This window comes from Rhizobium sp. NLR16a, assembly GCF_017948245.1.
GTDB lineage: Bacteria > Pseudomonadota > Alphaproteobacteria > Rhizobiales > Rhizobiaceae > Rhizobium.
Genome location: NZ_CP072868.1, coordinates 1 through 55,539, shown reverse-complemented (window position 1 = coordinate 55,539; position 55,539 = coordinate 1). Strand labels below are relative to the sequence as shown.

The 55,539-nt window shown below is 61.6% G+C and carries 53 protein-coding genes and 1 tRNA gene (1 of these 54 only partly in view); 28 read left to right on the top strand and 26 right to left on the bottom strand.

The window, feature by feature from the left end; genetic code table 11:
- Nucleotides 1–969, bottom strand: the 5' portion of a protein-coding gene (locus tag J7U39_RS24980; protein ID WP_210632881.1) for an ABC transporter permease. It extends 51 nt beyond the left edge of the window; 969 of the gene's 1,020 nt are visible here — the first part of the coding sequence; its start codon is at nt 967–969; its stop codon lies off the left edge, out of view.
- Complete coding sequence (ftsE, locus tag J7U39_RS24975) at nt 962–1,621, bottom strand: cell division ATP-binding protein FtsE (RefSeq protein ID WP_064805284.1); 660 nt, start codon at nt 1,619–1,621, stop codon at nt 962–964. The genes J7U39_RS24980 and ftsE overlap by 8 nt, the downstream gene beginning before the upstream one ends.
- A 206-nt stretch (nt 1,622–1,827) precedes the next feature.
- Between ftsE and J7U39_RS24970 the strand changes: the two genes are divergently transcribed.
- The 3 genes from J7U39_RS24970 to J7U39_RS24960 all read left to right on the top strand — a co-directional run bounded on the left by J7U39_RS24970 (nt 1,828) and on the right by J7U39_RS24960 (nt 3,648).
- On the top strand, nt 1,828–2,481 hold the full coding sequence (locus J7U39_RS24970) for a hypothetical protein (protein ID WP_210632880.1): 654 nt from the start codon (nt 1,828–1,830) through the stop codon (nt 2,479–2,481).
- A 129-nt stretch (nt 2,482–2,610) separates the two neighbouring features.
- On the top strand, nt 2,611–3,153 hold the full coding sequence (gene hpt / locus J7U39_RS24965; RefSeq protein ID WP_064805282.1) for a hypoxanthine phosphoribosyltransferase: 543 nt from the start codon (nt 2,611–2,613) through the stop codon (nt 3,151–3,153).
- Nucleotides 3,154–3,288: 135 nt separating this feature from the next.
- Nucleotides 3,289–3,648 carry a response regulator gene (locus J7U39_RS24960; protein WP_010028815.1) on the top strand — a complete coding sequence of 120 codons (360 nt, stop codon included), beginning with the start codon at nt 3,289–3,291 and terminating at the stop codon, nt 3,646–3,648.
- A gap of 145 nt (nt 3,649–3,793) precedes the next feature.
- Here the strand turns inward: J7U39_RS24960 and J7U39_RS24955 are convergent, their stop codons facing one another.
- The 4 genes from J7U39_RS24955 to argH form a co-directional block, all read right to left on the bottom strand.
- Entirely contained in the window at nt 3,794–6,463 is a 2,670-nt protein-coding gene (locus tag J7U39_RS24955; protein ID WP_210632879.1) for a TIGR02302 family protein, read from the bottom strand.
- A gap of 268 nt (nt 6,464–6,731) precedes the next feature.
- Nucleotides 6,732–8,000 carry a diaminopimelate decarboxylase gene (gene lysA / locus J7U39_RS24950; protein ID WP_210632878.1) on the bottom strand — a complete coding sequence of 423 codons (1,269 nt, stop codon included), beginning with the start codon at nt 7,998–8,000 and terminating at the stop codon, nt 6,732–6,734.
- 12 nt (nt 8,001–8,012) lie between these two features.
- Nucleotides 8,013–8,207: a lipoprotein gene (locus J7U39_RS24945; RefSeq protein ID WP_003582619.1), complete on the bottom strand. Its 195-nt coding sequence runs from the start codon at nt 8,205–8,207 to the stop codon at nt 8,013–8,015.
- 153 nt (nt 8,208–8,360) lie between these two features.
- Entirely contained in the window at nt 8,361–9,764 is a 1,404-nt protein-coding gene (gene argH, locus J7U39_RS24940) for an argininosuccinate lyase (RefSeq protein ID WP_210632877.1), read from the bottom strand.
- A gap of 24 nt (nt 9,765–9,788) precedes the next feature.
- On the opposite strand from argH, the gene J7U39_RS24935 reads away from it, so the two are divergent.
- Nucleotides 9,789–10,451 carry a TlpA disulfide reductase family protein gene (locus J7U39_RS24935; RefSeq protein ID WP_210632876.1) on the top strand — a complete coding sequence of 221 codons (663 nt, stop codon included), beginning with the start codon at nt 9,789–9,791 and terminating at the stop codon, nt 10,449–10,451.
- A gap of 177 nt (nt 10,452–10,628) precedes the next feature.
- Here J7U39_RS24935 and J7U39_RS24930 read toward each other — a convergent pair whose 3' ends face one another.
- The 7 genes from J7U39_RS24930 to J7U39_RS24900 form a co-directional block, all read right to left on the bottom strand.
- Nucleotides 10,629–11,510, bottom strand: coding sequence for a 3-hydroxybutyryl-CoA dehydrogenase (locus J7U39_RS24930; RefSeq protein ID WP_011426994.1), 882 nt, complete (start codon nt 11,508–11,510; stop codon nt 10,629–10,631).
- A 147-nt stretch (nt 11,511–11,657) separates the two neighbouring features.
- Nucleotides 11,658–12,587, bottom strand: a complete 930-nt coding sequence (locus J7U39_RS24925; protein ID WP_210632875.1) for an electron transfer flavoprotein subunit alpha/FixB family protein — start codon at nt 12,585–12,587, stop codon at nt 11,658–11,660.
- A 25-nt stretch (nt 12,588–12,612) separates the two neighbouring features.
- The gene (locus tag J7U39_RS24920) at nt 12,613–13,362 is read right to left on the bottom strand and encodes an electron transfer flavoprotein subunit beta/FixA family protein (RefSeq protein WP_210632874.1); all 750 of its coding nucleotides are present in this window, start codon (nt 13,360–13,362) and stop codon (nt 12,613–12,615) included.
- A gap of 182 nt (nt 13,363–13,544) precedes the next feature.
- Nucleotides 13,545–14,333: a rhomboid family intramembrane serine protease gene (locus J7U39_RS24915; protein WP_210632873.1), complete on the bottom strand. Its 789-nt coding sequence runs from the start codon at nt 14,331–14,333 to the stop codon at nt 13,545–13,547.
- 33 nt (nt 14,334–14,366) lie between these two features.
- Nucleotides 14,367–14,945: a cob(I)yrinic acid a,c-diamide adenosyltransferase gene (locus tag J7U39_RS24910; RefSeq protein WP_210632872.1), complete on the bottom strand. Its 579-nt coding sequence runs from the start codon at nt 14,943–14,945 to the stop codon at nt 14,367–14,369.
- Nucleotides 14,946–15,191: 246 nt separating this feature from the next.
- Nucleotides 15,192–15,395 (bottom strand): twin transmembrane helix small protein, encoded by a 204-nt coding sequence (locus J7U39_RS24905; protein WP_210632871.1) that lies wholly within the window; start codon nt 15,393–15,395, stop codon nt 15,192–15,194.
- 18 nt (nt 15,396–15,413) lie between these two features.
- On the bottom strand, nt 15,414–16,247 hold the full coding sequence (locus tag J7U39_RS24900) for an SDR family oxidoreductase (RefSeq protein ID WP_210632870.1): 834 nt from the start codon (nt 16,245–16,247) through the stop codon (nt 15,414–15,416).
- Between the two features lie 75 nt (nt 16,248–16,322).
- On the opposite strand from J7U39_RS24900, the gene J7U39_RS24895 reads away from it, so the two are divergent.
- Nucleotides 16,323–17,246: a YihY/virulence factor BrkB family protein gene (locus J7U39_RS24895; RefSeq protein ID WP_210632869.1), complete on the top strand. Its 924-nt coding sequence runs from the start codon at nt 16,323–16,325 to the stop codon at nt 17,244–17,246.
- Here the strand turns inward: J7U39_RS24895 and gluQRS are convergent.
- Nucleotides 17,211–18,092, bottom strand: a complete 882-nt coding sequence (gene gluQRS / locus J7U39_RS24890) for a tRNA glutamyl-Q(34) synthetase GluQRS (protein ID WP_210632868.1) — start codon at nt 18,090–18,092, stop codon at nt 17,211–17,213. The two genes, J7U39_RS24895 and gluQRS, sit on opposite strands and share 36 nt — an antisense overlap.
- Between gluQRS and J7U39_RS24885 the strand changes: the two genes are divergently transcribed.
- Together J7U39_RS24885 and J7U39_RS24880 are read left to right on the top strand one after the other, a co-directional pair.
- A complete protein-coding gene (locus tag J7U39_RS24885; protein ID WP_210632867.1) occupies nt 18,091–18,783 on the top strand; it encodes a DNA-3-methyladenine glycosylase in 693 nt (230 codons plus the stop codon). The two genes, gluQRS and J7U39_RS24885, sit on opposite strands and share 2 nt — an antisense overlap.
- Before the next feature lie 111 nt (nt 18,784–18,894).
- Complete coding sequence (locus J7U39_RS24880; RefSeq protein WP_064710619.1) at nt 18,895–19,452, top strand: HNH endonuclease; 558 nt, start codon at nt 18,895–18,897, stop codon at nt 19,450–19,452.
- Between the two features lie 10 nt (nt 19,453–19,462).
- Here J7U39_RS24880 and J7U39_RS24875 read toward each other — a convergent pair whose 3' ends face one another.
- Entirely contained in the window at nt 19,463–19,978 is a 516-nt protein-coding gene (locus J7U39_RS24875) for a disulfide bond formation protein B (protein ID WP_210632866.1), read from the bottom strand.
- A 22-nt stretch (nt 19,979–20,000) separates the two neighbouring features.
- Nucleotides 20,001–20,591, bottom strand: coding sequence for a YqaA family protein (locus J7U39_RS24870; RefSeq protein WP_210632865.1), 591 nt, complete (start codon nt 20,589–20,591; stop codon nt 20,001–20,003).
- Nucleotides 20,592–20,786: 195 nt separating this feature from the next.
- Here J7U39_RS24870 and J7U39_RS24865 point away from each other — a divergent pair, with 195 nt between their 5' ends.
- Nucleotides 20,787–21,077 carry a hypothetical protein gene (locus tag J7U39_RS24865; protein WP_210633038.1) on the top strand — a complete coding sequence of 97 codons (291 nt, stop codon included), beginning with the start codon at nt 20,787–20,789 and terminating at the stop codon, nt 21,075–21,077.
- A gap of 13 nt (nt 21,078–21,090) precedes the next feature.
- Here the strand turns inward: J7U39_RS24865 and J7U39_RS24860 are convergent, their stop codons facing one another.
- Nucleotides 21,091–22,836, bottom strand: coding sequence for a cation:proton antiporter (locus tag J7U39_RS24860; protein ID WP_210632864.1), 1,746 nt, complete (start codon nt 22,834–22,836; stop codon nt 21,091–21,093).
- A gap of 208 nt (nt 22,837–23,044) precedes the next feature.
- On the opposite strand from J7U39_RS24860, the gene J7U39_RS24855 reads away from it, so the two are divergent.
- On the top strand, nt 23,045–23,329 hold the full coding sequence (locus J7U39_RS24855; protein WP_210632863.1) for a hypothetical protein: 285 nt from the start codon (nt 23,045–23,047) through the stop codon (nt 23,327–23,329).
- Between the two features lie 168 nt (nt 23,330–23,497).
- On the top strand, nt 23,498–23,785 hold the full coding sequence (locus J7U39_RS24850; protein WP_210632862.1) for a hypothetical protein: 288 nt from the start codon (nt 23,498–23,500) through the stop codon (nt 23,783–23,785).
- A gap of 203 nt (nt 23,786–23,988) precedes the next feature.
- Here the strand turns inward: J7U39_RS24850 and J7U39_RS24845 are convergent.
- Both J7U39_RS24845 and J7U39_RS24840 read right to left on the bottom strand, forming a co-directional pair.
- Nucleotides 23,989–24,073: transfer RNA gene (locus J7U39_RS24845), tRNA-Leu, on the bottom strand.
- A gap of 124 nt (nt 24,074–24,197) precedes the next feature.
- The gene (locus J7U39_RS24840) at nt 24,198–25,493 is read right to left on the bottom strand and encodes an MFS transporter (protein ID WP_210632861.1); all 1,296 of its coding nucleotides are present in this window, start codon (nt 25,491–25,493) and stop codon (nt 24,198–24,200) included.
- A 126-nt stretch (nt 25,494–25,619) separates the two neighbouring features.
- On the opposite strand from J7U39_RS24840, the gene J7U39_RS24835 reads away from it, so the two are divergent.
- Nucleotides 25,620–26,225, top strand: a complete 606-nt coding sequence (locus J7U39_RS24835) for a TetR/AcrR family transcriptional regulator (protein ID WP_210632860.1) — start codon at nt 25,620–25,622, stop codon at nt 26,223–26,225.
- Here the strand turns inward: J7U39_RS24835 and J7U39_RS24830 are convergent.
- A complete protein-coding gene (locus J7U39_RS24830; protein ID WP_210632859.1) occupies nt 26,192–27,172 on the bottom strand; it encodes an aldo/keto reductase in 981 nt (326 codons plus the stop codon). The two genes, J7U39_RS24835 and J7U39_RS24830, sit on opposite strands and share 34 nt — an antisense overlap.
- A 193-nt stretch (nt 27,173–27,365) precedes the next feature.
- Here J7U39_RS24830 and J7U39_RS24825 point away from each other — a divergent pair, with 193 nt between their 5' ends.
- A complete protein-coding gene (locus J7U39_RS24825) occupies nt 27,366–28,994 on the top strand; it encodes an AMP-binding protein (protein ID WP_210632858.1) in 1,629 nt (542 codons plus the stop codon).
- An 18-nt stretch (nt 28,995–29,012) separates the two neighbouring features.
- Here J7U39_RS24825 and J7U39_RS24820 read toward each other — a convergent pair whose 3' ends face one another.
- From J7U39_RS24820 to secA, 3 genes are all read right to left on the bottom strand, one after another.
- On the bottom strand, nt 29,013–30,290 hold the full coding sequence (locus J7U39_RS24820; protein ID WP_210632857.1) for a GNAT family N-acetyltransferase: 1,278 nt from the start codon (nt 30,288–30,290) through the stop codon (nt 29,013–29,015).
- Nucleotides 30,291–31,706, bottom strand: a complete 1,416-nt coding sequence (locus tag J7U39_RS24815) for a lipopolysaccharide biosynthesis protein (protein WP_210632856.1) — start codon at nt 31,704–31,706, stop codon at nt 30,291–30,293.
- A 177-nt stretch (nt 31,707–31,883) separates the two neighbouring features.
- Nucleotides 31,884–34,598, bottom strand: coding sequence for a preprotein translocase subunit SecA (gene secA / locus J7U39_RS24810; protein WP_210632855.1), 2,715 nt, complete (start codon nt 34,596–34,598; stop codon nt 31,884–31,886).
- A gap of 246 nt (nt 34,599–34,844) precedes the next feature.
- On the opposite strand from secA, the gene J7U39_RS24805 reads away from it, so the two are divergent.
- The 6 genes from J7U39_RS24805 to J7U39_RS24780 all read left to right on the top strand — a co-directional run bounded on the left by J7U39_RS24805 (nt 34,845) and on the right by J7U39_RS24780 (nt 39,073).
- Nucleotides 34,845–35,726 (top strand): peptidylprolyl isomerase, encoded by an 882-nt coding sequence (locus tag J7U39_RS24805; protein ID WP_210632854.1) that lies wholly within the window; start codon nt 34,845–34,847, stop codon nt 35,724–35,726.
- 113 nt (nt 35,727–35,839) lie between these two features.
- Nucleotides 35,840–37,081, top strand: a complete 1,242-nt coding sequence (gene argJ, locus J7U39_RS24800; RefSeq protein WP_210633037.1) for a bifunctional glutamate N-acetyltransferase/amino-acid acetyltransferase ArgJ — start codon at nt 35,840–35,842, stop codon at nt 37,079–37,081.
- Nucleotides 37,062–37,868, top strand: a complete 807-nt coding sequence (locus tag J7U39_RS24795) for a GNAT family N-acetyltransferase (protein WP_210632853.1) — start codon at nt 37,062–37,064, stop codon at nt 37,866–37,868. Before argJ ends, J7U39_RS24795 begins: the two co-directional genes overlap by 20 nt.
- Nucleotides 37,865–38,278, top strand: a complete 414-nt coding sequence (mutT, locus tag J7U39_RS24790; protein ID WP_210632852.1) for an 8-oxo-dGTP diphosphatase MutT — start codon at nt 37,865–37,867, stop codon at nt 38,276–38,278. Before J7U39_RS24795 ends, mutT begins: the two co-directional genes overlap by 4 nt.
- 228 nt (nt 38,279–38,506) lie before the next feature.
- A complete protein-coding gene (locus tag J7U39_RS24785; RefSeq protein ID WP_064697586.1) occupies nt 38,507–38,824 on the top strand; it encodes a hypothetical protein in 318 nt (105 codons plus the stop codon).
- 81 nt (nt 38,825–38,905) lie between these two features.
- Nucleotides 38,906–39,073 carry a Flp family type IVb pilin gene (locus J7U39_RS24780; RefSeq protein ID WP_020922387.1) on the top strand — a complete coding sequence of 56 codons (168 nt, stop codon included), beginning with the start codon at nt 38,906–38,908 and terminating at the stop codon, nt 39,071–39,073.
- Between the two features lie 15 nt (nt 39,074–39,088).
- Here the strand turns inward: J7U39_RS24780 and J7U39_RS24775 are convergent, their stop codons facing one another.
- On the bottom strand, nt 39,089–39,973 hold the full coding sequence (locus J7U39_RS24775; RefSeq protein ID WP_210632851.1) for a methyltransferase domain-containing protein: 885 nt from the start codon (nt 39,971–39,973) through the stop codon (nt 39,089–39,091).
- A gap of 77 nt (nt 39,974–40,050) precedes the next feature.
- On the opposite strand from J7U39_RS24775, the gene J7U39_RS24770 reads away from it, so the two are divergent.
- The 4 genes from J7U39_RS24770 to J7U39_RS24755 are packed head-to-tail and all read left to right on the top strand — an operon-like array spanning nt 40,051 to nt 42,425.
- Nucleotides 40,051–40,827 (top strand): ComF family protein, encoded by a 777-nt coding sequence (locus tag J7U39_RS24770; protein ID WP_210632850.1) that lies wholly within the window; start codon nt 40,051–40,053, stop codon nt 40,825–40,827.
- 32 nt (nt 40,828–40,859) lie between these two features.
- Nucleotides 40,860–41,117 carry a glutaredoxin 3 gene (gene grxC, locus J7U39_RS24765; RefSeq protein WP_210632849.1) on the top strand — a complete coding sequence of 86 codons (258 nt, stop codon included), beginning with the start codon at nt 40,860–40,862 and terminating at the stop codon, nt 41,115–41,117.
- Nucleotides 41,118–41,127: 10 nt separating this feature from the next.
- On the top strand, nt 41,128–42,000 hold the full coding sequence (locus J7U39_RS24760; RefSeq protein ID WP_210632848.1) for a carbon-nitrogen hydrolase family protein: 873 nt from the start codon (nt 41,128–41,130) through the stop codon (nt 41,998–42,000).
- The gene (locus J7U39_RS24755) at nt 41,997–42,425 is read left to right on the top strand and encodes a DUF1178 family protein (protein ID WP_085779603.1); all 429 of its coding nucleotides are present in this window, start codon (nt 41,997–41,999) and stop codon (nt 42,423–42,425) included. The genes J7U39_RS24760 and J7U39_RS24755 overlap by 4 nt, the downstream gene beginning before the upstream one ends.
- Nucleotides 42,426–42,505: 80 nt before the next feature.
- Here J7U39_RS24755 and ubiG read toward each other — a convergent pair whose 3' ends face one another.
- Nucleotides 42,506–43,252 (bottom strand): bifunctional 2-polyprenyl-6-hydroxyphenol methylase/3-demethylubiquinol 3-O-methyltransferase UbiG, encoded by a 747-nt coding sequence (gene ubiG, locus J7U39_RS24750; protein ID WP_210632847.1) that lies wholly within the window; start codon nt 43,250–43,252, stop codon nt 42,506–42,508.
- Nucleotides 43,253–43,543: 291 nt separating this feature from the next.
- Here ubiG and J7U39_RS24745 point away from each other — a divergent pair, with 291 nt between their 5' ends.
- The 6 genes from J7U39_RS24745 to clpB all read left to right on the top strand — a co-directional run bounded on the left by J7U39_RS24745 (nt 43,544) and on the right by clpB (nt 53,066).
- Entirely contained in the window at nt 43,544–44,818 is a 1,275-nt protein-coding gene (locus J7U39_RS24745; RefSeq protein WP_064686444.1) for an aspartate kinase, read from the top strand.
- 89 nt (nt 44,819–44,907) lie between these two features.
- On the top strand, nt 44,908–47,175 hold the full coding sequence (ptsP, locus tag J7U39_RS24740; protein ID WP_210632846.1) for a phosphoenolpyruvate--protein phosphotransferase: 2,268 nt from the start codon (nt 44,908–44,910) through the stop codon (nt 47,173–47,175).
- Nucleotides 47,176–47,203: 28 nt separating this feature from the next.
- Entirely contained in the window at nt 47,204–48,283 is a 1,080-nt protein-coding gene (gene prfA / locus J7U39_RS24735) for a peptide chain release factor 1 (RefSeq protein ID WP_210632845.1), read from the top strand.
- Nucleotides 48,280–49,140, top strand: coding sequence for a peptide chain release factor N(5)-glutamine methyltransferase (gene prmC, locus J7U39_RS24730; protein WP_210632844.1), 861 nt, complete (start codon nt 48,280–48,282; stop codon nt 49,138–49,140). Before prfA ends, prmC begins: the two co-directional genes overlap by 4 nt.
- A 342-nt stretch (nt 49,141–49,482) precedes the next feature.
- Complete coding sequence (locus J7U39_RS24725) at nt 49,483–50,214, top strand: DUF4167 domain-containing protein (RefSeq protein WP_210632843.1); 732 nt, start codon at nt 49,483–49,485, stop codon at nt 50,212–50,214.
- A gap of 251 nt (nt 50,215–50,465) precedes the next feature.
- Nucleotides 50,466–53,066, top strand: a complete 2,601-nt coding sequence (gene clpB / locus J7U39_RS24720; protein WP_210632842.1) for an ATP-dependent chaperone ClpB — start codon at nt 50,466–50,468, stop codon at nt 53,064–53,066.
- A 53-nt stretch (nt 53,067–53,119) separates the two neighbouring features.
- Here the strand turns inward: clpB and J7U39_RS24715 are convergent, their stop codons facing one another.
- Nucleotides 53,120–55,060 carry a M23 family metallopeptidase gene (locus tag J7U39_RS24715; RefSeq protein ID WP_210632841.1) on the bottom strand — a complete coding sequence of 647 codons (1,941 nt, stop codon included), beginning with the start codon at nt 55,058–55,060 and terminating at the stop codon, nt 53,120–53,122.
- Between the last annotated feature and the right edge of the window lie 479 nt (nt 55,061–55,539).

Below are 55,539 nucleotides of genomic sequence, written 5' to 3'. Positions count from 1 at the left end.
TTCATAGATCGTCCGCATGACGGTCAGCCGCGCCGTGACGGTCGTCAGGAGCGCGATGACGATCATCGTCGCGAAGATGCCGGCATAACCGAGTACGCCGACGGAGAAGGTGCCGAACAGCGCCGTTGCCTGATCTGTTTCCGGTGTTGCCAGCGTGCGGCTCTGCCAGAAGCCGGCGGTGGCAAAGAAAAGAGCCGCAAGCGCGCTGCCGATCGCCGAGCCCTTGAAGCTGATCTTCAGAAAATGCTTCTGAAATTCGGTAGCGACGAAGGAGCTCTCGGCACCGACGAAATGCAGCACTTCGACGATGTGGCGGTTGCCCGACAGTGCACCGCGCGTGGCGAAGACGACGGTCAGCACCATTGCCGAGAAAACCAGGAGCAGGACGCCGGTGCCGATCAGCACCGTCGTGTGCGCCATGGAGACCAGGCGGTCGACCCAGGTGCGGTGATCGTCGAGGCTCGCCTGCGGGATGCTGTCCTTCAGGAGGCTCCGCATCGCGTCGAAATCCGGCGGATTGCTTTCGTCGATCGTGATGACGACGAGACGGGGAACAGGCAGATCCTTGAGATCGAGGCCGGGGCCGAGCCAAGGTTCGAGCAACCGGGCGGTGGCTGCCTCGTCGACGATCTGGCCGCTCTTGGTGCCGACGAATGTCAGCGCCAGGTCGCGTGCCTGCGTCAGCGCCTTTTCCATGTCGAGATTGTCGTCCGGCTTGATCTGGATGGTGATCTCGCGGGAGATCTGGCTCTCCCAGCTTGCTGCCGTCGAACGCACCATGCTGACGCCGCCGAGCGTCAGGCAGGCGAGAAAGGCCATGATCGATATGACCACCATCAAGGCGTTGCCCTGGATATTGGAAGGCGGAAGGATCGGCGCGGTCGGGCGCACGCGCATTTCCGGGCGCTTCTGCTGGGCGGCAGGCTGGGCTGGCGCCTTCTCTCGGTTCCTGGACGGGGGCTCAGTCATAGATATCGAGATGCCCCTCCGAGAGGATCATACGGCGGGCTTCCACCTGTTCCATCAGCGTCAGGTCATGGGTGGCGATGACGACAGCCGTACCAAGCCGATTGAGTTCGAGGAAAAGATTGAGCAGGCGCCTCGCCATCGGCGGGTCGACATTGCCCGTCGGCTCGTCGGCCAGCAGGACTTCCGGCCTGTCCATCAGCGCCCGGGCGATAGCGGCGCGCTGCTTCTCTCCGCCGGAGAGGACCGGCGGCAGCACGTTGATGCGTTCGCCGAGGCCGACCCATTTCAAGAGTTCCAGAACGTCGGTCTTGTAGGAGCTTTCCTCCTTGCCGCGCACCCGCAAGGGCAAAGCGACATTCTCATAGGTCGTGAGATGGTCGAGCAGGCGAAAATCCTGGAAGACGATGCCGACGCGCCGGCGTAGCAGCGGCAACTCCGGCCGGGGGATTTCGGAAATGTCGCGCCCGAACATGCGGATCAGGCCACGTGTCGGCTGCAGCGACATGAAGAGCAGCCGCAGCAGCGAGGTCTTGCCGGCACCGGATGGGCCGGTCAGGAACTGAAAGGATTTTTTCGGAATGTCGAAGGTCAGGTCCCGGAGGATTTCCGGGCCCATGCCATAGCGCAAACCGACATTCTCGAAGTGGATCAACGGGCAACTCAGTCTGTTCTTGGTTTCACCGCGTGACTTGTTAACCAACACCGTTAACAGCCGGTAAATTTTGCCGGAAAGACGCCCGTTTGGCGGCAATCTTTGCGAAGCATTAACCATTAAAATTTACGACTGAGGAGGATTCGTTTCAATGCCAAGATTTCTTGCGGCAGCGAAACCATGTGGACATCTGCGGGGCAGCCACCATGGAAGCATCCTCCTTCAGCCGCCGGACACCGGGTCAGGCCTATGATTTCCTGCCGCCCGAACCCGCACGCCGCCAGTATCGTTCAACACGTTCTGCCGACGTTTCCGACGCCGAATTCGTGACGGTCGGCAAAACCCGGCCGAAGGACTTCGACCCCAGGATCCATAACGACAACAGCAGGCGCATGGCGGCAGCGCGCGTTACACCGCCGCCGCTCCTGCTGGCGATGGCTGCTTCCGCTCTGCGAAGGGCGGAATCCTGGCTGCAGCGGGCGTCGCTGCGCAGCTTCGCGGGACTGGTGCTGGCGCTCGCCGTGCTCGCTTTCGGGCTCGCAGGCGGCTTTTCCGGCCTTTCCGCCGCGGGGGCCTCCTCCGGAGCGCCGCTGCATTTCACCCATGTCACCGTGACACCGCGTGATGCGAACGGCATGCGCGTGCTCGTCATCAACGGCATCATCGAAAACGAAAGCGGCACCACGCAGACGGTGCATCCCATTCGCGCCGATCTGGTGGCGGACGAACGGCTGACGGCAAGTGTCGTCATCGACCCGCCCGCCGACGTCATCTACGGCGGCCAAAGCCGTGGCTTTTCGGCCCGAGTCCAGCACGCCGGCGGAAAATTGCCGGAGGTCCGGCTTTCCTTCCTGCCGTAGAAATAACGCGATTCGTGATGGCTTTCCGCCGCAAGATGCGCCGATCCCGTTGATTTCCTGACCGGCGAGGCTGTTTCAGGCGCGCATATGTGCTAACGGCTTACCCTTCTTTTCATGGAGCAAGCCCTTATGCCTGTTGTGCGCGGAAAAAACATCGAGCCGCTCTTCACCGCCGAGCAGATCGCGGAGCGCAATCATGCCATGGCGCGGGAGATCGCCAACGGGCCGACCAAGGACCTGCTCGTCATTGCCGTGCTCAAGGGCTCCTTCATCTTCGCCGCCGACCTGATCCGCGCCCTGCACGACACCGGGCTTGCCCCCGAGGTCGAGTTCATCACGCTGTCGAGCTACGGCACCGGCACGGTTTCGCAGGGCGTGCGCATCGTCAAGGATATCGACAGCGACGTGCATGGCCGAGACGTCCTCCTGATCGACGATATTCTCGAGTCCGGCCGGACGCTGCTCTTTGCCAAGGAACTGCTCTTCGAACGTGGCGCGCGCAACGTGACGATCGCCGTGCTGCTCGACAAGCGGGTCAAGCGCAAGGAAAAGCTGGAGGCCGATTATGTCGGCTTCGAATGTCCCGATTACTTCGTCGTCGGCTACGGTATGGACGTTGCCTACGCGTTTCGCGAACTGCCCTTCGTCGGTGTGGTGACCGGCGACGCCTGAGGAATGCAGGCGTCGCTCCCTTGCCGCGTGAAGACGGGTTGTTAACCATCTCGTCCATCGCTTCACCATCTTTACCGATCGAAAAGGAAAGTCTGGTGATTTCCGTCGCGGGGCTGAAGACGGAGCAATGCACATATGGCAAGAATTCTGATTACGGAAGACGAGGACTCCCTGCGGTCTTTCGTAGCCCGGGCCTTGCGGCTCGACGGTCACGAGACCGATGAGGCGGCCGACGGCGCCGAGGGGCTGGAGAAGCTGAAGGACGGGGTCTACGATCTGCTGCTGTCGGACATCCGCATGCCCGTGATGGACGGAATCGAACTCGCCCATCAGGCGAAAGACGCCTTCCCCGCTTTGAAGATCCTGCTGATGACCGGCTATGCCGAGCAGCGCGAGCGCGCCGACGACCTCGCAGAAAAAATCATCGACGTCGTCGCCAAGCCATTTGCGCTTCCCGATATTCGCAAGGCTGTCGCCCGGGCACTCGTCGCTTAACCTGATATTGATGACGCAAGAGCGGTTCAGCTTTTTCTGAAGCGCAGAACCGCTCTATTCTTTTGGATTTAAGCAATTCCCGGCAAAAGCGCTTCGCGCTTTGCCTGGGAAAACCGCTTTGTACTTTTCCTGGAATTGCTTTCGCCTACTGGATATCCAGGAGCCGTTCGAGATATCGCCGTTCCATCTCTTGCGGCGGATTATTGCCGAGCTTCTCACGAATCGCATCGAGGATTTCCCGCGCGCGCTGGACGTCGATCTCATCCGGCACCTTCACACCGTCGTCGCCGAGATAGCCGTTGCTCATGCGCGGTCGTCCCAGTGGATCGCGGCCGTTCTGATCGCCTTGGCCGACTTGGCCATTCGGGCCCTGTCCCTGCTGGCCCCGTTGCGCCTGCATCATCTGGTTCATCATGTCGCGGGCCCCCTGGCGAAGGGCTTCAAGCGCGCGGCCCTGGTTCTCGACGGCCGTGTCGCCGCGGCCCTGGCCGAGTTCGCGGCCGGCGCCCTCCATCTCGCGTTGAGCCTGGCCGAAGCCGGGACCGGGCTTCATGCCCATTTCGCCGAGTTTTTTCTGCAATTCGCCGAGCTGCTTGCCGAGGCCATCCTGCCGGGCGCGCAACTGTTTCAGCGCTTCCCTGAGCTGCTCGGCCGTCATCTGGTCGGAAGGTCGCTGGCCCTGACCTTGCTGGCGCTGGTCTTGCTGCCCTTGCTGCTGATCCTGCGGCTCGCCATTCTCTCCCGGCATCATCTCGTCGAGCAGCGGATCGTTTTCGCCCATATCGGATTCGCCACGCTGCATGCGGTCCTTGAGCTGCTGATCGAGGCGGAAGGTTTCTTCCATCAGCTTCTGCTGATCGCGCAGGATCCCGCCGAGCTTATCGATCTGCTTGCGGGCTTCGCTGTTTTCCTGACCCTGCTGGCCCCGCTGCGGCCGGCCGGCCTGCAGGTTGTTCATCATGCGCTGCAATTCCGACAGCATCTGCTGCGCCGCGTCGCGATTGCCGGAGCGGGCGAGATTTTCGATCTGGTCCATCATCCGTTCCAGATCCTGCTGGCGCAAGATGTTCTGCGCATTCTGGTTCGGCTGCATCGTCGGGGCGTTCTGCATGCGCTGGGCAAGCTCGCTCAGGTAATCCTGCATCGCCTTGCGCAGCTCGTCCATCAGCTTCCTGATCTCTTCGTCGGGGGCGTTGCGGTTCAACGCATCGGCAAGCTTCTGCTGGGCGTCGCGCAGCTTGCGTTCGGCAAGCGAAAGATCGCCGTCCTCCATGCCGAGCGCAATCTCCCAGAGATATTGGGCCGTATCCTTCAGCGCCTCCTCGCCTTTTGCCAGCTTCATGCGGGCCAAGGCCGATTGCAGCAGCAGGTAGTTGGTAAGCTTGGGGATGGTCTCCTCGGGACGGATGGTCAGCGCCTCGTTCAGCGCGATCGCCTGCGGCATCTTACGGGTATCGAGCGCGAAAACCTGCCGTTCCTCGGCGACGGCTGCGGCAAGCGGCTCGCTGAAAGGCCGCGAGGGCAGCGTCATCTCATAGGGCGGGCTGCGGCCGGTCTGGCCGGCGGCATCCTTGGCGACGAGGGTAATGCGCACCGGCTTGCCGGCAAGCGGATGTTCGGTCAGATTCCGGCTGGTCACGCCCTTGGCGTCGCGGGCGTTGCGGCGGGGAATATCCAGCCGGTACTCCGGCAGCGGATAGAGCGGCGTCGCCGTCGGATCGGCCTCGACGGGAATAATCTCCGCATGGGCCTCCTGGACGCCGTAGTCATCCTTGACGGTGAAGCCGATTTCCAGCGCGCCATTGACGCTTACCTTCGGCATGCCATCAAATGCGATTTCGGGTGCCTTGTCAGGCAGCACGTCGAAGCTCCAGCGGCGACCATTGACCTCGAGCGCGCCGTTTTCCTCAAGCTTCATCACATGCGTCTGCGCGACGAGGGCATTGTTGGCAGGCGCGCCGGCCGTCGGCTGCTCGCCGGCAGGTGCAGGCACCTGCGGCGGCTTTGCGTCGGCCTGCAGGGCGATATCCCGCGCCTCGCCGTTCGCCTTGCGGAACACGACCTTTTCAGCCGTCTTTCCGCCGCTGACACGCACGGTGAGACCGGAAAACTGCGGAATGCCGATCGGTCCCTGTTCGCTGCCGTCCGCGGTCAAGTAAATCGGCGCGCGACCGGTATAGGAGGGCGGCGTCACCCAGGCGTCGATGCGCACCGCCGGATCGACCGCCACCTGCTCAGGCGCTGACTGCAATGCGTCGCCGATCGAGCCGCCGTTGAGCGACAGTGAATAGCCAAAAGCGGTGAAGAGCAGCAGAGCAGGGATGGCGCGCAGGGCGAAGCGGTCATGTGCGGCGATATCAGGCCGCGGCATGCCGGCGTCGAGTGCTGCGATCTTTTCGGCCATGCGCACCTGGTGCTCACGCCAAAGTGCCCGCGAAAAGGGCGTGTCGTAGGCCGGTTCGTCTTCCTGGACGGCAACTGGCTGGTGCGGCAGGCCGTTGCGCTCTTCCAGCATGCGATCGGCTTCAGCGGTTTTCGGCCAGCGCAGATGGCGGAAGGGGACAAGCGAGACGAGGAACGCCGCGGCAAAGGCGATCAGCAGCAGGATGCGCAGCCAGTCCGGTACGTTGCGGAAGATGCCGAACCAAGAGGCTGAGAGATAGAGGGCGACGATGCAGAGGACCGGCATCAGCAGCGGCAGCAACTGCTCGAAGAAGAGCACGGTGCGCGCCAGCAGGCGTTTCGTCGTTACCAGCCGGGCAAGCGAGGGCCGGAGCACAAATGCACCCTTGTTCCGCCTCGAGGGGCTTGTCATCGGGCCGGTCTCCGCGCTCTGGCGTTCTGGTACAGAGGGCGCTTCCGGCGATTGCGGGGCAATACGCTCATGAATGAAAGGATAACACTCTTTGTGGCGAAGGCGAGGGCGAACGGGCAGGAATACCGCCTTTTCACGTTTATTCGCCGAAAAGTGATGGCGCTGCTAAAGCGCGTCGCGATCATTCAGATTCGCTTCTTGCGCTTTAGCTCTTTGTTTTACGCATGTCGCTATCGCAAAACCGCTTCACACTTCTGCGCGACATGCTCTAGTCGAGCCAGGCCGGAACGGAATCCAGGCTGATCAGCTCAGCATAGGTCCTGCGCGGGCGAATCACATGAAAATCGCTGCCCTTGACCAGAACCTCGGGCACCAGCAGACGGCTATTATAGGTGCCGGCCTGCACCGCGCCATAGGCGCCGGCAGTGCTGACGGCCATCAGGTCGCCGGGCTTCGGCATCGCCATTTCGCGGTCGAGCGCCAGATAATCGCCCGTCTCGCAAACGGGGCCGACCACGTCGGCGCGGATGCGCGGCGCGTTCGCTGCCGAAATCGTCACTGGACGGATCTCGTGATAGGCCTCGTAGAGTGTCGGGCGGATGAGATCGTTCATCGCACCGTCGACGATGACGAAGGTCTTCTCGCCGCCGTCTTTCACGTACAGAACTTCGGTCACGAGGATGCCGGCATTCCCGACGATCAGCCGACCGGGTTCGGTGACGATCTTGCAGTTCAGGCCGCGCAGCTGGTTCTTAACGATCGCCGCATAGGCATCGGGCAGCGGCGGCGGATTGTTGTCATCCTTGTAGGGAACGCCAAGGCCGCCGCCGATGTCGACGTGATGGATGGAGTGGCCGTCGGCACGCAGCGTCGCGACGAGATCGCGCAGCAGCTTGAAGGCGTCGTCGAAGGGCTGCAGCTCGGTGATCTGGCTGCCGATATGCATGTCGATGCCGGTGACTTCGATGCCGGGCAGCTTGGCGGCATGGGCATAGATGGCGCGGGCGCGATCCCAGGAGATACCGAACTTGTTTTCCTTCTTGCCGGTCGAGATCTTCGCATGGGTCTTGGCATCGACATCAGGATTGATGCGGAAGGAGACCGGCGCCTTCTTGCCGACGTTGACAGCGCGCTGGTTGAGAATCTCGAGCTCAGGTTCGGATTCGACGTTGAAGCAGTAGATGCCGGCCTCGAGGGCGAAATCCATCTCCTGCGGCGTCTTGCCGACGCCCGAAAACATGATGCGGCTGGCCGGAATGCCGGCAGCAAGCGCACGGCGCAGTTCGCCTTCCGAGACGACGTCGATGCCGGCACCGAGGCGTCCCAGGGTCTTCAGCACGGCTTGGTTCGAGTTCGCCTTCATCGCGTAGCAAACCATGGAGTCGACATCGGCGAAGGCTTCCGAGAAAACGCGATAGTGGCGCTCCAGCGTTGCTGTGGAATAAACGTAGAACGGCGTGCCGACCGCCCTGGCGATCTCGGGAACGGGGACGTTCTCGGCGTAAAGGATGCCGTCGCGGTAATCGAAATGGTTCACGGGGTGCGCGCCTTAAAGGAGGGGGTCAAGAAGGAAGGGCTTATCAACGGTGCCGGGCTGTTTCGTCGGCTTGGAAACGTCGCCTTCCTTCGTCGCCGCAGCACTCGGCGGATCGAGATCACCCTTGCGTCCGCATCCGGCAACGGCAAGGCCGATGACGGCGAGCACCGCCGTCAGGCGGATGAGGTGCGGCAAGCTCTTCTGCATGGATATCCTCTTGTGCGGCGTATGGCTGATATCGTTCATTTCGAACGACGGGATCTTCATAGCGAAGTTTGTCCGCCTTGTGCACCCTGATTGTTGGACGGCATTCCCGCGCTTGCAGCAAGGGGGAGGCGGCTTTCAGCCTCCCCCTATCTGTCAATTGCGGGCGCGCCAGAAGGCAATCTGCTTGCGTACCTCGGAGGGCGCCGTGCCACCGAAGCTCTTGCGGCTGGCGACCGAGGCTTCCACCGTCAACACGTCGTAGACCTTGTCGGTGATCGCGGAATGGATCGCCTGCAGATCGGAGAGCGGCAGCTCGGCAAGATCGCAGCCCTCGCTTTCGGCGAGCGCCACGGCGCGACCGGTGACGTGATGGGCGTCACGGAAGGGCAGGCCCGCTTCGCGCACCAGCCAGTCGGCAAGATCGGTCGCCGTCGAAAAGCCGGAGCCGGCCGCCGCCTTCATGCGCGCTGTATTGACGGCCATGTCGCGCACCATGCCGGTCATGGCGGCGATTGCCAACTCCAGGCTCTCGGCCGCGTCGAAGACCTGCTCCTTGTCTTCCTGCATGTCCTTGGAATAGGCGAGCGGCAGGCCCTTCATGATCGTCAGCAGCGCGATCAGCGAGCCATTGATGCGGCCGGTCTTGGCGCGCACCAGTTCGGCCGCATCGGGGTTCTTCTTCTGCGGCATGATCGAGGAGCCGGTCGAGAAAGCGTCGGACAAGCGCACAAAGCCGAATTGCGGGGTCGACCAGATGACGATCTCTTCGGCGAGGCGCGACAGATGCATGCCCGTAATCGCGGCGATCGACAGGAATTCGATGGCGAAGTCGCGGTCGGAGACGGTGTCGATGGAGTTGCGGGTCGGCTCGCGGAAACCAAGCGCCTTGGCCGTCATGTGGCGATCGATCGGATAGCCAGTGCCGGCAAGGGCGGCCGCACCAATCGGGCTTTCGTCCAGGTGCTCGATGGCGTGGCGCACGCGCGCGCGGTCACGGCCGAACATTTCGACATAGGCCATGCAGTGATGGCCGAAGGTGACGGGCTGGGCGGTCTGCAGATGGGTAAAGCCCGGCATGACGCTTTCGGCATGTTCCTCGGCGCGGTCGAGGAAGGCGGCGATCAAGCCGGTGAGCATCTTCTCGGTCTTCTCGAGTTCTTCCTTCACCCAGAGGCGGAAGTCGAGCGCCACCTGGTCGTTGCGCGAGCGGGCGGTGTGCAGCCGGCCGGCCGCCGGCCCGATCAGCGTCGCCAGGCGCGCCTCGATATTCATGTGGATGTCTTCGAGCCGGCGCGAGAATTCGAAATTGCCGCTTTCGATTTCTGACAGGATCGTGTTTAGCCCGTGAACGATCTTGTCCCTATCGTCTGATGAAATGATCCCCTGATGGGCGAGCATCGTCGCATGGGCGACGGAACCGCGGATATCCTGCGCGAATAGCTTCTTGTCGAAACCGATCGAGGCATTTATCTCCTCCATGATCGCGTCCGGGCCGGAGGCGAAGCGCCCACCCCACATCTGGTTGGAGGATTTGGTGTCCGTATTGTTCTCGGCCATAAGATGCCCGTCCTGGAGAATGAAATGACGACGAAAAAACCATTCGGCCTGCCGTCCGGAAAACTGATCGCAATCGCCGCCGTCGCAGGGGTCGTTGCAGGTGCGGCAGCGGTATACGTGAAGGAGACGGGCATTGGCAATGGCATCGCCAGCAGCGCTTCAGCCGAATGCGCGCTGGCAAAGGAGCGCGCCGCCAATCTGGCGCCGCTCATGAAGGGGCAGGTCGCCGCCATGGTTGCCGCCAACGAGCCGCGCAAGCTGACCGCGGTTTCCTTCAACGAACCCGACGGTAAACCGCTGACGCTCGATCATTTCGCCGGCAGGACCGTTCTTCTCAATCTCTGGGCCACGTGGTGTGTGCCCTGTCGCGAGGAGATGCCGGCGCTGAACGCTCTGGAAAAGGAGATGGGCAGCGACAAGTTCCAGGTCGTGCCCGTCAATATCGACACTGGCAATGATGAAAAGCCGAAGAGTTTCCTTGCCGAGACCGGTGTCGATGCGCTGCAGCTTTACCGAGACAATACGATCGGCGTCTTCAACAGCTTGAAGAAGGAAGGTCTCGCTTTCGGCCTGCCGGTGACGCTGCTGCTCGACGACAAAGGCTGCCTGATCTCCGCCATGAACGGGCCTGCCGCCTGGGATAGTGAAGATGCAAAGGCGCTGATCAAGGCTGTGATCGGGTCGTGAGGATATTGCTCAGGAGTCTCCATCTCCTCTTATGAGGAAGACGCCCGCGAGTCCGATCAGGACGCAGCATTGCAGCAGGAACATGGGTGTTTCGGTCGACATGGCATTCCTCCCGTTCTCGGCAAGGAAAGCATTTCGCGGGCGTGCGGTCCACTCGCCCTTTCTGATGATGTCTGCTTATCGCGTCGGGACGGGCACTTCGCCACGATAATCATAGAAGCCGCGGCCGGATTTGCGTCCGAGCCAGCCGGCTTCGACATATTTCACCAGCAGCGGGCAGGGGCGATACTTCGAGTCCGCCAGGCCGTCATGCAGCACCTGCATGATCGACAGGCAGGTGTCGAGGCCGATGAAATCGGCAAGCTGCAGCGGCCCCATCGGATGGTTGGCGCCGAGCTTCATCGCCGTATCGATGGCGTCGACGGTGCCGACACCTTCGTAGAGCGTATAGATCGCCTCGTTGATCATCGGCAGCAGGATGCGGTTGACGATGAAGGCCGGGAAGTCCTCGGCGACGGTGACGGTCTTCTCCAGCGAGCCGACGAACTCCTTGGCGGCGGTGAAGGTCTTCTCATCGGTCGCAATGCCGCGCACCAGTTCGACCAGCTTCATGACAGGCACCGGGTTCATGAAATGTATGCCCATGAAGCGCTCGGCGCGGTCGGTGGCGGCAGCAAGCCGGGTGATGGAAAGCGAAGAGGTGTTGGTGGCCAGCAGCGCTTCCGGCTTCATCACCGGACAAACCTGGCTATAGATCTTGCGCTTGACGCTTTCGTCCTCGGTGGCCGCCTCGATGACGAGATCGGACGGGGCGAGATCGTTGACATCGGCGGAGCCTGATATGCGCGACAAGGTCGCCTTGCGTTCCTCGTCGGTCATCTTGCCGTTCGTCACCAGGCGGGCGAGATTGCCGTTGATGGTGGCGAGGCCGGATTCGATGCGGTCCTGTGAGAGATCGTAGATGTGGACCCGGTAACCTGCGGCGGCCGAAACATGCGCGATGCCGCAGCCCATCTGGCCGGCACCAATGATACCAATATTCTTCAACACCGCACTCATCTCCAAACCCCCGCTCGGCATTCGCCCCCGCGCTGCCGCATTATTAGCAATACTGCCGGACGAAGGATCGTCCGGCAGTATGTAGTAGACCGATAAAAGACAATTTTCCAGTCATTCGCAAGTGCGAAAGAAAGGCATTTGCCTCGCTCAGAGCGCCTTTTGCAATTCCGGCAGTGCTTCGAAGAGATCGGCGACGAGGCCATAGTCGGCGACCTGGAAGATCGGCGCCTCCTCGTCCTTGTTGATGGCGACGATCACCTTACTATCCTTCATGCCGGCGAGATGCTGGATGGCGCCGGAGATGCCGCAGGCGATATAGAGATCGGGCGCCACCACCTTGCCGGTCTGACCGACCTGCCAGTCGTTCGGGGCATAACCGGCATCGACGGCGGCACGGGATGCGCCGACGGCGGCGCCGAGCTTGTCGGCAACCGGCAGGATGACTTCCTTGAACTTCTCGGCCGAGCCGAGCGCCCGACCGCCGGAGATGATGACCTTGGCCGAGGTCAGTTCCGGCCGTTCCGAGGCCGACAGCGCATCGGAGACGAAACGCGACAGCCCCGGATCGGAGACCGCCGGGATCGCCTCGACAGAGGCAGAGCCGCCTTCAGCCGCGGAAGCAAACGAGGCGGTGCGCACGGTGATCACCTTCCTGGCATCGCTGGCCTGCACCGTCTGGATGGCGTTGCCGGCATAGATCGGCCGCTTGAAGGTGTCGGCGGAAACGACCTCGATGATCTCCGAGACCTGGGCGACGTCGAGAAGGGCGGCCACCCGCGGCAGCACCGTCTTGCCGACCGAAGTGGCGGCCGAGACGATCGTGTCGTAGGAGCCGGCGAGCGAGACGATCAGGTCGGCCAGCGGTTCGGCGAGATTGTTGGCAAGCGCGTCGCTTTCGGCGAGCAGCACCTTGGAGACGCCGGAGAGTTTTGCCGCCTGATCGGCCGCAGCCCTGGCAGCCTTGCCGGCAACCAGCACATGCACGTCGGAGCCGATCTGGCTTGCCGCCGTCAGCGCCTTGGCGGTCTGGTCGGAAAGGTGATTGCCGTCATGGTCGGCCAGAAGAAGAATGGTCATGATAGTTGCTCCTGTTCCAGCCCGATTACAGCACGCCGGCTTCGTTCTTCAGCTTGTCGACGAGTTCGGCGACCGACTTGACCTTGACGCCGGCCTTGCGGCCGGACGGCTCCTCGGTCTTCAGCACCTTCAGCCGCGGCGTCGTGTCGACGCCGAAATCGGCAGGAGCTTGTCTGTCGAGCGGCTTCTTCTTCGCCTTCATGATGTTCGGCAGCGAGGCATAACGCGGCTCGTTCAGTCTGAGATCGGTGGTGATGACCGCCGGCAGCTTGATCTCGATCGTCTGCAGGCCGCCATCGACCTCGCGGGTGACCTGCGCCTTGCCGTCCCCAATCTCGATCTTCGAGGCGAAGGTTGCCTGGGCTGAGCCCAGCAGCGCCGCCAGCATCTGGCCGGTCTGGTTCGAATCGTCGTCGATCGCCTGCTTGCCGACGATGACAAGCCCCGGCTGCTCGGCATCAGCCACCGCTTTCAGGATCTTGGCGACGGCGAGCGGCTCGACCTGATCGTCGGTCTCGACCAGGATCGCCCGGTCGGCGCCCATGGCGAGCGCCGTCCGCAGCGTCTCCTCGGCCTTGGCGGGGCCGATCGACACGACCACCACTTCTTCCGCCTTGCCGGCCTCCTTCAGCCGCAGCGCTTCTTCCACCGAGATCTCGTCGAACGGGTTCATCGACATCTTCACATTGGCAAGCTCGACACCCGTGCCATCCGGCTTCACCCGGATCTTCACGTTGTAGTCGACAACCCGCTTGACGGGCACGAGAATCTTCATGGGGTCCTTCCTTCAGGGAAAACTGGCTTCAGAGACTTTTCTAGAAAATGCGCGCTCAGGCGCTGCTCCGATTGTCGAATGGCGACATGGATACGCGTTTTTCCTCCAATTTCAACGCTCGCATGACGCAGGCAGGCGATTTGACGGGCAATATATGGACGTTTACGTTCACGTCAATATCGCTATGAGCGCCGACCCCAGGGGAAGCGCTGCCCTATCCCGCCCCCCGTTCCGGCGGCGATGCTCGGAACGGCGCCGGGACTGTTTCTCACGGCCCGAGGTGTGACGATCTCCCGGTCGAAGAGCGGCACGCCGGACCGGCGCAAGACGAGGATTAAAATACCTCCGGCAATGATGCCGCCGACATGCGCGCCCCAGGAAACATCGCTTTCGGGTGTGATCGCCAGCATGACGAACTGCTGCCCGATCCACAAAAGCAGCGGCACGAAAGCCGGCAGGGGCAACGGCACACGGAAGAAGACCAGCACCCAAACCCTGACGCGCGGATGCAGCATGACATAGGCGGCAACCACGCCGGAGATCGCTCCCGATGCGCCGACCAGCGGCGCTTGCGACGTCATGCTGAACAGGCCGTGGCAGAGCGCGCCGGCGGCTGCGCAGGCGAGGTAGAACATCAGGAAGCGCAGATGCCCCATCGCATCCTCGACATTGTCGCCGAAGACCCAGAGGAAGATCATGTTACCGGCGAGATGCCAGAAGCCGGCGTGGACGAAGGCATAGGTGAGATAAGTCAGCGGTTCCGGCACGATTTCGAGCCCCGGCGCCAGCACCGCATCGCCGAAGACGATGGCCGGGATGTAACCGAGCCCGACTGTTGTCGCCTGGGCTGCCTGCTCGCTCTCCAGGCTGGTGAATAGCCAGATTGCGACATTCAGCGCGATCAGCGAGAGGGTCACCCACTGGACCTTGATATATTTCAGCGTATTGGCGTCGTGAAGTGGTATGAACATAAAGGCCCCCCGGCGATCGTCGTCGCGGCGAACCTATCTGTTTTTTCCGGGAACCCAAAGCACATCTGCTTGGCCCCGGTCATTTGCATGGCGCGCAGCGACGAAGAGAAAATCCGAGAGCCGGTTGACGTATTTCCTCGCCGACTCGCTGACGATTTCGCCGTCGGTGTGGGCAAGCGCCACCATCAGACGTTCGGCGCGCCGGGCAATCGTACGGGCAAGGTGCAGATATGCGGCAGCGGGGCTGCCGCCCGGCAGGATGAAGGATTTCAGCGGCTCGAGACCGGCGTTCAACTGATCGATATCGCTCTCGACGCGGGCGACCTGAGTCTCGATGATCCGCAGTGGTTCGTAGGCCGGCGTCTCACCGATATCCGGTGTGGCGAGATCCGCGCCGAGATCGAAGAGATCGTTCTGGATCGACATCAGCATGGCGTCGAGTTCGGGCAAGCCTGATGTGTGCAGCCGCGCCAGGCCGATCGCGGAATTGGCCTCGTCGATCGTGCCATAGGCTTCGACCCGCAGATCGTCCTTTGTCCGACGCGGGCCGGACACCAACCCGGTCGTGCCGTCATCGCCGGTTTTGGTGTAGATCTTGTTGAGTTTTACCATGTCGCACCGCCTAGCGGGAGGATTGTCGTTCCACCCCGACCTCCGTCATGCTCGGGCTTGACCCGAGCATCCAGATCGCATCGATCAGAGGCCGTGGCATAGATCCTCGGCTCAATGCCGAGGATGACGGAGAATGGAGTTGGCCCTTTCGCCAAACTTGATGCTGCGTGAAGAGACACCCCATCCGGGATCGCGTCTCCTTGGTCATTCCCACTCCTCATCACACCAACCACTCCATAGTTTCCGTCAGCTCGGACGGCCGCCGCCGGTCAGCCAGAGCGTGATCATAATCAGGACGACGGCGATTGCCTGCAGCAGGACGCGAAGCTGCATCAGCTTGTTGGAAAGGTTGGCATCACCGCCCTTCATCATGTTGAAGAGGCCGCGGATCAGCACGAGGGCGACGATGCCCATGACGATGATCGCAAGGATATAGGTGGCCGTGGACATGGTATTCAGCTTTCTCGGTCAATCGGTCCAGCGCATCAGATTGTAGAAGAGGTCTGCCGGAAGCAGTCGCTTCAGGAGCATGCCCTGTTTAGCCGGAGTCGTTACAGGATAATGTGGCTTTGGTCTTTTCGAGTTCAATGCTTGTTTCAATACGGAGTAGACCGCGTCGGGGGCAAGTTTGTGGCGGTTGACCGGCCCCGATCCGTCGAGCCTCGCCAACTGTCTGGCATAATCTGCTGCGTGCGGCGAATTCTCGAGATCGACGTTTTCCCTGATCTTTGCGAGCGCGTTGGCGGTGAAACGCGTGGCGATCGGCCCAGGCTCGATCAGGCTCACATGGATGCCGCTGCCGTAAAGCTCCATACGCAGGGTGATGCTGAGCCCCTCGAGCGCAAATTTCGAGGCGGTATAGGCACCGCGATAGCGATAGGGGACCAGGCCGAGAATGGAGGAGCATTGCACGATCCGTCCGTGACCATGTTTGCGCATCGAGGGGATGAGCTGCCGCGTCAATTCGTGCCAGCCGAAGAAGTTCGCTTCGAACTGTGCGCGCAGCGCCGCCGTCGACAGATCCTCGACGGCGCCAGGCTGGCCGTAGGCACCATTGTTGAAGAGCGCGTCGATGCGGCCGCCGCTGCGGCCGAGGGCCGCGCCGACGAAGTCGGAAATCGTCTCGGCCCTGGCATAATCCATCACGAAGGCCTCGATGCCGTCGGCTTCCAGTGCCGGCAGATCATCCGCCTTGCGCACCGTCGCAAAGACACGCCAGCCATCGGCCTTCAGCGCCCGGGCGCAGTAAGCGCCGATGCCGGAGGAACAGCCGGTGACGACGATTGTGCGCTGTTCCGCCATGGAATGATTCCTGTACAAAATGAGACTCGTTTCCCATATTCGGCCAGAGGATACAATCTGGAAGCCGGGGACGGAATGCGGAAGGTGCTGCGCACGATCTACGACGTGGTCTACGACGCGATCTGTCACATGGTCGAGGATGACGGATTTGCAATGGCGAGCCACGTGGCGCTGTCGAGCCTGCTTGCGGTTTTTCCCTTCCTGATCTTCGGCACGGCGCTTGCAAGCTTCCTCGGCGCCGATCAGTTTTCCTCCACCGCCATCCATCTGATCTTCGACACCTGGCCGGAAGCGATCGCCAAGCCGCTCGCCGACCAGGTGCTGCAGGTCCTGACCATTCAGCGCGGCGGGCTGCTGACGGTCTCGGTGCTGGCGGCTGCCTATTTCGCCTCGAACGGCGTCGAAGCGCTGCGCATCTCGCTCAACCGTGCCTATCGGGTGCAGGAAACGCGGCCGTGGTATTTCACCCGCCTCGCCAGCCTCGGCTATGTGCTGATTGCCGTCATCATCTTCGCGGCGATCAGCATTCTGCTGGTGGCCGTGCCATTGGCTCTCGACTATGCCAGGAAATGGCTTCCGCTGTTTGCCGATACGCTCGACATCGTCTTCAGCTGGCGCATCTACGGCACGCTTGTCGTGCTCACCGTCGGGCTGCTCGTCATGCATCTGTGGCTGCCGGCCGGTAAGCGGCGGGTGTTCGACGTCATTCCCGGCGTGCTGCTGACGCTGCTTCTGTGGCTCGCCGGCGCGCTGGTCTTTGCCTATTATCTTGCGACCTTCGCCAATTATACGGCGACCTATGCCGGTCTCGCCTCGGTGATGATCGTGCTGATCTTCCTCTACATGGTCGGCGTCATCTTCATCATCGGCGCAGAGATCAACGCGGCGCTGATCAAGTTCCGCGTCTTCCGGATGTTCTCGCACACGCTTTCGATCGTCGGCAGAGAGCGTGCCGAACGGCGGTCAGAGCCCGACAAGGCGGCGAATATCGGCCCCTGACATGCCCTGGGCACGCAATTCGGCAAGGCCGCTGTCACCTTCGCTTTTCGAAAGCTTGCGGCCATCGGCGTCGAGGATGAGACGATGATGGTGATAGAGAGGCTGGGGCAGGCCGAGCAGCACCTGCAGCAGCCGGTGGACCGACGTGGCGTGGAAGAGGTCGAGCCCACGCACGACATGGGTGACGCCCTGCAGCGCATCGTCGACGACCACCGAAAGATGATAGCTCGAGGGTGCATCCGAGCGAGACAGGATGACGTCTCCCCAGACCTCGGGTTCGGCGGCGATCTCGCCCGTCCTGCCGTCGCCGGTTTCGGTCCAGAACAGCAGTTCGCCGATCAGGTCGAGCGCCTTGCGCATATCGAGCCGCCAGGCATGTTTTTTCCCGGAGGCAAGAATATCCCGCCATTCGGCCTCGAGCCGCTCGCGATCAATCGGCGGGTAATGTGGCGTGCCATCGGGGTCGCGCGGCCAGGATTGGCCCGTTGCCTCGTAGGCGGAGACACGTGCCTTCACCTCGCCGCGCGTCAGGAAGGCGGGGTAGACCAGGCCGCGCTCGATCAATGCGTGGAGCGCCGCCTGATATTCCGGGAAATGTTCCGACTGCCGCCGCACCGGGCTTTCCCAATCGATAGCAAGCCAGTCGAGGTCCCTCAGGATGCCGGCCTCAAATTCGGGGGTGCAGCGCGCCTGGTCGATATCCTCGATGCGCAGCAGCAGGCGGCCATTTTCGGCTTCGGCCATGTCGCGGTTCAAAAAGGCCGACAGCGCATGGCCGAGATGCAGCGGTCCGTTCGGACTCGGCGCAAAACGAAAGACAGGCTTTTGACGCTCGCTCGTGGTCATGCTTTCTTCTGCCACGGATTTTGGTTTCGAACCACTGGGAGGACGCGTGCAGATCATCCGTAACGACGATGACGTCAGGCTGGGGCTCGAAGCATTGCTGCGCCTCGACCCTCGCCTTGCACCAATCGCGGCGGATGCAGGGCCTGTCCCATTGCGGTTGCGTGAACCCGGCTTTGCCGGCCTTGCCCATATCATCGTCTCGCAAATGGTCTCGCGCGCCAGCGCCGAGGCGATCTGGCGGCGGATGCTGCCGGCGGACGGGCCGTTGACGGCCGAAGGCTACGTGCTGCTTGCGCCGGAAGCATGGCGGGAATTCGGCCTGTCGCGCGCCAAGGCCGACACGCTGTCGCGGATTGCTGAAGCGGTTGTCTCCGACCGCCTCGATCTTTCCGGCCTCTGCCTGAAACCGCCGGACGAAGCGCTTGGTGAACTCACCGCCTTAAAGGGCGTCGGTCCGTGGACGGCGGAGGTCTATCTGATGTTCTGCGGCGGCCATGCCGATGTCTTTCCAGCCGGCGATGTGGCGCTGCAGAATGCCGTCGGTACCGCGCTTGGACTTGCGGCGCGGCCGCAAGCCAAGGCGCTTGCCAGGCTCTCGCAAGTCTGGTCGCCATGGCGCTCGGTGGCGGCGCGGCTTTTCTGGGCCTATTACGCCACGAAAATGCGGCGCGACATGCTGCCGATCGGCTGATCGGCAACACTCTTCAAATTGCCTTTATCCTCTGAATTTATTGGACTTCACAATCCTGTAACAACCGGCCTAATATACAGATGCAGATGCCGAATCGATCAGGAGAGTCCCTTGACGATTGCAGTCTCCCCGCAGGCCCTGCCGGCGCTCGTCCTGAACGCTGACTACCGGCCGCTGAGTTATTATCCCTTGTCGCTCTGGTCCTGGCAGGACGCGATCAAGGCGGTCTTTCTCGACCGTGTGAACATCATCGCGGAATATGAACATTCGGTTTCCTCACCGAGCTTTTCGATGCGGCTTCCGAGTGTCGTGTGCCTGAAGACTTACGTTCAGCCATCGCGCAATCCGGCTTTCACCCGGTTCAACGTCTTCCTGCGCGACCGGTTCGAGTGCCAGTATTGCGGCTCTCATGACGATCTGACGTTCGACCACGTCATCCCGCGTGCCCATGGCGGCGAGACGACCTGGGAGAATGTCGTGGCAGCCTGCTCGCCCTGCAATCTGCGCAAGGGCAGCAAGCTTCCGAAGCAGGCGGGCATGTTCCCGGCGCAAAAGCCCTACCAGCCGACGGTGCAGGATCTGCACAATAACGGCCGGCTGTTTCCGCCCAACTATCTGCATGAAAGCTGGCTCGACTATCTCTACTGGGATACCGAACTGCAGCCCTGATAGGCTCGCCTCACGCAGATTTGCGGACGCCGACGAAGGCGAAAGCTGCCAGCAGAATACCGGCGATCACGTTCCAACCTGCAAAAGACAGGCCAAGCACCCGCAGCGCTGCATCGGTGCAGGATGGACCTTTGATCGTATTGAGCTCGGTCAGCAGATCGCCGGCATTGCTCGTCATGCTGTTTGCGGTCGTCGAGCAGGTCGCCGGCCCCGGCCAGAAATGCCATTCCACGCCGGCGTGATAGACGCCCATGCCGGCCGTCACCAGCATCAGGATGCCGGCCGCAAGCAGCATTGCCCGGGAAATCCAGTTCGGCAGACCGGCAAGCTCGCATATGGCGGCGAGAATGGCGATCGGGATGGCATAATAATAGGGCTGGCGCTGCAAGAGGCAGAGTGCGCAGGGAATATAGCCGCCGATATATTGGAAGCCGAGCGCGGCGCCGACCACCGCCGCCATGCCGATAGCGAGCAATATCGAATAGGTAAAGCCGGGGCGGACGAGCGGCGAAGAGATGGCAGTCATGGCGGAACTCCGCAAGATGGGCCTAGTGAGCGAAAGAGCGGTAGCCGACATATAGCACGATCACGGCCCCGGCACCGATGCCGACGATCTGGCCGAGGCGCTTTTCGATGAAATGCCGGATCGGCTCGCCGTAGCGGCGCAGCAGCCAGGCGAGGAACAGGAAACGCGCGCCGCGCGCAACGATCGCCGAAACGATGAAAAGACCGAGATTGACGTGGATGACGCCGGACAGGATGGTCACGATCTTGATCGGCGGCAGATGTGCGAGACCTGATGTGACGAGCAGCAACAGGATCCACTCGTAGGTGACATAGGCCTTCATCTGCTCAAAGGCATCGAGCTTGCCGTAGAATGCGAGAACCGGCCGCGCCACCGTCTCGTAGGCGTAAAAGCCGAGCGCCCAACCGGCGATGCCGCCGAGCACGGAGGCGACGGTCGCGATCAGCGCATAGCGATAGGAGCGTTCCGGCTTGGCAAGCGCCATCGGCAGAAACAGCACATCGGCGGGGACGAGAAAGACGGAGCTTTCGACGAAGGCGATGACGGCGAGCCAGACTTCGGCCGATTTGCGCGAGGCCAGAGACATGGTCCAGTCGTAAAGTCTGCGAAGCATTCCATTCCTTTCCTATTGCGGTGCAAAAAGCTTTAGGGGTCGTATGCGGCGCTGTAAATGCTCGCCCGTGTCCTTCGTGCCACCGTCGTCTAAAAATTTTGTGATGCGGAGGCGTCGCCGCCTCTCCCAAGATTTCATGGGATTGCGAATCGGCCATTCTAGGGCAAGGTTTACGTGGTCGACGTGCAGGGTGGCATGAGAATGTTCAAAGTGATTGAAGGCGGCCTTGGGCGGGCCGTGCAGATGAATGACCGGGCCGAAGCGGGTTCGGGACCGAGCCGGGAAGATGTGCGCCGGGAAGCGAACCGGCGGCTCAAGGAAAGTGGTTATCACCCGTCCCGCATTCGGGAATTTGCCACCGGCGTGCCGATGCTGGCCTCCCTGAGATACCTGTCGATGCAGATCGATTTCGCGGCCGAGACCTTGTCGCGGCTCGACCCGATCCCGGACGATTTCCGCTCTGACGGCTATTGGCCGGCGGGCTGAGACGATCGCCGCGTCAGGATAGATCCATCGACTTTTCCCATTGCTGACGCAGGACGTTCATTTCGGTGCGTTTTTGCGCCATTTCGCTGACGACGGCGCGCAAGTTGGGATGATGCGACATGAACATATTGAAATCGCGCCGCTCGAGCACCTCGAACTGACAGAAGTCGACGGCGATGACGTCTGCCGTGCGCCTTCCGCCGCTCAGCAACGCCATTTCCCCGAAGAAGGCGCCCGGTTCCAGGCGGATCGCACCGCTGGCGAGACGTACTTCGACCGCGCCTGAGGAGATGAAATACATGCTGTCGCCGCGATCGCCGCGACGGATGACGCGTTCGCCTGGTGGAGCCGACTTCGCCTTGAAGAGCAGCAGCAGCTCTTCCTGCGCATCTTCCCCGACCTGAGAGAACAGCGGAAAGGTTTCGATCAGCTGCTGCATTTTCAACTGATGCTGGCGTTCTCGTTCCTCGCCGAGCGCCCTGATTTTTTCCAGTTCTTTGCCGAGCGTCTTCTGCCTCTTTCTGCCGAAATTTTCGAAGAGCGAGGGCCATTGCGCATGGATATGTTTCTTCAGGCCCTCGGTTGCGATGATCACGATCGGGTTGAGTGTGATCGACAGGATCGCTGCGGCAAGGATCAGATCCTGGCCTTCATGCGGCAGAAGCCCGAGCGAGACGCCGAGGCCGGCAAGGATGAAGGAAAATTCGCCGATCTGGGCAAGGCCGCCGGCCAAGGTCAGCCCCATGCCGATCGGATATCGCAGCATCATGACGATGGCGAAGGTGATGACGGCCTTGCCGAGAATGACGAGCGCCAGGGCGCCGATCACGGCCAACGGTTGGCGAACCAGGATCGAGGGGTCGAAGAGCATGCCGACCGAGACGAAGAACAGCACGGAGAAGGCGTTCTGCAAGGGCAGTGAATCGGCCGCTGCTCTGTGGCTGAGCTGGGATTCGCTCATGACGACGCCGGCGAAAAAGGCGCCGAGTGCAAAGGAGACACCGAAAATCGCCGCCGAGCCGAAAGCGATGCCGAGCGCGATTGCCAGCACCGTCAGCGTGAAGAGTTCGCGCGAGCCGGTGCGGGCGATCATCGTCAGCAGCCAGGGCACGATACGGGGGCCGAGGAAGATTGCCATCGCGGCGAAGGCCAGCACCTTGAACAAGGTCAGTCCGATCGTCAACACCAGCGGCAGCTCACCGAGGCCGTGATTCGTATCAACGGCGTGGCCGCCGAGAAGCTCTGCCAGCGCCGGCAGCAGCACCAGCGCCAGCACCATCACCAGATCCTCGACAATCAGCCAGCCGACGGCCACGCGCCCGCTCGGCGCATTGACGAGATTGCGCTCCTCCAGCGCCTTCAGGAGTACGACCGTACTCGCTACCGAGAGGCTGAGCCCGAACACGACGCCGGCGCCGAGGCTCCAGCCCCAGAGCGTGCAGAGGCCGATACCCAGCAGAGTGGCCAGAATAATTCGGCCGATCGCGCCCGGCACGGCGATCCCGCGTACGGCAAGCAGGTCGGAAGCGGAAAAATGCAGGCCGACGCCGAACATCAGCAGGATGACACCCATTTCGGCAAGCTGGCCGGCAAGGGCGGTATCGGCGACGAAACCTGGTGTGAGTGGCCCGATCAGGATGCCGGCCATCAGATAGCCAACGAGCGGCGGCAGTCGCAGCCGGTCGGCGCCATAACCGAGGACCGCCGCGAAAACAAAACTGACGGCGACCGTCGCGATGAGTCCCACTTCCTGATGCACGTCTGCCCTCGCCTGATGGTAACGGCGCCACCTTGGACGAAGCGCAAGCAAAATTAAATAGTTGATTTGCGTTTTGCGGCTGCTCTCGGAAGCGTCGGCTTGGTCACGAACAATAAATTCCGCGTCCACTCCAGAATGACAGGTTTGCCGCCTATGTCGGAACCACTTCCCTTTTGCTTCGTTGGCCCTTTAGACAAGGAGAAACGACATGCGAAAGATCATTCTGAACTGTGCCGTGACGGCCCTTGCCGCCTGCTCGTTTGCAGCGCCTGTTCTCGCCGACAGCGTCTATGTCAGGGAGCGTTCGTATGACGATGACTATCGTTACGAGCGGGAGCGGCCCGGCATCACCATCAGTGAGCGCGGCGTCACTCTCGGCGCTGTGCGCGAACGTGAGCACCGCCGCTACCGACATGATGGCTGCGAAACCAGGAGCGTCACCCGTCAGACCGATGAAGGCGAAGTAACCCGGACGGTTAGGCGCTGCTATTGACGAAGATTCGCGACAAAGACGAAGCCCGGCTCCCGCAAGCCGGGTTTTCGCGTTTCGAATGGCACGCACGCGCAATACGGTGGTGGAAGTGATCAGGCGGTGTTATGGGCACCCTTTCGTTCGAAGCGCATTTTCGGCGCACAGAACCCCGCACAGGAATTTTTCAGTATGATTGAGCTTACCCCATCCCAGATCGTCGCACTTAAACTCGCCAAGGCCGGAGATCTCTATCCTCAGCCGGCAAATAAATGGACGCATCAGAACGCGACGGTGACCTACGCAAAGACCGACCGCTGGAAAGAGCGGCCGCAGAAGGTGAAATCGGTCACGGCTAAGACGCTGGGCGAGTTGAGAGAGCCGGGCTTCCTCGAGCGGCGGCATCTCGACGATGACGCATCAAAAGATGTCTACGGCATCACGATGGCCGGCAAGATGTGGCTGCTGAAGAACAAGTAGTTTCGGGCAGATGTGAATTCGTTCCGTGCTTCCGCGTCAGCTTGATGATGCGGAGGCGTGACACGATTGTATTCGGGATAATGGTGCCGCTAAGCGGAGCATAATCGAACCAGTCCGCCTTCGTTCCTGACGGAACTGCGGCGCGGCTGCATCCGCCTCAATGCTCTCTTCGGCTCGCCGACCGAAGCTCACAGAGCGGAGGCTGGTGCCCCATGCCGGGGTCGAACCAGCACTTCTTTCGAAACTCGATTTTGAGTCGAGCGCGTCTACCAATTCCGCCAATGGGGCAACGGATACGGACGGGCGGCTGTCTAACATGCGAGCGCCCGCGCGCGCAAGACGGGCCGGCGAAGTTATCGCAATGAAGCGTTGGAAGATCCGGCCTGGTCTCGAGGGCGGATCCTGTTTCATATCAGTGGGCGGCGGCAGGGGCCGGGTTGGTCAGGCCGGACTTCTTCAGTGTGATCGCCAGGATCGAAGCCAAGAGGCAGAAGGCGCCGGCGACGAAGAAGGCGGGCAGGTAGCTCGACAGCTCCGTGCGCGACAGGCCGGCGCCATAGGCGGCGGTGGCGGCGCCCAACTGATGGCCGGCAAAGACCCAGCCGAAGACGAGGCCGGCCTTTTCGCGGCCGAAGCGGTCGGCGGCAATCTTGACGGTCGGCGGCACGGTGGCGATCCAGTCGAGACCGTAGAAGATCGCGAAGATCGAGAGGCCATAGAAGCTGAAATCGCTGAAGGGCAGGTAGAGCAGCGAGAGACCGCGTAGGCCGTAATACCAGAACAGCAGCCAACGATTATCGAAGCGGTCGGAGAGCCAGCCGGAGCCGATGGTGCCGAAGAAATCGAAGATGCCCATGACGGCAAGCACGCTGGCGGCTGCCACCGGCACGATGCCGAAATCGCCGCAGAGGGTGACGAAATGGGTCTGGATCAGGCCGTTGGTGCTGAGGCCGCAGATGAAGAAGGTCGCAAACAGGATCCAGAAGGTCGAGGTCGTCGATATTTCGCGGAGCGTGGTGATCGGCGTCATCAGCGCAGCGCCGAGCGTCGTGCGGGCCGGCGCTGGCGCGACATGGGCTTCTCCCAGCGACGGCAGGTTCACGTCCGACGGGCGGTCACGCATGAAGAGAAGGACGAGAAGCGCGGCAACCATGATCATGGCGCAGACGAAGAACACGGTGGCACGCCAGCCGTAGCGTTCGGTGAGTTCCGCCATCAGCGGCAGGAAGACGAGCTGGCCGGTTGCCGAACTCGCCGAGAGCATGCCGACGACAAGGCCGCGGTGCTTGACAAACCAGCGCGTCGAAACCGTTGCCGCCAGCACCATGGCCGTCAGGCCGGTGCCGAAGCCGACGACGATGCCCCACAGCGCCAGCAGATGCCAAAGCCTGGTCATGAACAGCGAACCGATGAAGCCCGCGCCAATCAGCGCCAGTGCAAAGACGATGACCTTTCGCACGCCGAAATAATTCATGAAGGCGGCGGCGAACGGACCCATGAAACCGAAAAGGATCAAGCGGATCGCCAGAGCGGAGGAAATCTGCGACGTTTCCCAGCCGAACTCATCCTGGAGCGGCTTGATGAGGACGCCGGGGGCGCCCATGGCGCCTGCCGTCACCAGCATGGTCAGGAAGGTCGCGGCAACGACGACCCAACCGTAGTGAATGTTGCGCCGCGCAAGGGAGGAGGCAAGAACTGCTGAAACCATGAGGGGATTCCATTCGAATTCAGGTGGAGAAGATACAGAGCCGATTTACATGATGATCATCATATTTCTTGCTTATTGATGATGGACATCATATATTTTGTCAAGCGACGATTTCTGGAGATGAAGATGCGGGTCAGCCGCGAAAAATTTGCCGAGAACCGCGAGAAGATACTCAGTGTTGCCGGCGTGCTCTTTCGCGAGAACGGTTTCGACGGCGTCGGTGTCGTCGATATCATGAAGGCGGCGGGGCTGACGCATGGCGGCTTCTACGGCCACTTCAGTTCGAAGGACGAGTTGGCGCTTGAGGTCAGCCGCAAGCTGATCGACAAGGTCGAGAGGCGCTGGAAGGAACATATTGCCGAGTCTCCCGACCGGCCGCTGCAGGCACTTCTCGACCATTATATTCACTGGCGCACGGTTGACGATCCGGGCGGCAGCTGTGTTTTCGCGACTTTGATTCAGGAGGTGAGCCGCAGCCACGGCGCGATGCGCGCCGTCTTCAGCGACGGGCTGTCCGTATTGGTCGACACACTTGCCGATATCGTTCCCGGAAAGACCGACGACGAGCGCCGCGCCAATGCAGCGACGACGCTTTCATCGATGATGGGGGCCGTTATTCTCGCCCGCGCCGTCGAGGACAGGGCGCTTGCCGAGCAGTTTCTGGTGACGATGCGTCGGCAGCTCGATCCCGCCGGCGGTTACTTGAAGCCGGCGACGGCGTGCGGGACATAGGGGGCTTCCAGGGCCGCGATTTCCTCGGCGGTGAGTTTGACCGAGAGCGAGGCAACGGCATCGGTCAGGTGGTTCGGTTTGGATGCGCCGATGATCGGCGCGGTCACCACGCTCTTCTGCAGGATCCAGGCGGTGGCGACCTGGGCGCGGGAGATGCTGCGGGCTCTGGCGATTTCGGCGACGGCATCGACGATCTTGCGGTCGGCATCGATGGACTGCGTGTAGAGCGTCTTGCCGAATTCGTCGGTTTCGCTACGCGCCGTCGTCTCGTCCCAGTCGCGGGTCAGACGGCCGCGGGCCAGCGGGCTCCAGGGAATGACGGCGATCTTCTGGTCTGCGCAGAAGGGCAGCATTTCGCGCTCTTCCTCGCGGTAGAGCAGGTTCAGGTGGTCCTGCATGCTGACGAACTCGGTCCAGCCGTTCAGCCGGGAGACGTAGAGCGCCTTGGTGAATTGCCAGGCATACATGGATGAGGCGCCGATATAACGTGCCTTGCCCGATTTGACGACGTCATGCAGCGCTTCCAGCGTTTCCTCGATCGGCGTCGTATAGTCGAAACGATGAATCTGGTAGAGATCGACATAGTCGGTGCCGAGGCGCCGCAGGCTATTGTCGATCTCGTCGAAGATCGCTTTGCGCGACAGACCGGCACCGTTCGGGCCCGGCCGCATGCGGTTGAACACCTTGGTCGCAAGCACGATGTCTTCGCGCTTGGCGAAGTCTTTGATGGCACGGCCGACGATCTCCTCCGAAGAGCCGTTGGAATAGGTGTTGGCGGTGTCGAGGAAATTGATTCCGAGGTCGATCGCCTGCTTGATTATCGTCCGGCTTTCCTCTTCCCGCAGGCTCCAGGCATGATTGCCGCGGCCGGGATCACCGAAGGTCATGCAGCCGAGGCAGACTTTCGAAACTTCGAGCCCGGTCTTTCCGAATTTGACGTATTCCATGAAACGCTCCAAGACTTGAGATAACCCCGCGCGGCGTTTCATGATCTAGTGCGCAACTGCGAAAGTCGCAGGGGCTGAATGAACAATCTGCGGACTACGCATACAATGGTGTGTGATCGGCTCGTTTTTCTCTGCAGCTTGCGTATCCGCGCCGCACGGTGTTAGCTGCCGCAGCATTCACCGGAACTCGACTATGCGACTGCCGTCCCTTGATCGTTATGACGATCTCTGCCGTGATTTTTCCTGGCGGATTCCGGAGGATTTCAATATCGGCCGCGCCGTCAGCGACGAATGGGCGGTGCGAGATCCGGGACGCGTCTGTCTGGAGCATTTCAGCCCGGACGGCGACGATCTTTCGCTGACCTATGGTGAACTTTCCGCGGCCTCTTCGATGTTCGCCAATGCGCTGGCATCGCTCGGCATCAAGCGTGGCGATCGCGTCGCTCTGCTGGTGCCCCAGTCCTTCGAGACCGTGATTGCGCACGTCGCAATCTATAAGATGGGCGCGATCGCCCTGCCGCTGGCGCTGCTGTTCGGCGTCGAGGCGCTTGAATATCGGCTCAGAATCTCAGGCGCGGCGGCAATTATCACCAATGATTTCGGCCTTGATCGGGTCCGGCAAATCCGCGATCGCCTGCCGGAACTGCGACATGTGATCAGTGTCAGCGGCGCTCGCGACGCCCTCTCCTTTGCCGATCTGACCGCCTCGCATGCGCCGGTCTTCGAGGGAGAGAAGACAACGCCCGACGATCCGGCGCTGATGATCTTCACCTCGGGCACGACAGGGCCGCCCAAGGGCGCATTGCATGGCCACCGTGTTCTGCCCGGGCATATTCCCGGCATGCAGTTCGCCCATGAAGGGTTTCCCAAGGCGGGCGACAAGGTCTGGACCCCGTCCGACTGGGCCTGGGCCGGCGGTCTTCTCAACGCGTTGCTGCCGAGCCTTCTGCTCGGCGTTCCCGTCGTCTCGTCGCCGGCGCAGAAATTCGATGCCAACACGGCCTATCGGATCATGGCGGAGATGAAGGTGCGCAATGCCTTCATCCCGCCGACGGCGCTGCGGCTGATGCGGTCGGTTTCCGATCCGCGGTCGAAATATGATCTGGTGTTGCGCACCATCGGCTCGGCGGGAGAAGCGCTCGGCCGCGAGACCTATGACTGGGCGCGGCGCACGCTCGACATCACCGTCAACGAATTCTACGGCCAGACGGAATGCAATTTCGTGCTGTCGTCGAGTGCTGCCTTTGGCGTCACCAAGGCGGGCGCCATCGGACGCGCGGTGCCCGGCCATCGCGTCGCGATCGTCAGCGAGGCCGGTGACGAACTGCCGGCGGGCGAATCCGGTCAGATCGCCATCGCGAGTCCCGATCCCGTGATGTTCCTCGGCTATTGGAACGATGCGGCGGCGACCGCGCGAAAATTTCTTCACGGCTGGCTGCTTACCGGTGACATCGGCCGGCAGGACGAAGACGGCTACGTCACCTTTGAAGGCCGTGACGACGACGTCATCACCTCGTCCGGGTATCGCATCGGCCCGGCCGAGATCGAGGATTGCCTGATCGGCCATCCCGCCGTGCAGCTTGCCGCGGCCGTCGGCAAACCCGATGCGGTGCGCACCGAGATCGTCAAGGCCTATATCGTGCTATCACCCGGTCATTCGCCGAGCGAGTCGCTGGCCGCCGAAATCAGGGAATGGGTGAAGATGCGGCTTTCGATGCACGAATATCCGCGCGAGGTGGAATTCGTCGAGTCATTGCCGCTGACGACAACCGGCAAGGTCATCCGCCGGCTGCTGCGAGAGAAAGCTGCGGCTGAGGGCTGAGCGCCGCCCGGAGATGCTTTAGCCTCGGCCGGTGAGCGACATGATCTTCTCGCGCAGCATCTTCGCCATGTTGCGCGTGCTGCGGTACATGTGGAGCTGGGCGGCGGCCTGGCGCATGTCGCGGTCGCCGTTCTGGGTCAGGCCGATGACCAAAGTTCCCATCTCCTCGCGCTCCTGCCACAAGCGACTCATGATCGGATGGTCGGAGACGGCACAGGAATCGGAGCGCACGATATTGGCGTCATCGAGATGCCATTCCGTGAGTTCGCTCATCAAGAGCTTGCCCGGCGAATAGCGGGCATAGTTCTCATCATAGGCGGTCTTCCAGGTATAGGCCTCGCCGCCCATCATCAACACCACGATGGCAGCGATCGCTTTGCCGTTGAGATCGATCGTGTGGATACGCACGGCGTCGACGGCGGCAAGGTTCGACACGGCCTCGCGCGCGAATGCGGTATGGTAGCGATCGGTGACGAGAGCGCTTCGCCGTTTGCCCTTCCAGCCGCCAGCCTCCATCGCCAAGAATTCCTCGAAACGGACGTGGACGTCGCGCGGCTGGCGGGCGACGGCATAGACCGCCGTTCCCTGTTCCTCCAGCAGGCGCCACTGGCGGCGCATCTCACGCATGTGCGACGAGGAGATGGTTTTGCCGAGATAGGCGGGCGCCTCTTCCTCACTCTGCAGCATCGGGCGCTGATAGGGATTGGTCACGGTGAGCGGAAGGTTGCGGCCGAGCGCCACGGCCTTGAGCATGCGCACGAAAATGCCGTTCAATCTCAGGTCCGGCAAGACCAGTGTGCTCGGCAGGTTGAGATCGGGAGCGATCAGCCCTTCGAAGAAATTGTCGAGGGTTTCGGCCGCATCTTCGCTGTCGACGAGCGGTGTGCCGAGCGGACCGAAGCTGTTCGACCAGCCGCGGATGATCGAGGGGCCGACGGCAAAGCCCGGTCTGTCGACCGAAAACGGCAGGAGGAAGCGCATGCGGCTGCGGCCGGCGCTGTAATCGCGGATCAGGGCGAAATTTACTTGCCGGTCTTCGATCCGCGGCATGGCGGGCGCAAGGAAGCGGCCGGAGAAAAAGACGTTCGGTTCCATCGCTCGGTTGGAAAGGAAGTCGAGCTCGTCCTGAAGTTCGTAGCCGAGCTTGCCGGGATAGAGGCAGAGCTCGCGCCCCGGCCGGCCGATCTCGGCGCGGGCCTCGGCCTGCGGCGCTTCAAAATGCAGCGCCGCGAGCTCATGGATCATGCGGTTGCTGATGCTGTCGGTGCTTTCGGTGACGGGTGGTAGGCGCACCATCTATCGAACTCTCATTTCTGGCGTTGCGGCGGAGGGGCTGGCGAAGGCGAAGAGGACGATGCCGAGCGTGCGGCGCACGGCGACATGCAGGAGGATAGCCTCGACTGCCATGGCCGAGGCGGTGGCGACGGCGGTGCCTTCGATGCCGTAGTGCGGGATCAAAGCAAGGTTGAGGCTGACATTGGCGGCCAATGCGCCGGCATAGAGAGCCACACAGAGGTTCTGCTTGCCCGCCATCATCAGCAGCGTTTCGGCCGGGCCGACCAGTGACTTGGCAAGGATGCCGGCGAGCAGGATCGCCATGACAAGATAACCTGACGTGAAGGCGCCGCCGAACAGCGACAGCAGCAGGTGGCCGGCCGCGAGCACGACGAGGCCGACTCCGAACGCCGGCCAGAAGGTCCAGCGGGCGGCGTCGGCGGCGGCCGCCGCCAGTTGAGCGTGGTCGCCTTCGGCAATAATCGAGGAAAAGCGCGGGCCGGAAGCGGCCTTGACGGAGAAATTGATGAAATGCACCAGCGCCATGGTCTTGGCGGCGGCGAAATAGATAGCGACGTCGTGCGGTTCAAGGAAAATGCCGACGACGACGACATCTGAATTGGTGAGCAGGAAACTCACGCCTTCGATCAGGAAGATCGGGAAGGCTACACTGAGCCAGGCGAGGAAATCGATCTTGCGCGGACCTTCGTCATAGTGCCGGCGAAGACGATAGAGTGTCGCGCCATATTGGCCAAGCGCGGTGACGAAGGTGGCGGCAAGCGCCGCCTGCATGGCCGTGACGGCCGTATGCTCTGCGCCCATCGCAATCGCGATCAGCATGAAGGCGATGATGAGGACCGGCCGGACGATATAGACCGGGCTCAGCGCCATCACCGGCCAATGGTTCGCCCGCGACGTGCCTTCCAGAATATCGCCAAGCGCGATCATCGGCATGGCAAGCAGGCCGAGGAAGATCGGGATGAGGTAATAGGCTTCGATCCTATCGCCGAAGAAATGCAGCCCGATCATGCCGGCGGCGAGCATCACTGTGCCGGAAAGCATCGCAAAGATGCGTGCCGTGCCGGTCAGGCCGCGGATTTCGTCGAAGGCGCCCGCCGCCTTGTACTGCGGCAGAAAGCGGACGATCGCGGTGTGGAAGCCAAGGCAGGAGAGATCGCCGAAGACGACGATCAGCACCCAGACGAAAACGAAGATGCCATATTCATATTCGCCCATCAGCCGTGCGAGCACGATCTGGGAGATAAAGGCGAGCGCGGCGCTGAGGATACGGATCGAGAAGGCCGTCAGCGCCATCCGCCGGGCGGCCGCTTTTTCGCCGCCTTCGGTGAGCATGGCGGCAAACATGCGCAGCGTGCGGCCGCCGATCGGGCGCAGGCCCGCGGGCAGCAGTTTCTCCGCTGTTTCTATGACCGCCATGATGAACACGCAAAACTCTAAAGGTCAGGCAAATCGCCCCCGAAGTCTTGACAGAACAGGGTTAAGAAACGGTTCCGGATCGGGCTGCCATCAAGCTATGAAGATCGGGTTCTCGGCGCTGCCGCAGAAAAGAAAAATGCCGCCCGAAGGCGGCATTCCAGCTTTTCGCGATTTGCCTCAGACCTGCTCGAAGGCACCGTGGCAATGCTTGTATTTCTTGCCGGAACCGCAAGGGCAGGCCTCGTTGCGCCCGACCTTGCCCCAGGTGGCGGGGTCGTCCGGATTGCGGTTCTCGGGTGAGACGATGACTTCAGAGGCCTGGTAGATCGGGGCGAAATCGTCCTCTCCGGTCGTCGGATCGAGATGATGGGCCTGCATCAGCGGCGGTTCCGGCTCAGCGGGCGCCTGCTGCACCAGCTCGACGCGCATCAGCTGGGCGGTGACCGCCTCGCGCAGATTATTGAGGAGGCCGGTGAAGAGTTCGAAGGCTTCGGACTTGTATTCCTGCAGCGGATCGCGCTGGGCATAGCCGCGGAAACCGATGACGGAGCGTAGATGGTCGAGGTTGACGATGTGCTCGCGCCAGAGATGATCGAGCGTCTGCATGACGATCGAGCGTTCGACATAATGCATGATGTCGTCGCCGAAGCGCTCGGCCTTTTCGGTAAAGGCGGCATTGGCGGCTTGCGTCAGGCGCTCGCGAATGTCGTCCTCGCCGATGCCTTCTTCCTTGAACCACTCCTCGATCGGCAGATCGAGGTTCAGGATATTGGCAACGCCGGCCTTCAGGCCGACGGCATCCCACTGTTCGGCATAGGCGCGCTCGGGGATATGCTTCTCAACCAGATCCTCTATCACTTCGCGGCGCATGTCGGAGACGGTCTCGGAAATATTGGTCGATTCCATCAGTTCGAGGCGCTGCTCGAAGATCACCTTGCGCTGATCGTTGAGAACGTCGTCATACTTCAGCAAATTCTTGCGGATATCGAAGTTGCGGGCTTCGACCTTCTTCTGCGCGCGCTCGAGCGCCTTGTTGATCCACGGGTGGACGATCGCCTCGCCTTCCTTGAGGCCGAGCTTGGTCAGCATGCTGTCCATGCGATCGGAGCCGAAGATGCGCATCAGATCGTCCTGGAGCGAAAGGTAGAATTTCGAGCGGCCGGGGTCGCCCTGACGGCCAGAGCGGCCGCGCAGCTGGTTGTCGATGCGACGGCTCTCGTGGCGTTCGGTGGCGATGACGTAGAGACCGCCGGCGGCGAGCGCCTTCTGCTTGAGCTCCTTGATCTCCTCGACGATCGCCTGGATCCTGGCGTCGCGCTCCGGACCGGCTTCGAGTTCGCCGAGCTCGCGCTCGATGCGCATATCCAGGTTGCCGCCGAGCTGAATGTCGGTGCCGCGGCCGGCCATGTTGGTGGCGATCGTAACGGCGCCCGGCACGCCGGCCTGGGCGACGATATAGGCTTCCTGCTCGTGATAGCGGGCGTTCAGCACCTGGAAATTGTCGAAGCCCTGCTTGCGCATGCGCTCGGCGAGCAGCTCCGACTTCTCGATCGAGGTCGTACCGACGAGCACCGGCTGGCCGCGCTTGTGGGCATCGAGGATTTCGCCGATGATCGCCTTGAACTTCTCGTCGAAGGTCCGATAGACCTCGTCGTCCTCATCGATACGCTTGATCGGCAGGTTGGTCGGGACTTCGATAACGTCAAGATTGTAGATATTGCCGAATTCCTCCGCTTCCGTCTGCGCCGTGCCGGTCATGCCGGCGAGCTTGTCGTACATGCGGAAGTAGTTCTGGAAAGTGATCGATGCCAACGTCTGGTTTTCCGGCTGGATCTGCACCTTTTCCTTGGCTTCGAGTGCCTGGTGCTGGCCTTCCGAATAACGCCGGCCCGGCATCATGCGGCCGGTGAATTCATCGATGATGACGACTTCGTCGTTGCGGACGATATAGTCCTTGTCGCGCTGGAAGAGCTTGTGGGCCTTCAGCGCATTGTTGATGTGGTGGACGATTGCGACGTTCTCGATGTCGTAGAGCGCGTTACCCTTCAAGAGGCCGGCCTGACGCAGCAGGTTTTCCAGCTTCTCGGTGCCCTCTTCGGAGAAGTTGGCGGAACGCTGCTTCTCGTCGATCTCGTAATCGCTGGGCGCGAGCAGCGGAATGAAGGCGTCGATCGTATTGTAGAGTTCCGAGCGGTCGTCGAGCGGACCGGAGATGATCAGCGGCGTGCGCGCTTCGTCGACGAGGATCGAGTCGACTTCGTCGACGATCGCGAAATTGTGGCCGCGCTGGACCATCTGGTTCTTCTCGTACTTCATGTTATCGCGCAGATAATCGAAGCCGAGCTCGTTGTTGGTGGCATAGGTGATGTCGCAGGCATAAGCCGCGCGGCGCTCCTCGTCGGAAAGGCCATGAACGATGACGCCTGTGGTCATGCCGAGGAAGCCGTAGACACGGCCCATGGTCGCGGCATCGCGCTGGGCGAGATAATCGTTGACGGTGACAACGTGCACGCCCTTGCCGGAAAGCGCGTTCAGATAGACCGGCAGGGTGGCGACGAGGGTCTTGCCTTCGCCGGTCTTCATCTCGGCGATCGCATTCGAATGCAGGATCATGCCGCCGATCAGCTGTACGTCAAAAGGTCGCAGGCCGAGAACGCGGCGTGACGCCTCGCGCACGACGGCAAAGGCGGGAATCAGAATGTCGTCGAGCGTCTTGCCCTCGGCGAGAAGAGCGCGGAATTCGACGGTCTTTGCCGCGAGCTGCTCGTCCGTCAGCGCCTTCGTCTTCTCTTCGATGGAGTTGATCGCGGCGACGTTCGGCTGGTAGGACCGCACGCGGCGATCATTGGACGACCCAAATAACTTGCGGGCTATACCGCCAAAGCTGACCATGTGACTGGTCCTTTCTCAATATTCATCCGCGACGTTTCTTGTCCGCGGCCCAGCCGAAAATCAGGCGCACGCCTTGAAACGCCCGGAAACTGTTCTGGACGCGAGGTTGCGTGACAGATAAGAGGGGGGTCGAATGATGTCAACGGATTTGGCGGATACAGAAAGGCCACAATCCGGTGTTGATGGCTATTTTGAGCTGGAACAGGCGATGCTGAAGCCGGCGATGTAACTGTGAAGGGTTATTTGATGTTGAGCACCAATAAATTCGCCGTGCTGGCGTTTGCAACTTTTGTTGCATTCCAGGCTCCGGCCCATGCAGAGGACGCTGTTGTCGCCAAGGTCGGCAATCTGGAGATCCACCAGTCTGAGCTCGATCTCGCCGTCGCCAACCTCGATCCGCAGCTGGCGCAGCTTCCGGACGACCAGAAGAAGGTCGCAGCCCTGTCCGCCGCCATCGATGTGAAGCTGCTTGCGGCCGGCGCGACGACGGAGAAGCTCGACCAGACCGACGAATTCAAGAAGCGCATGCAGTACCTCGCTGATCGCGAGCTTCACAATGCCTATTTCAAGAAGCACGTCGTCGACACCGTAACCCCTGACGAAATCAAGGCTCGTTACGACAAGGAAGTCGCAGCCCTGCCGAAGCAGGAGGAAGTCCACGCCCGCCACATCCTGGTCAAGACCGAGGACGAAGCCAAGGACATCATCAAGCAGCTCGACGCCGGCAAGGATTTCGCCGAACTCGCCAAGGAAAAATCCACTGATCCGAACAAGTCGGAAGGCGGCGATCTCGGCTATTTCTCGCGCGGCCGTATGGTGAAGGAATTCGAGGACGCGGCCTTCGCGCTCGAGAAGGGCGCCTATTCGAAAACGCCCGTCAAGACCGATTTCGGCTATCATGTCATCAAGGTCGAGGACAAACGTGACGCTCCGCCGCCGCCTTTCGACCAGGTGCAGGATCAGGTTCGTCAGCTCGTCATGCGCGACAAGTATCTTGCCCTCCTCAATGAGGCCAAGTCGTCTGCCAAAATCGAAATTTCGGACGAGACGCTGCGCAAGGGTTACGACGAGGCCAACAAGCAGCCGGAGCCGGGCAGCGAGCCCGCCCAGCCGGCGCCGAAGCAGTAATATTCGCATCAGGGCCCGGTTCTTCCGGGCCCTTCCTTATCGTTGTTGTCGCATTTCCGGACGGCGAGCCGGTTCGTTCAGTCGCCGGGGAATGCCCATTGGCAGGTTTCATCATGTCCGGTTCCGTTTCGCCGCTCGCCCCGAAATCCTTCGTTCCGATGCCTTCGCTGCGCGGCGTGCGCATGGCGACGGCGTCGGCCGGCATCAAGTACAAGAACCGCACCGACGTGCTGATGATGATCTTCGATAAACCGGCATCGGTCGCGGGCGTCTTCACCCGTTCCAAATGCCCCTCCGCGCCAGTCGATTTCTGCCGCGCGAACCTGCCGCACGGCACTGCGCGCGCCGTCGTCGTCAATTCAGGCAACGCCAATGCCTTTACCGGCATGAAAGGCCGCCAGGCGACCGCGCTGACGGCGAAGTCGGCTGCGGCGGCCGTCGGCTGCCGCGAAAACGAGATCTATCTGGCATCGACCGGCGTCATCGGCGAGCCGCTCGATGCCACCAAATTCGCCGGCGTCCTTGACAGGATGCAGGCCGAGGCGACCGGCGATTTCTGGTTCGAAGCCGCCAAGGCGATCATGACGACCGATACCTATCCCAAGGTTTCGACCCGCAGCGCCGAGATCGGCGGCGTGGCCGTGACGATCAACGGCATTGCCAAAGGCGCCGGCATGATTGCGCCCGACATGGCGACCATGCTCTCCTTCGTCGTCACTGATGCCGATATCGCGTCCGAAGCGCTGCAGGCGCTTCTGTCCGACGGCGTCGGACCGACCTTCAATTCCATGACCGTCGACAGCGACACGTCCACCTCCGATACGCTGATGCTGTTTGCGACGGGGGCTGCGGCTGCGGACGGCCAGCCCCGCATCGAACGCGCCGACGATCCGCGCCTTGCCGCTTTCCGGGCCGCCCTCAACGAAGTGCTGAAGGACTTGTCGCTGCAGGTGGTGCGCGACGGCGAAGGCGCCACCAAGATGCTCGAAATCACCGTAACGGGCGCCGAGAGCGATGCCGCCGCCAAGCGCATCGCACTGTCGATCGCCAATTCGCCGCTGGTCAAGACGGCGGCCGCCGGCGAAGACGCCAATTGGGGCCGTATCGTCATGGCTGTCGGCAAATCCGGGGAGATGGCGGATCGCGACCGGCTCGCCATCTGGTTCGGGGATATCAGGGTCGCCGTCAACGGCGAGCGGGACCCGGATTATTCCGAGGCAGCCGCCTCAAACGTGATGAAAGCGCAGGATATCCCCGTTAAAGTCGATATCGGCCTCGGCACGGGGTCGGCAACCGTCTGGACCTGCGACCTCACCAAAGAATATGTTGCAATCAATGGCGACTATCGGAGCTGATCGTCCATTGGTCCAGGCATCCATATCTTCAAAGAATCTGCCGTTGGTCCGCAGGCTGGAGGCCGTCGGCTTTCGCGCCTGGCCGGCGGCGTCCGTGCAATATGACGGCAGCTGGCAGGTGCGGCTGACGGCGGGCCACCCGTCTAACCGGCTGAATTCCATCGTGCCGCTCGACCCCTCGGACCATCGCGATGTCGAGATCCGTCTGGAAAAGGCGAGCCGGAAGTTCGAGGCCTATGGTCGCGCCGCCGTGGTCCGCCAGACGCCGCTCGCCTCGCCGGTGCTGATCGAGCTTCTCAGCGCCCAGAAGTGGACACGGTTCGACGAGACCGTGGTGATGACCTGCGATCTCGCCGGGGCCGAGTTGCCGGATACGCTCGATCATCTGCCGACCCATGATGTCGGCCGTTTCGTCGATGCCAACCTGGCGGTCGACAGGGCGCCGCTGAGCCTGAAGCCGGCGCTTGCCGAAATCATTTCGGCGATCAAGCCGCCGTCGGGTCTGTTCATGATCGAGAACGCCGTGGAGGGACCGCTCGCGACCGTGCTCTGCGTCCAGGACAACGATCTTGCCGGCATCATGTCGCTTTCAGTTTGCGAAACCAGGCGGCGCGAGGGACTCGGCACTGAAATCTTGACCTCGGCATTGCGCTGGGCGCGGATGCGCAGCGCCCGCTCGGCCTGGCTGCAGGTCAGGCTTTCCAATCGCCCGGCCATCGCGCTCTACGAGCGCCTCGGTTTTCGCGACGCCTATCATTATTGCTATTGGCAGCGAGAGTCGCGATGAGCGAGGCAGGCCGAAAAATATTACTGGTCGCCGCCTGTGCGCTGATCGATGCCGACGGGCGTATCCTATTGGCACAGCGTCCGGAGGGAAAGTCATTGGCGGGGCTCTGGGAGTTTCCCGGAGGGAAAGTCGAGCCCGGCGAGACTCCGGAGGAGACGCTGGTGCGCGAGCTCGAGGAAGAGCTTGGAATCAAGACTAAGATCGCCTGCCTGGCGCCGCTCACCTTTGCCAGCCATTCCTACGAGACGTTCCACCTGTTGATGCCGCTCTATATCTGCCGGCGCTATGAGGGGATTGCTGAGGGCCGTGAGGGGCAGGCTTTGAAATGGGTGCGTGCGCAGGCGCTGCGCGACTACCCCATGCCGCCCGCCGACGAGCCGCTTATCCCGATGCTGCAGGATTTTCTTTAAAGCGAGTCCCGTTGAATTTGATCGGTGCGATGCGCTTTGGATTTTATCCATTGCATATCGTCATCCTGGAACCGCTGCACGCTTCCAAGCAACATGCATTAGCATTAGCTGATTATTATTGCGCCGCGGCGTTTTCGGCTGTGGATATTAATGGATCGTTTAACACCTTCTGCCAAAGATCGGCCTCAATCAAGCATCTGGCGTGCGTGTATTAAAAGGCTTGACGTCATGGACGATGATTTCTGGAAAGCTGTCCGGGAAAAGGAACGGGCTTCGTCTGCCTCGCGCAGGACGGGGGCGCTCAATATCGCCCTTCTGTTCGGCACGGCTGTGGTCGCGCTGACGCTGATTCTGACACCCATGCTTGCGGATTCCTCGAAGAAAAGCGTCTTTGCCAGCGCACCGGTCGATTTCGACACAATCACGACCGGATCGATTCCGAAGAACGAAAGCGGCAAGCACTATACGATTCGTCGTAGCGTCCTTCAGGATACGCCCGGCTCGGTCTGCGTCGTCCAAGGCTACGGCGTCGGCGCCGGTTGCTGAAGCCGGTTGCTTGGAATGGCGGTCATCGCCCGGTGGTCGTGGAGTTGATGGTTGCAGGCGGTTCACGCAGAAGGTTGGGTAATGCGTCTTTGGAAAGCATTTCTTGCAGATGACACAGGCGCGACGGCGGTCGAATACGGCCTGATCGCCGCCATCATTTGCACAGCACTTGTCTCGGGTCTCGGCATCTTCACCGGCAGCCTGCAGAACGTCTTCAACGTGGTCACCAACAATATCACCGTCAATTGACGAAGCTGTCGACGATCACTGCCTGAGCTTGTGTTCGTCCACTTTCAGAGCGTCGGCAAGACGTGCTTTGGCCGAGCCCGGCTGGAGCGGTTTCTGCTGGCTCTCGTGCGGAGCCCATCCGGAGACATAGATGATCGAGAATGTCGCGCGAATGCGTCCGTCGGGATCGGAATGGCGCTCGGCGTAGATCTCTGCGGCGCGCAGGAAGAAGGCGCGCGTCAGCGGCATGCGACTGCGGGCTGCTAGCGGATTGTTCATGCCCATCGCCCTGAGATCGCGCATCAGCGGGAAGAGCGAGTCATATCGGACCGTATAGTTCTCAGCGTCGATCACCGGAAGAGTGAAGCCGGCGCGCTGCAACAGACTGCCGATATCGCGCACATCGGCGAAAGGGATGACGCGCGGGCTTGCGCCGCCCGTCATCTCGACCTCGGTTGCCAAGAGTACGTCGCGCAGTTCCTGCAGCGTGCCGGCGCCCGGAATGGCCGCCAGGAACAGGCCGTCCGGCTTCAGGGCACGACGAATCTGGACGAAAACGCCGGGCGTATCGTTGGCCAGATGAAGGTTGAGCGGCGCGAGGATGAGATTGACTGATTGCGGCGCAAGCGGCACCTCCTCGAGCGTCGCCTCGACAAAAGTTTCGCCCGGGCCCGCATAGGCCTTCTCGCTCTCGACGCGGATCATCGTGCCGATCTTGCCCGTCGCTATTGCCGCGCGGGCGGGTGCACCGGTCGTGCCATGCAATTCAACGGCGGTTTCGAAGCGCCGCTCGACGACATCAAGTCTCTCAGCCATTTCCTCGGCCGCGATGTCGAGCAGGAAAGCGGCTTTCAGGTCGTTGTTAACAAGCGCGCGATGGCGATGTGCGGCGATCAGGGCTCTGTCGAAGATCGTTTCCATGGGGATGTCCATAGTCCCGGCTCGCTGCAGCGGCAAGGCGATTTTCCTTTCGAAGAGAACAGGCTAGTCTCGACCCTATGAAACGGATCCATTCCGAATGGACGACAGATTTGCTCCGGGCGCATCTCCTGCGACCGTTTTCGGCGCTTGCCGATTTTCTCTATCCGCCCGCATGTTCCGTCTGCGGCATTTCGACCGGCGGCCATCGCGGACTGTGTGCGAAATGTTGGTCCGGCATCCGCTTTATCGAGCGGCCCTATTGCGAAGTGCTCGGCATTCCCTTCTCGCATGATCTCGGCGCCGGCATCCTCAGCGCCGAGGCGATCGCCAATCCGCCGCCTTTCGACCGGTTGCGGTCAGCGGCGACACATGACCACGCCGTCCGAGATCTCGTTCACGGATTGAAATATCGCGATCGCACCGATCTGGCGCCGATGATGGCCGGCTGGATGCTGCGTGCCTCCGACGGCGCGGTAGAAAGCTGCGATGCACTGATCCCGGTGCCGTTGCACCGCACCCGTATGCTGGCCCGTAAGTTCAACCAGGCTGCCGAACTTGCCCGCCATGTGGCGAGCCTATCGGGCAAACCGCTGCTTGCCGCAACGCTCATCCGCGTCAAGCGCACCAGTCAGCAGGTCGGCCTCGGCGCCAAGGCGCGCGAGGACAATGTCAGAGGTGCTTTCGCGATTGCCAAAGGCTGCGAGAACGAGGTTTTCGGCAAGCGTATTGTGCTTGTCGACGATGTCTATACGACAGGCGCGACAGTCGCCGCCGCCAGCCGGACGCTGCGGAAGGGGGGCGCGGCCGAGATAACGGTTTTGACCTTTGCAAGGGCTCTCTCCGAGCCTATATGACAGAAAATACCCGGCATCCGTCTGGAGATATCATGGTACCCGTCACGATCTATACACGGCAGTTCTGCGGCTATTGCAGCCGCGCCAAGTCCCTTCTCGAACAGAAGGGCGTCGACTATGTCGAGCACGACGCGACCTATTCGCCGGATCTTCGCCAGGAGATGATCGGCAAGGCGCACGGGCGCACGACGTTCCCGCAGATCTTCATCGGCGCCGAACATGTCGGTGGCTGCGACGACCTCTTCGCACTTGACCGGGCCGGCAAGCTCGATCCGATGCTGGCGGCTTGAGGAAGAACCGATGAGCTTCAAGGCCGCCGCCGTTCAGATGTGCTCCGGGGTCGATCCGGTGAGGAACGCTGCAGCGATGGCGCGGCTGGTGCGCGAGGCTGCGGCCCGAGGCGCCACCTATGTGCAGACGCCGGAAATGACCGGCATGCTGCAGCGTGACCGCGCGGCGGCACGCGCCGTGCTTGCCGACGAGACGCGCGATATTATCGTCAAGACGGGCTCCGAGCTTGCCAGCGAACTCGGCATCTACATGCATGTCGGCTCCACCGCAATCGCGCTTACCGATGGCAAGATCGCCAATCGCGGCTTCCTCTTCGGTCCTGACGGGCGGATTCTCAATCGCTACGACAAGATCCATATGTTCGACGTCGATCTCGACAATGGTGAGAGCTGGCGCGAAAGCGCGTTCTATACCGCCGGCTCGGAAGCCCGCGTTCTGTCGCTGCCCTTTGCGGAAATGGGTTTTGCTATCTGCTACGACGTCCGCTTCCCCGCACTTTTCCGCGCTCAGGCCGTTGCCGGCGCCGAGGTAATGACGGTTCCTGCCGTGTTCACCAAGCAGACCGGCGAGGCGCATTGGGAAATCCTGCTGAGAGCGCGGGCGATCGAGAATGGCGTTTTCGTCGTTGCCGCGGCGCAGGCCGGCCGGCACGAGGATGGGCGGCACGAGGACGGCCGGGAGACCTTCGGCCACTCGATGATCATTGATCCCTGGGGGACGGTGCTGGCCTCGGGCGGCGCAACCGGCGAGGCGGTCATCGTCGCCGAGATCGATCCAGGCGCGGTCAAGGCCGCCCACGACAAGATCCCGAACTTGAGGAATGGCCGGGAATTCTCTGTCGAGAAGATCGCGGGGGCAGTCGCAGGAGGCGTCGCCGCTTGATCCGTTATTCCCTTACCTGTGACAATGCCCATGAATTCGAAGGCTGGTTTTCAGAAAGCGCCGATTTCGACCGTCAGGTCGCGAGCGGGTTCCTGACCTGCCCAGTCTGCCATTCTGCCGCCGTTTCCAAGCTCCTGATGGCGCCTTCGGTGTCGACCGCGCGCAAGAAGGATGAGAGGCAGACGCTGGCGATGGACGCCATGCGCCGGGAGGCCCTGGAAAAGCTGAAAGAGGCGGTCGCGGCCGTCAAGGCCAATTCCGAAGACGTCGGCGCGAAGTTCCCCGAGGAAGCCCGCAAGATCCACTATGGTGAGGCGGATGCTCGCGGCATCATCGGCCAGGCGACAGTCGACGAGGCACAGGCTCTTGTGGAGGAGGGTATCGAGATCGCCGCCATTCCGGTGCTGCCTGAGGACGTAAATTGAAACAAAGTCAGGACACCTGGTCTTCTTGAATGTTGGCGGGAGCGGCCGCTGACATGTAAACGGCGTATTGCCTGCGGGAACTATGCGGGCCGCTTCGCCAGCAACATATAGTTCACATCCATATCTTTGGACAGGTTCCACTGGTTGGACAGCGGATTGAAGAAGACGCCGGTGCGGTCGGTAATCTCAAGGCCGCTTGCCGTGAGCGGCTTTTCCAGCTCTTCCGGGCGCACCAGCTTCTCATATTGATGGGTGCCACGCGGCAGCCAGCGCAGGATGTTTTCGGCGGCGAAGATGGCAAGTGCTGCTGCCTTCATCGTGCGGTTGATGGTGGCGACGAAGATCAGGCCGCCGGGGCGGACCATCTTTGCGCAGGTCGTCATGAAGAGTTCGACGTCGGCGACGTGTTCGACCACTTCCATGTTCAAGACGATATCGAAAGTCTCGCCGGCGTCGGCAAGTTCCTCGGCGGTGATGGCGCGATAGTCGACCGAAACCCCGGAAGCCTTCGCGTGGGTCGAGGCGATGCCGATATTCTTCTCGGAAGGATCGGCGCCGACGACGGAGGCACCCATGCGGGCGACCGGTTCGGACAGTAGACCGCCGCCGCAGCCGATATCGAGCGCACGCAGGCCTTCGAGCGGGCGGGCGCTTTTCGGATCACGGCCGAAATTCTCGCAGGCCTTGTCTCTTATGTAGGCGAGGCGGACGGGGTTGAATTTGTGCAGCGGCTTGAACTTGCCGGTCGGGCTCCACCATTCCGCCGCCATCGCCGAGAAGCGGTCCACTTCGCCCTGGTCGATCGTGCTCCTGGCGCCTTCCGTCATCGTCCTCTCCTTCGTTCGTGAAATGTGAAGTCGGACGATCGGGGGCATAAGTCAAGGGGCGGAGGTCAGGAGGCAGACAGGCGCGGGACCGCACGGCAATTGCTTTTATCGCGCGCGCTTGCCTCACCCCGCCAAACTCGCTAAGAGACGCCGCAACTTGAGGCCTTTGGGGGCCTGGCTTTTGGAGCGGTTCCAGAATGGGATCTGGCTCTCTCGCTAACCGGTCACCCCTGGGTCTCGTTATGCCGGGTCCGATTTTCCGCTTCCCGGCGCCAGACGTGGTAGAGGCATATGGCACGCATCGTAATGAAATTCGGCGGCACGTCCGTCGCTGACCTGGATCGCATCAAGAACGTTGCCCGCCACGTGAAACGCGAAGTCGATGCCGGCCACGAGGTCGCAGTGGTGGTCTCGGCCATGTCCGGCAAGACCAATGAGCTGGTCGGCTGGGTGCAGGGCATGCCGAAGGTGATCGGCGCCAATTCTCCCTTTTACGATGCGCGCGAATACGACGCGGTGGTCGCTTCCGGCGAGCAGGTAACGTCTGGGCTGCTTGCGATCGCATTGCAGGCGATGGATATCAATGCGCGCTCCTGGCAGGGGTGGCAGATCCCGATCCGAACCGATAATGCGCATGGCGCGGCCCGGATTCTGGAAATCGACGGCTCCGACATCATCAAGCGGATGGGCGAGGGACAGGTCGCCGTCATCGCCGGCTTCCAGGGATTGGGGCCTGACAACCGCCTCGCCACTCTCGGGCGCGGCGGGTCGGACACGTCAGCCGTCGCCATTGCCGCGGCTGTCAAAGCGGATCGCTGCGATATCTATACCGATGTCGACGGGGTCTACACGACCGATCCGCGTATCGTGCCGCAGGCGCGCAGGCTAAAGAAGATCGCCTTCGAGGAAATGCTTGAGATGGCCTCGCTCGGCGCCAAGGTGCTGCAGGTGCGTTCGGTCGAGCTTGCCATGGTGCACAAGGTGCGTACCTTCGTGCGCTCGTCTTTCGAAGATCCCGATGCTCCGGGCATGGGCGATCTGTTGAACCCGCCCGGAACGCTGATTTGTGACGAGGATGAAATCGTGGAACAGGAAGTAGTCACCGGCATCGCCTATGCCAAGGATGAGGCTCAGATCTCGCTTCGCCGTCTTGCCGACCGGCCGGGCGTCTCCGCCGCGATCTTCGGGCCGCTTGCCGAATCTCATATCAATGTCGACATGATCGTCCAGAATATTTCCGAGGACGGATCGAAGACCGATATGACCTTCACCGTGCCGTCAGGTGACGTCGAGAAGGCGATCAAGGTGCTCGGCGACCACAAGGAGAAGATCGGCTACGATGTCGTGCAGAACGAATCGGGGCTGGTGAAAGTCTCGGTCATCGGCATCGGCATGCGCAGCCATGCGGGCGTCGCTGCCACCGCGTTTCGCGCTCTTGCCGAAAAAGGCATCAACATCAAGGCGATCACCACCTCCGAGATCAAGATTTCCATCCTGATAGACGGTCCCTATGCAGAACTCGCTGTCAGGACTTTGCATTCCTGCTACGGTCTGGATAAGAATTGATTCCCAGTGGGCGGCCTGCCCCTTCAGGTTGAGGAGACGAGGGCCAGCCTGCCGGGACTGAGTGCGTTGTTTCGGGAGCTTGAGACGCCATGAGAGACCTTTCCGGCGGTCCGCGCGTGCTGCTCAGGCGGCTGCGCGAGTTGATGGCAGAGCCGCTGGAGCCGCAGGATCGCCTCGACCGGATCGTCCGCCAGATTGCCAGCAACATGGTGGCGGAAGTCTGCTCCGTCTATGTGCTGCGCGCCGACGGCGTGCTCGAACTCTACGCGACCGAAGGCCTCAACCGCGAGGCGGTGCACCTGGCGCAGCTGAAGATGGGGCAGGGCCTCGTCGGCACGATCGCGGCCTCGGCGCAGCCGCTGAACCTTTCCGACGCGCAGTCGCATCCGGCTTTCCGCTACCTGCCGGAGACGGGCGAAGAAATCTACCATTCCTTCCTCGGTGTGCCGATCCTGAGAACCGGGCGCTCGCTCGGTGTTCTCGTCGTCCAGAACAAGGCGAGCCGCAACTATCGCGACGAGGAAGTGGAAGCACTCGAAACGACGGCGATGGTGCTTGCCGAGATGATCGCCACCGGCGAGCTCAAGAAGATCACCAAACCGGGCCTTGAACTCGACCTGACGCGTTCGGTGACGATTGACGGCGACACCTATAATGACGGCATCGGCCTCGGCTATGTCGTCTTGCACGAGCCGCGTATCGTCGTCACCAACCTGCTGAACGAGGATGCGGAGAAGGAAATCCGCCGGCTGGCGGAGGCCATGGGGTCGCTGCGGATCTCGATCGACGACATGCTGTCTCGCCGCGACGTGTCGATGGAAGGCGAGCATCGCGAGGTGCTCGAAACCTATCGCATGTTCGCGCACGACCAGGGCTGGGTGCGCAAGCTCGAGGAAGCGATCCGCAACGGCCTGACGGCGGAAGCGGCGGTCGAAAAGGTGCAGAGCGACACCAAGGCGCGAATGATGCGGCTGACCGACCCTTATCTGCGCGAACGCATGCATGATTTCGAAGATCTGGCGAACCGGCTGCTCAGGCAGTTGACGGGTTATACCGGGCGCACGACCGCCGAAGGTTTCCCCAATGATGCGGTCATCCTGGCGCGCGCCATGGGGGCGGCCGAGCTGCTCGATTACCCTCGCGCCAATGTCCGTGGACTGGTGCTGGAAGAAGGGGCGGTGACGAGCCATGTGGTGATCGTCGCCCGCGCCATGGGCATTCCCGTCATCGGCCAGGCAGCGGGTGTTGTCGCGCTCGCCGAGAATGGCGATGCCGTGATCATCGACGCCGACGAAGGGCATGTGCACCTCCGGCCGATGGCCGATCACCGGCGCTCCTACGAGGAAAAGGTGCGTTTTCGGGCGCGGCGGCAGGAGCAGTTCCGGGCGCTGCGCGCCATCGAGCCGGTCACCAAGGATGGCCAGCGGATTTCGCTGATGATGAATGCCGGCCTGTTGGTCGACTTGCCGCAGCTCTCGGAATCGGGTGCGGAGGGCATCGGTCTCTTCCGCACCGAGCTGCAGTTCATGATCGCCTCGACCATGCCGAAGGCGGAAGAGCAGGAGCAGTTCTACCGCAATGTGATCAAACAGGCGGCGGGCCGCGTCGTCACCTTCCGCACGCTCGATATCGGCGGCGACAAGGTGGTGCCTTATTTCCGAGGCCACGAGGAGGAAAATCCCGCACTCGGCTGGCGCGCCATCCGGCTGTCGCTCGACCGGCCGGGATTGTTGCGCACCCAGCTGCGCGCCATGCTGAAGGCATCGGCCGGCACCGAGCTGAAGCTGATGGTGCCGATGGTGACCGAGGTTTCCGAGCTGAAGATGGTGCGCGAACTCCTGCAGAAGGAAGTACAGCATCTGTCGCGCTTCGGGCACGGGTTGCCGCGCAAGCTGCAATTCGGAGCGATGCTGGAGGTGCCCGCGCTGCTCTGGCAGCTCGACGAGCTGATGGAGGCGGTCGATTTCGTGTCGGTCGGTTCCAACGACCTTTTCCAGTTTGCCATGGCGGTCGATCGTGGCAATGCGCGGGTGTCTGATCGCTTCGACCCACTCGGCAAGCCGTTTTTGCGGATCCTGCGCGATGTCGTGCGCGGGGCGGATCGGAACAAGACGCCGGTGACGCTTTGCGGCGAACTTGCCGGCAAGCCGCTTTCGGCAATGGCGCTTCTCGGCATCGGCTTTCGGTCGATCTCGATGTCGCCGGCCTCGATCGGCCCGGTGAAGGCGATGCTGCTCGGGCTTGATGTCGGGGCCCTGGCAAAGGTGATGGACGAAGTGCTGGACGATCATCGCAGCACGGTGCCGATGCGCGAGGTGCTTGCCCGCTTCGCCGAGAGCCACAATATTCCCCTTTAGAGAAATACAAGAAGAATCGGAGTGCAGGGTGGCGAAGCTTCCCGTTGAAAAAATGCGCGAGCTTGAACGCCGTTTCGGCGAGATCGAGGCGCGCATGTCGGCCGGGCCGGCCGCCGATGTCTATGTGAAGCTCGCATCCGAATATTCCGAGCTGCAGCCGGTCGTGACGAAGATCCGCGCCTATGAGAAGGCTGGCGCCGAGCTTGCCGATCTCGAAACGCTGCTCGAGGATAAATCGGTCGATCGCGAGATGCGCGATCTTGCCGAACTCGAATTGCCCGAAGTGAAAGCGCGGATCGAGGCGCTGGAGCAGGAAATGCAGATCCTGCTTCTGCCGAAGGACGCAGCCGACGAAAAAAGCGCTATCCTGGAGATCCGCGCTGGCACCGGCGGCTCGGAAGCTGCCCTTTTTGCCGGTGATCTTTTCCGGATGTACGAGCGTTTCGCGTCGGAAAAGGGCTGGAAGGTAGAGGTGCTCTCGGCAAGCGAGGGTGAAGCCGGCGGCTACAAGGAAATCATCGCGACGATCACAGGCCGAGGGGTCTTCGCCAAGTTGAAGTTCGAATCCGGCGTGCACCGGGTGCAGCGCGTACCGGAGACCGAAGCAGGCGGGCGCATCCATACTTCGGCCGCGACGGTGGCGGTGCTGCCGGAAGCCGAGGAGATCGACATCGACATCCGGCCGGAAGACATCCGCATCGATACGATGCGCTCGTCGGGCGCAGGCGGCCAACACGTCAATACGACGGATTCGGCGGTGCGCATCACCCATCTGCCGACCGGCATCGTCGTCACCAGCTCGGAAAAATCACAGCATCAGAACCGCGCCAAGGCGATGCAGGTCTTGCGCTCCAGGCTTTACGATGCCGAGCGGCAGCGGGCCGATAGCGAGCGCTCGGCCGATCGCAAGAGCCAGGTCGGCTCCGGCGATCGATCGGAACGCATCCGTACCTACAATTTCCCCCAGGGGCGCGTCACGGACCATCGCATCAATCTGACGCTTTACAAGCTCGACCGGATGATGGAAGGCGAGATCGAAGAGGTCGTCGACGCGCTGATGGCCGATTATCAGGCAAGCCAGCTGGCGCAGCTCGGCGAACAACTATGAGTGCTACGGTCGCCGATATGCTTGCCGAAGCGCGCCGTCGTTTCACAGAGGCGGGCATTGTCGATCCGGTGACCGATGCGCGGCTGCTTGTCGCTGGCCTTTTGAAACTGTCGTCGACGGAGCTTTTGACGCGGTCGGCTGAGAGGCTTTCTTCCGATCAGGCGGAGACAATTTCGAGGGCCTTGGAACGCCGGCTCGGCCATGAGCCGGTGCATCGTATTCTAGGCGAGCGGGAATTTTATGGCCTGCCCCTTGGCTTGTCGGCGGAAACTTTGGAGCCGCGTCCGGATACGGAAATCCTGGTCGATACGGTGCTTCCTTATCTGAAGGATCTTGCAAAGCCGCAACGCCATCTCCATATTCTTGATATCGGAACCGGGAGTGGGGCGATATGCCTCGCGCTCTTGAGCGAATGTCCCGAGGCGTCAGGTATCGGCAGCGACATATCGGCTGATGCACTTAGGACGGCGAAGTCAAATGCAGAAAGAAACGGGTTGCAGGATCGTTTTCAGGCCGTGCAGTCGAAATGGTTCGAGAACATCCAGGGCTCATTTCACGCGATTGTCTCAAATCCGCCCTATATTGCCTCCAGTGTCATTCACGATCTCGCTCCCGAAGTGACGAAATTTGATCCGGTTGCAGCGCTGGATGGCGGCCCGGATGGGCTTGACGCTTACAAAGCCATAGCCAAGGATGCGGCAAGGTTCATGAGGCCCGACGGGGTTCTCGGACTGGAAATCGGCTACGATCAGCGAAACGATGTGACGGCGCTCTTCGAAGCGAAAGGTTTCAGGTGCCTCAAATCTGTGAAGGATTATGGTCAGAACGACAGGGCGCTCGTTTTCGCGCTCGCGTAAAAGCGATAATTGCGGCACCGGGGCGGACATTATTGCTATTGCGAAGAAAAGGCTTGGATTTCCGAGGGAAGCAATATAGGTTGCGGGCACGTGTTGGGCAGATAGGAATGAACGAGATTCGTTCGGTACTTGGTTTGCCTCGGGGGTCCGCTCTTTTAAACGAGAGTTTCAACGGTTAAACACGACCCAACGCGTGAATCAGTCAAACTGACTTGAGAACCAAGCGGCAGGTTGGCGCAAAGGCGCAGTATGCTCGCGGCACAAAGGTCCTGACCCGGTTTTCCGGTCATGGCGGTTGGTGCCATGTATCCATCACAAACAGAGAATTCAGGTGAACGATCTATGAGGCCAGGACAGCAAAACAAGCGCGGTCGAGGGCGTGGTAACAACAATAACAATGGCGGCGGCGGCGGAAATAACAATAACAACAATTTCAACCGCAAGGGCGGCAACCCGCTGACCCGGACCTATGACAGCTCCGGCCCCGATGTGAAGATTCGCGGTACTGCACAGCATATCGCCGAGAAATATGCGCAGCTTGCCCGTGATGCCCAGAGCTCCGGCGACCGTGTGATAGCCGAGAATTATCTTCAGCACGCCGAACATTACAATCGGATCATCGCCAGCGCTCAGGCGCAGATGCAGGAGCGGTTCCAGCGCGACGATCGCAGCGACTACAATGACCGCGACGCGGCGGATCGCGACAGCGACGACATCGATACCAGCGACAATGATGGCGACGATGTCGTCGTCGTCCAGCCGCCGCAGAGCAGGCAGCATCAACCGCAGGCACAGCCAAAGCCAGCGCCGGCACCCGTTGCGGCGCCTGCCCCGGCACCCCAGCCCGAAATCATCGACGGAACCGGCCCGCAGCCGGAGATCGAAGGCATTCCCGCCGAGGTCGCCATGGACGAGGAAGGCTCTGCCGGCCAGTCACGCGAACGCCAGCCCCGTCGTCGCAGCCCCGGCAATCGTCCCCGTCGCCCGCGTCGGGGCGCAGACGGCGATGCAGCCTCCGAAGGCGAGGGGGCTTCCGCCGAGGCGCCGGTTCTGGCGGACGCCGCATCGGAATAAGGATCTGGCCGCTCCCTTCGGAGAGAGCCGGGTGCTCTGCCATCTGTTCGGATTTCCTTGGAAATCCCCGGCCTTCGTGCCGGGGATTTTCGTCTTACGGGGTCTTTAAACTCCCGGAACAGCGTACCATATTCTCCTCGACTGCTTCGCCCAAATCCCAGACGGGCCAAGCGCGGCCTGCCTTTTCAGGGGGTCGATCTCAATCATCGGTCTGCGCCTCGTAAGGGCAGGGCGATCAATGGAGGTAGAATATGAATATCGAGAAATATTCCGAGCGGGTGCGCGGTTTCATCCAGTCGGCCCAGACCTATGCGCTGGCGCAGGGTCATCAGCAATTTTCACCCGAACATGTGCTCAAAGTTCTGCTCGATGACGATCAGGGCATGGCGGCCTCGCTGATCGAGCGTGCCGGCGGCGATGCCAAGGCTGCTCGCCTTGCCAATGACGCGGTTCTTGCCAAGTTGCCGAAGATATCAGGCGGCAACGGCAACATCTATCTGGCGCAGCCGCTCGCCAAGGTGCTTTCGACCGCCGAGGAGGTGGCCAAGAAAGCCGGCGATAGTTTTGTCACGGTCGAACGTCTGCTGCAGGCGCTGGCGATCGAATCCTCGGCTTCGACCTATTCGACGCTGAAGAATGCGGGCGTGACAGCCCAAGGCCTAAACCAGGTCATCAACGATATCCGCAAGGGCCGGACGGCGGATTCCGCCAGTGCCGAGCAGGGCTTCGATTCACTGAAGAAATTCGCCCGCGACCTCACTGGCGAAGCCCGCGAGGGCAAGCTCGATCCGGTGATCGGCCGCGACGACGAGATCCGCCGCACCATCCAGGTCCTGTCGCGCCGCACCAAGAATAATCCGGTGCTGATCGGCGAGCCGGGCGTCGGCAAGACGGCGATCGTCGAAGGTCTGGCGCTGCGCATTGTCAACGGCGACGTGCCGGAATCGCTCAAGGACAAGAAGCTGATGGCGCTCGACATGGGCGCCCTGATTGCCGGCGCGAAATACCGCGGCGAATTCGAAGAGCGGCTGAAAGCGGTCCTCAATGAGGTCCAGGCGGAAAACGGCGAGATCATCCTGTTCATTGACGAGATGCACACGCTGGTCGGCGCCGGCAAGGCGGACGGAGCGATGGATGCCTCCAATCTTTTAAAGCCTGCCCTTGCCCGTGGCGAACTGCATTGCGTCGGCGCAACCACGCTCGACGAATATCGCAAACATGTCGAGAAGGATCCGGCGCTTGCCCGCCGCTTCCAGCCCGTTGTCGTCGACGAACCGACGGTCGAAGATACGATCTCGATCCTGCGCGGACTCAAGGAAAAATACGAGCAGCATCACAAGGTTCGCATCGCCGATGCGGCGCTGGTTGCGGCCGCGACGCTGTCCAACCGCTATATCACGGATCGCTTCCTGCCCGACAAGGCGATCGATCTGATGGATGAGGCCGCCGCGCGACTGCGCATGCAGGTGGATTCCAAGCCGGAAGAGCTCGATGAACTCGACCGCCGGATCATTCAGATGAAGATCGAGCGCGAGGCGCTGAAGAAGGAAACCGACGTTGCTTCCGCCGACCGGCTGAAGCGGCTGGAGACTGAACTCACCGCGCTTGAAGAGGAGGCCGATGCGCTGACGGCCCGCTGGCAGGCGGAAAAGCAGAAGCTCGGCCTTGCCGCCGATCTCAAGAAGCAGCTCGACGACGCCCGCAACGAACTGGCGATTGCCCAGCGCAAGGGTGAATTCCAGCGCGCCGGCGAGCTCACCTACGGCGTCATTCCCGATCTCGAAAAGCAGCTGGTCGAAGCCGAGAAGCAGGACGGCGAGCGCGGCGCGATGGTGCAGGAGGTGGTCAGCCCCGACAATATCGCCCATGTCGTTTCCCGCTGGACCGGCATTCCGGTCGACAAGATGCTGGAGGGGGAACGCGACAAGCTGCTTCGGATGGAAGACGAGCTGGCGAGATCGGTGATCGGCCAGGGCGATGCGGTTCAGGCCGTGTCGCGCGCCGTCCGCCGCGCCCGCGCCGGCCTGCAAGATCCGAACCGGCCGATCGGCTCGTTCATCTTCCTCGGCCCGACCGGCGTCGGCAAGACGGAGCTTACCAAGGCGCTCGCCCGCTTCCTCTTTGATGACGAAACGGCGATGGTGCGCATGGACATGTCGGAATATATGGAAAAACACTCCGTCGCCCGGCTGATCGGTGCACCTCCCGGCTATGTCGGCTATGACGAAGGCGGGGCGTTGACGGAAGCCGTGCGTCGTAGGCCCTATCAGGTCGTGCTGTTCGACGAGATCGAAAAGGCGCATCCCGACGTCTTCAACATCCTGCTGCAGGTGCTTGACGATGGGCGGCTGACGGACGGTCAGGGGCGGACGGTCGACTTCCGCAACACGATGATCATCATGACCTCGAACCTCGGGGCCGAATATCTGACCCAGCTCAGGGACGGCGACGATAGCGATACGGTTCGCGAGCAGGTGATGGACGTCGTGCGTGGGCATTTCCGGCCGGAATTCCTGAACCGCATCGATGAGATCATCCTCTTCCATCGTTTGAAGCGTGAAGAGATGGGTGCGATCGTCGACATTCAGTTGAAGCGGCTGGTGGCCTTGCTCTCCGAACGCAAGATCGTCATCGATCTCGACGAGGAAGCCCGGCACTGGCTGGCGAACAAGGGTTACGACCCGATTTACGGCGCAAGGCCGCTGAAGCGGGTGATCCAGAAGTTCGTGCAGGACCCGCTGGCCGAGCAGATCCTGTCGGGTCAGGTGCCGGACGGATCGACTGTCAAGGTGACGAACGGTTCGGACCGGTTGCAGTTCACAACGCGGCAGACGGTAAGCCAAGCGGCTTAAATTGGTTACAGGGAAATAAAATGGCGGCTTTGGCCGCCATTTTCGTCTTGAGATTACTTGCTCGCCACCTGATCCGGCGTCTGGTTGTTCAGCAGCGTATCGATACGCTTTCGCTCGTCTTCGAATTTCGCCAGCGGCTCGCCCTGCAGCGATTTGCCGCCCGGCAGGCGGATGCGCAGCGGATCTACCTTGGTGCCGTTGACGATCAGCTCGTAATGCAGGTGCGGGCCAGTGGATTCACCCGTCGTGCCGACCCAGCCGATCACCTGGCCCTGACGTATTTTCGCGCCGGGAACGACGCCTTTGGCGATGGCGCTCTGGTGATTGTAGGAGGATTCATAGCCGTTGGCATGGCGGATGATCGTCTGGTTGCCGTAGCCGCCGGAATCCCAGCCGGCTTTTTCGACCGTGCCGTTGCCGGCGGCGATGATCGCTGTGCCACGCGGTGCCGCCCAATCGACGCCGGTATGCATTCGGGCGAAACCGAGGATCGGGTGGCGGCGCATGCCGAAGCCCGATTTGAAAATGCCGTTCGGAACCGGATTGCGCAGCAGGAACTGGCGGATGCTCTTGCCGTTCTCGTCGAAATAATCGACCGTACCGTCGTCGGGATCCTGGAAACGATAGAAGCGCGTCTGCGTATCGCCGAAACGGGCGTTGACGTAGAGCAGTTCGGAATCCTCGGTCGCCTGGCCGGTGCTGTCGGCGACGGAGAAGAAGGCTTCCAGCTTATCGGTCGGTCTCAGCTGCGCCTGGAAATCGACATTGCTTGCGAGCAGCTTGATGATCAGCGCGGTCATGTCCTTGGTCATGCCATAGGAAAGGGCGGCACGATAGATGCCGTCATAGACGCGCGGCAGGTTCTGTCCGGGCGGCGGAGCGAAGGTATTGTCATCGAAGGCCGTGGCGATCGCATCCAGCATCGGCGGCTCGCTACCGGGCACATACTTGCCCTTGTCGTCGAGAGCCACGGTGACGAGATGGCGCGTGCCGCGGTAGACGCTAGCCCGGATGATCTTTGCCTGTTCGCCCTTCTGGATGATGCCGATGCGCAGCACGTCACCCTTTTCGAGATCGCTGGCGCCGAGTTGCTGCGAGATATAGTTGGCAATGCCATCGGCATATTGCTGTGGGTAGCCTGAATCCGTCAGCGCCTTGGCGATCGGTGTATCCGCGCGCACCGGAAGGACGTCGTCGGCGAATTCTTCGGTCTGCGGCGTGATTGATTCCGGCGCAGAGACCGTCATGTTCTGCTCGAGCACGCGGGCGGACAGGCCCGCGGTCAGATCGACATCGGTTTCCTCGTTGGAGAAACGACGTGGATCGACGTAGTAGAGGGCCGCGAGCTGCGTATTGCCGTCGGTCAGCACGGAGCCGTTGGAGCGGACGTTTTCCTCTACCTCCTCGAGCGACAGGCCAGAGGCCATTTTCATACCGGTCTTGGCGGTCGGGAAGGGAACGGTCTTCAGGCTGACTTCGGATTCAACGTCGGAGCCATAGAGTGCGCCGGTGCGGCTCTGCGGAGCGGGCTGCGGTTCGTCGGCGGAAAATATCGCCAGGGGATCGAAATCGGGGTAGTCCTCTGTCGTCACATGGTTGGCGGCCAGCGTCATCTTCACATGGGCGAAGGGCTGGCGGCGCACGACTTCCTTCTCGCCGTCATGGACGACGGTCGATACTTCCATGATCGCCCGATCCGAAGGTTTCGCGGCGATCGCAGGAGCGATCAGCCGGCCGCCGCGGACCACGGTCGTGTCTACATGGGCCTCTGCGGCAGCACTCGCATAGGCCTCTGCAGGGATCGCCAGCTGCTGACGGCCATCAAGTGCGGCAAATAGCGCGACGCCCATCAGAACAGACGACGTGATACCGGTGAGGAACGTGCCCGAGAGCCAGCGCAGGGAAACTTCGCGCTTGTCCGGCGCACGCCTGCCGTCGGCCAGAAGCGGAGGCTCGTTGCCCAACGAGCGGATCATCATTTTCTCCGTCATCATGGCAGTTGGGTCCGCGTCCTTACATTTGACGTCTCTGGGAGCATGTCTCGGCCATCCTGGCTGGGGCAAAAGATGTGCATATTTTGGGCACTGAAGTCAAATCGTGCACTGGAAAGGCAGCCTACCGGCGTTTGCCTGTGTGAATCATGTGTCCGTAAAGACCAGCAGATTGTGATCATGTCGGGGCGCGAGAGACGAAAGAGCGCTCTTTCCACGAAAAGTCGACGAATGTTTACTTCTCCGGCTCGGTGGAGGCGGCTCAGAACCCGGGAAATGATCGCACTGACAGGCTCAACAGAAACTTCGCCTGAAAAAACAATGACTTGAAAGAAAAATGATTTTTTTCGAAAAGGGCAGTTGACTTAGAAAAGGGGAAGGTTCTATAAGCCCACTCACTGAACGAGGGCGGCGGCGCTGCTGGCGACGAAGTCTTTCGTTCTAAAGAAACTCAAGCGGATTGGCGATTGCTGGTTTGTGTT

What these genes read in the sequence shown, in the direction of transcription:
- J7U39_RS24945 (WP_003582619.1), bottom strand. Translation starts at nt 8,207, where the DNA reads ATGCAGAAGAGCTTGCCGCACCTCATCCGCCTGACGGCGGTGCTCGCC.
- J7U39_RS24770 (WP_210632850.1), top strand. Translation starts at nt 40,051, where the DNA reads ATGAAACGGATCCATTCCGAATGGACGACAGATTTGCTCCGGGCGCAT.
- J7U39_RS24820 (WP_210632857.1), bottom strand. Translation starts at nt 30,290, where the DNA reads ATGGTGCGCCTACCACCCGTCACCGAAAGCACCGACAGCATCAGCAAC.
- J7U39_RS24955 (WP_210632879.1), bottom strand. Translation starts at nt 6,463, where the DNA reads ATGACAAGCCCCTCGAGGCGGAACAAGGGTGCATTTGTGCTCCGGCCC.
- J7U39_RS24760 (WP_210632848.1), top strand. Translation starts at nt 41,128, where the DNA reads ATGAGCTTCAAGGCCGCCGCCGTTCAGATGTGCTCCGGGGTCGATCCG.
- J7U39_RS24905 (WP_210632871.1), bottom strand. Translation starts at nt 15,395, where the DNA reads ATGTCCACGGCCACCTATATCCTTGCGATCATCGTCATGGGCATCGTC.
- J7U39_RS24785 (WP_064697586.1), top strand. Translation starts at nt 38,507, where the DNA reads ATGGACGATGATTTCTGGAAAGCTGTCCGGGAAAAGGAACGGGCTTCG.
- mutT (WP_210632852.1), top strand. Translation starts at nt 37,865, where the DNA reads ATGAGCGAGGCAGGCCGAAAAATATTACTGGTCGCCGCCTGTGCGCTG.
- J7U39_RS24925 (WP_210632875.1), bottom strand. Translation starts at nt 12,587, where the DNA reads ATGACCATTCTTCTTCTGGCCGACCATGACGGCAATCACCTTTCCGAC.
- J7U39_RS24805 (WP_210632854.1), top strand. Translation starts at nt 34,845, where the DNA reads ATGTTGAGCACCAATAAATTCGCCGTGCTGGCGTTTGCAACTTTTGTT.
- gluQRS (WP_210632868.1), bottom strand. Translation starts at nt 18,092, where the DNA reads ATGACCACGAGCGAGCGTCAAAAGCCTGTCTTTCGTTTTGCGCCGAGT.
- J7U39_RS24920 (WP_210632874.1), bottom strand. Translation starts at nt 13,362, where the DNA reads ATGAAGATTCTCGTGCCCGTCAAGCGGGTTGTCGACTACAACGTGAAG.
- ubiG (WP_210632847.1), bottom strand. Translation starts at nt 43,252, where the DNA reads ATGACGGAAGGCGCCAGGAGCACGATCGACCAGGGCGAAGTGGACCGC.
- J7U39_RS24870 (WP_210632865.1), bottom strand. Translation starts at nt 20,591, where the DNA reads ATGCTTCGCAGACTTTACGACTGGACCATGTCTCTGGCCTCGCGCAAA.
- argH (WP_210632877.1), bottom strand. Translation starts at nt 9,764, where the DNA reads ATGGCCGAGAACAATACGGACACCAAATCCTCCAACCAGATGTGGGGT.
- J7U39_RS24970 (WP_210632880.1), top strand. Translation starts at nt 1,828, where the DNA reads ATGGAAGCATCCTCCTTCAGCCGCCGGACACCGGGTCAGGCCTATGAT.
- J7U39_RS24910 (WP_210632872.1), bottom strand. Translation starts at nt 14,945, where the DNA reads ATGGTAAAACTCAACAAGATCTACACCAAAACCGGCGATGACGGCACG.
- J7U39_RS24775 (WP_210632851.1), bottom strand. Translation starts at nt 39,973, where the DNA reads ATGGAAACGATCTTCGACAGAGCCCTGATCGCCGCACATCGCCATCGC.
- clpB (WP_210632842.1), top strand. Translation starts at nt 50,466, where the DNA reads ATGAATATCGAGAAATATTCCGAGCGGGTGCGCGGTTTCATCCAGTCG.
- J7U39_RS24815 (WP_210632856.1), bottom strand. Translation starts at nt 31,706, where the DNA reads ATGGCGGTCATAGAAACAGCGGAGAAACTGCTGCCCGCGGGCCTGCGC.
- J7U39_RS24875 (WP_210632866.1), bottom strand. Translation starts at nt 19,978, where the DNA reads ATGACTGCCATCTCTTCGCCGCTCGTCCGCCCCGGCTTTACCTATTCG.
- J7U39_RS24930 (WP_011426994.1), bottom strand. Translation starts at nt 11,510, where the DNA reads ATGAGTGCGGTGTTGAAGAATATTGGTATCATTGGTGCCGGCCAGATG.
- J7U39_RS24865 (WP_210633038.1), top strand. Translation starts at nt 20,787, where the DNA reads ATGAGAATGTTCAAAGTGATTGAAGGCGGCCTTGGGCGGGCCGTGCAG.
- J7U39_RS24795 (WP_210632853.1), top strand. Translation starts at nt 37,062, where the DNA reads ATGGCGACTATCGGAGCTGATCGTCCATTGGTCCAGGCATCCATATCT.
- J7U39_RS24915 (WP_210632873.1), bottom strand. Translation starts at nt 14,333, where the DNA reads ATGTTCATACCACTTCACGACGCCAATACGCTGAAATATATCAAGGTC.
- J7U39_RS24885 (WP_210632867.1), top strand. Translation starts at nt 18,091, where the DNA reads ATGCTTTCTTCTGCCACGGATTTTGGTTTCGAACCACTGGGAGGACGC.
- J7U39_RS24835 (WP_210632860.1), top strand. Translation starts at nt 25,620, where the DNA reads ATGCGGGTCAGCCGCGAAAAATTTGCCGAGAACCGCGAGAAGATACTC.
- J7U39_RS24725 (WP_210632843.1), top strand. Translation starts at nt 49,483, where the DNA reads ATGAGGCCAGGACAGCAAAACAAGCGCGGTCGAGGGCGTGGTAACAAC.
- prmC (WP_210632844.1), top strand. Translation starts at nt 48,280, where the DNA reads ATGAGTGCTACGGTCGCCGATATGCTTGCCGAAGCGCGCCGTCGTTTC.
- J7U39_RS24960 (WP_010028815.1), top strand. Translation starts at nt 3,289, where the DNA reads ATGGCAAGAATTCTGATTACGGAAGACGAGGACTCCCTGCGGTCTTTC.
- J7U39_RS24855 (WP_210632863.1), top strand. Translation starts at nt 23,045, where the DNA reads ATGCGAAAGATCATTCTGAACTGTGCCGTGACGGCCCTTGCCGCCTGC.
- J7U39_RS24825 (WP_210632858.1), top strand. Translation starts at nt 27,366, where the DNA reads ATGCGACTGCCGTCCCTTGATCGTTATGACGATCTCTGCCGTGATTTT.
- J7U39_RS24895 (WP_210632869.1), top strand. Translation starts at nt 16,323, where the DNA reads ATGCGGAAGGTGCTGCGCACGATCTACGACGTGGTCTACGACGCGATC.
- J7U39_RS24715 (WP_210632841.1), bottom strand. Translation starts at nt 55,060, where the DNA reads ATGATGACGGAGAAAATGATGATCCGCTCGTTGGGCAACGAGCCTCCG.
- J7U39_RS24935 (WP_210632876.1), top strand. Translation starts at nt 9,789, where the DNA reads ATGACGACGAAAAAACCATTCGGCCTGCCGTCCGGAAAACTGATCGCA.
- ptsP (WP_210632846.1), top strand. Translation starts at nt 44,908, where the DNA reads ATGAGAGACCTTTCCGGCGGTCCGCGCGTGCTGCTCAGGCGGCTGCGC.
- J7U39_RS24830 (WP_210632859.1), bottom strand. Translation starts at nt 27,172, where the DNA reads ATGGAATACGTCAAATTCGGAAAGACCGGGCTCGAAGTTTCGAAAGTC.
- J7U39_RS24900 (WP_210632870.1), bottom strand. Translation starts at nt 16,247, where the DNA reads ATGGCGGAACAGCGCACAATCGTCGTCACCGGCTGTTCCTCCGGCATC.
- argJ (WP_210633037.1), top strand. Translation starts at nt 35,840, where the DNA reads ATGTCCGGTTCCGTTTCGCCGCTCGCCCCGAAATCCTTCGTTCCGATG.
- J7U39_RS24780 (WP_020922387.1), top strand. Translation starts at nt 38,906, where the DNA reads ATGCGTCTTTGGAAAGCATTTCTTGCAGATGACACAGGCGCGACGGCG.
- J7U39_RS24745 (WP_064686444.1), top strand. Translation starts at nt 43,544, where the DNA reads ATGGCACGCATCGTAATGAAATTCGGCGGCACGTCCGTCGCTGACCTG.
- grxC (WP_210632849.1), top strand. Translation starts at nt 40,860, where the DNA reads ATGGTACCCGTCACGATCTATACACGGCAGTTCTGCGGCTATTGCAGC.
- secA (WP_210632855.1), bottom strand. Translation starts at nt 34,598, where the DNA reads ATGGTCAGCTTTGGCGGTATAGCCCGCAAGTTATTTGGGTCGTCCAAT.
- hpt (WP_064805282.1), top strand. Translation starts at nt 2,611, where the DNA reads ATGCCTGTTGTGCGCGGAAAAAACATCGAGCCGCTCTTCACCGCCGAG.
- J7U39_RS24840 (WP_210632861.1), bottom strand. Translation starts at nt 25,493, where the DNA reads ATGGTTTCAGCAGTTCTTGCCTCCTCCCTTGCGCGGCGCAACATTCAC.
- J7U39_RS24850 (WP_210632862.1), top strand. Translation starts at nt 23,498, where the DNA reads ATGATTGAGCTTACCCCATCCCAGATCGTCGCACTTAAACTCGCCAAG.